The following is a 50,521-nucleotide window of genomic DNA, read 5'->3' as shown; positions in this document are numbered from 1 at the left end:
CTTCCAAATCAACTCTCAGAACTGCGTGCACTGTAAAACCTGTGATATTAAAGACCCATCTCAGAATATTACCTGGGTGACGCCTGAAGGCGGCGGCGGCCCTAACTACCCTAATATGTAAGCTCACACATGTAAGGCCTGAGATGCAGCCGGAGAACTTTACATGGAATAATGAATAGTGATTGCCCAAAAGCCCGTTTTTCGGGCTTTTTTATTCGCCTTTTTAAAGAATTGATTGAAGCTTTTTTTAAAACAACTTAGATTGAAACCTACTATATATCTATTCAAAAACACTAAATACATTGAGCAATATATGCCGCTTACTGCCAATAATAGCGTTAGCTATGATGAAGCTATCTGGACTGCTATCGGATTTATTCCTGAAGGAAAAGTAGCCACCTATGGTCAAGTAGCAGAAATTGCTGGCTTTCCCCGAACGGCGCGTGCTGTTGGTAGAGTATTATCAAAGCTTCCTAAAGATACTCTAATCCCATGGTTTAGGGTCATTAATGCTAAAGGCGAAATTTCCTTTCCTATCGGCAGTAGTCGATACGATGCACAAAAACAGCGTTTACAGGATGAGGGGGTCGTCGTTTTGAACGGGAAAATCAACTTAAAATCATATCGTTGGGAAATTTAATCCATTCGTAACCTATTTAATACTGAAGCAATATGCTTGAATATTGATAAGAAATATCTCAAGCATTATTAGATATAAAATATGGATAAAAAAACTCTCGCATTAGATAACGCAGAACTACAACGCGCTCTTAGGCTCGCCGCAAAAAGAGTGGAGCACGATGAAACCATACTCAATCGCTTTTTTGACATTGAACTGCGCCTACTTGCCTGCCATAAATTATCCGATCTTTTAGATATCTTATTGAATCATTTCAAAGATGTTTTTCGCTTATCTGCTGTTTCAATTATTTTATTTGATCCAGAGCAAATAGCATTAGACTTGCTAGAAGAGATGCCTGTTGCTGATAGAAGTAGACTGAAATTTGAGCCCGACCAACGCCTTTTACGCCAGCTTTATCCTAGCAAGACACTACATGCAGGTGAAATAGATTTAAATATGCGTAAAAAGATATTTCCTGATAACCCTTATATCCTCAGTGTTGCAATGCTCCCTTTAATTCGCCAGAACTGCCTCATTGGTAGTTTGCACTTAGGCGCTCAAGACATTCATCGTTACACTGTCGACTATCGCTACGATTACCTTTCCCACTTATCATCTGTTATCTCCGTCTGTATTGAAAACTGTATCAACCACGAGAATTTACACAGACTCAGTATTATCGACATGTTGACAAGTGCTCACAACCGAAGAGCATTTGACTTAGAAATCGTCAAAGAGGTCACTCGCTCCAATCGTAATAGCGAACCATTGAGCTGTCTCTTTATAGATCTAGATCATTTTAAAAAAATAAATGATGAATACGGACATCAAACAGGAGATCGCGTTCTCAGAACCATCGGTCTCTTACTAAAGCAACTTCTACGTAAGACTGATTTAGTTGCACGCTATGGCGGCGAAGAGTTTTCTATTCTTTTACCTAGTTGTGCAAAACAACAAGCAGAAAAAGTTGCAGAAAATTTACGCCAAAAAATATCAGTGCAAATCTTTCGTAGCCTAAATGGCACTCCCTTTAGAGTTACGACATCAATTGGTTGCTCAACTTACTTGCCTACAGACACTGACAGTGAGAAAGACCAAAAGAAACAAGCCGACCTATTGCTCAATAGATCGGACAAAGCGCTATATGAGGCAAAAAGCATGGGAAGAAACCGTGTATGTTATAAAGGTTTTTCTTACAACGTCCCTCAAAATAACGATACAGACCATACTACGAGTTAATGTCTCTCATTAGCTCTACATAAAGTGCTTTATATTCTTCTGATCGTTTTTCACCAAAAAGCGGGTCGTTTTCAATGGGGAGCCCTGCTTCAACAGCCTTCCAGTCAGCATCTGTTGCTACTTCATTGAGTACTGGAAAAACGCTCGCTTCTTCGAAATCTAGATGTTTTTTTTCATTACGCACAAAGTCTTCAAGCTTTTCAATAAAGTTATCCATTGGCATGACTGCATCATGTAAAACTCCATCAATGACTTCCAGCAATGCATGCGCGAATCCTTTGAGGTTTGTATGAGCTACTTCACACTCTTGCATAACGCCATCTAGCTTAGTATCACGCCCTTTGAAGAAGGCAAATACCTCATCTTCTTTTGGGTGATGATAGCCTTCTGCATAATTGGCTATATACCCGATAACATCAGCCATTAATCCTATATTAGGTTGGTTTCCATCCTTTAACTTGATAATTTTTTTATCTAGAATCTCAAGCAATTTACTTAAATTAACATGATCCTGTTGCAACTCTGATATTACTGTCATGTCCCTTCCTCCAATACATGGATATAAACACTATAGCTCAAGCTGAAAGATATTTTTGATAGAAATCAATGCTTCAAATATTGAGTAATTAGGGTGCTTATGAAAAGCTAGAAGTACACGTATCAAATAAACCTTTGCTCTAAAAACATACAGATTCTCTATTTTGAAATAAGTTCAAATGAGTTTTGCTAACTCAGCAAGAGAGTTATAACGATAGTCACTTAATTCTGGCCATTGCATGTCCCTATCGGTACTGACATGCACTGTCTTACAACCCGCAGCCTTACCTGCCAAGAGGTCATATTTAAAGTCTCCAATCATGACGGCATTACTTGCAGGTGCGGCCCATAAAGAAAGCAGCTTACCTATCCCCTGAGGGTCCGGCTTAGGAACCGCATCATCACGCCCAATAATGCACTCTGAAGGAAAATACTCAGACAAGTTTAAAACAGACAAGGATAGCTGCGTAAAAGCTTTAGTATTACGAGTCACTATCCCCATATTACACTGCTTATGAGATAACTCCTCTAGTAATGAATAAACACCATTCGCGGACTTAGCTTGTAGTGCATAAAAATGCTCTAATTGATCTAGGCGCTCAACTTTTTCACTACGTATTGGCTCAGAAAGGTTCGCCAAATGTTGTAAAATATCTTCACCCGGCGTGATGTCTAGCTCTCTTCTAATGAGATCAAAATCGTGAACGGGTTGCGTGAGCGTTCCATCAAGATCGAAGATCCAATGCTCGCAATGTTTTAAGAAATCAGACATAGAATTACTTCTTATCGGAAGACATGCGTTTAAGTAGTAAATCAACTTTATCTTCGAGTCGTTGAATCGCTACTTGGCGCTGCTCAAAATTTGCATCATCAATAAGGAAGCGCTCTAACTTTCCGAGACTATCCTGGCTATCTTTTAAGGTGTGTAGAAGGTTCCGGGAGCGTTTCTTTGTGCTGTCAGTAATTCTGGCAAAGCGCCCCAATGTGCGCTGCAGCTGGTCATCCAAATCATGGATATGCTGTGCCACGGCCAGCATGTCGCTACTAAGAGAATGATTGATATTACCAACCTGAGATTCAAGCTGACTTACTGCTGTACGAAAACGAGACAAAAATTTATCGCCCTCGCTGTCCATAAATATGAGTAACAATTCTTCAGGATAAAGCGCGCGATTACGCCCATCCGCGCGAATTGAGTACTCTCCGCGAGGAGAGCAGTACGGCTTTAAAAGCCCCAAAGGAACTTCAATCCTCATTATGGCTTTCGCTTTTAAATTCTCAACAAATATTTGAACATCTACGTTGGGGTAACAATCAGTTGCTTTATTAATCACCATAAGACGAGCGTTATCGTCTACCTCACACCCAACAACTTTGCCTCTTTGAAGCCCACCCTGCGTTGTATACTCATCGACTCCAATGAGCAAAGTGCCACCATTAGGCGCATTGGCCAGCGCAACAATATCGCTACTTTTTACACCGCTGACATCACGCTTAAAATCAACATTTGCTGTTTCTGTAGAAGCCAACATCTGACGAGTACGTTTCGTCAAATGTTGGTACTCACGCTTAACCGGCATCGTGGAGCGTCTTATTGATAGAGGCTGTCATTGAAAGGATCTAGAGGTGTTTCCATCATCTGATCATCACGGAAATATAAAATACGTCCTTCAAATTTCAAACCTTTACCTGCAAACCATCGGTCTGTATCTTCTCGCCCTTCTTCTGCCGACCCAACTTTCATTGAAGCCATTATAATTCGGTAAAAATATAGACCAAATAATGCCGTCGAAGCGCCAAGGAAAAAGTCTGAAGCCACTGCAAACAAGAGCGCTATAACTCCGGCTACCCACACTCGACTTGCACGAGCATCTTTCGCTGTTTCGTTCGCTATTTCGTATTGATCTTGAAACTTAAGATAACGTCGAAAGTTTTGTTGTAAATTAAATTTATCTTCAGATGAGAGCTTTCGGTCCATCAGCACACCTATAGTTCAGTATTATTTTTGAATGAGTGATTTGTATGACTACCAAACCACTCAATTAGTTCTATCATGCCAAGCTTTTACTCACAACCTCAAATACATCCCTGGATAAATTCCCACTATCCATAATTCGTTGTAATTGTGTCCTCATTAGCTCCTGCCTATTGCTATTATAACGCCTCCAACGTGTAAGAGGCGTCACTAAGCGTGAAGCTATCTGGGGATTGAGGTCATTAAGAATAATAATTTGATTTGCTAGAAAACGATAGCCACTTCCGTCAAGTTCATGAAAATTAACCGGGTTTAATGAACAAAAGCTTGAAATAAGACTGCGAACCTTATTTGGATTTTGAAGATTAAACGCTTCGTGCTCCATTAGCGTTTCAACCTGAGATAGCGTCCCTTCTTGGGGATTTGATGCTTGCACCGAAAGCCATTGATTAACGACTAAAGGTTGATCCGACCAACGCTGATAAAATTGATCAAGTATCACTTCACCGGCTTTCTGAAAGCTTGAGTGCACGACAAGACTCAAGGCAGCTTGGCTGTCCGTCATATTATCGGCTTCATGGAACTGCGCCAATGCTAATTCAAGGTATTCCTGTTTACCCGTTGCCATTAAATAACTCAGACAAACGTTACGCAACGAACGTCGAGCAATACTATCAGCACGAGGAGAATATGCTTCAGTTGATGTGCAACGTTTGTAAGTAGAAAGCAATTCAGTTTCCAGCTGCTTAGCTAATTGCTGACGCACAAACTGGCGCGCTTGATGTATGGCACTAACATCAATGACTTCAGCCAACTCACTGAGGTATGCTTCTGAAGGCAAAGTCAGTACTTTTGCAACCATTGCCTTATCTAAGTCGTTGTTACCTAAAACAACCCTAAAAGCATCCCCTAATTGTGTATCTAATTGAAGTTCTTTGCCTTGCGAAAGCTCTGAAACCAACGATTGCAGAATATCAACACCTAGCTTTTGTGCAGCTTCCCAACGGCTAAAACCGTCACTATCGTGACTCATTAAAAACGTTAAATTATCGTGCGAGTATGGGTAATTCAATTTAACAGGTGCAGAAAAACCTCTCAACAAAGAAGGTACAGGCTTAGCAGTAACGCCGATGAATTCAAACGTCTGCTCAACATCATGTAACTCAAGTACTTGCGTGGTTGCACCATTTGGCAACACTAAATCAGCTCCTTCTTCATCCAACAACCCGATCGCTACAGGTATATGGTAAGGATTTTTGGTTTCCTGTCCCGGTGTTGCTGGGCAAGATTGAGTGATTGTTAGTTGATAAGTTTGTGTTGCCTCATCATACACATCCGTCACAGTTAGAACGGGTGTACCTGCTTGAGTGTACCAATTTCTAAAGTGTTGTAAGTCTTGTCCTGAGGCATCTTCCATCGCCTTAACAAAATCTTCCGTTGTTACGGCTTGCCCATCATGTCGAGAAAAGTATAGATCACTCCCTTTACGGAAAGCATCTTCACCTAACAAAGTATGAATCATGCGAACAACTTCTGCTCCCTTCTCATAAATTGTCATTGTGTAGAAATTGGAGATTTCCATAAATGAAGCAGGCAATATTGGGTGCGCCATAGGACCGGCATCTTCTGCAAACTGAGCGGTACGTAACAAGGCTACATCTTCAACTCGTTTAACTGTTCGCGAGTTCATATCAGCAGAAAACTCTGCATCCCGAAAAACAGTAAATCCTTCCTTTAAGCTTAACTGAAACCAATCACGGCATGTCACACGGTTACCTGACCAATTATGGAAGTACTCATGCGCTACTACGCCTTCGACACGCTGAAAACCAGCATCTGTGGTCGTTTCTGGGCTAGCAAGGACACAAGATGTGTTAAAGACATTCAAGCCCTTGTTTTCCATCGCTCCCATATTGAAAAAATCAACCGCCACTATCATATAGATATCTAAGTCATACTCTCGACCGTATACCTTTTCATCCCAGCGCATCGCATTAATCAGAGATTTCATTGCATAATCAAGTTTATCTAGGTCTTTGTCCGCTGCATAAATACGTAAAGCAACATTGCGCCCACTTGAGGTTTTATACTGATCTTCAATTAACTTCAGATCACCGGCTACTAATGCAAACAGATAAGCGGGTTTAGGATGAGGATCTTCCCATGTAATCCAATGACGTCCTTCATCACTTTCTCCTGCGGCTACAGGATTACCATTGGAAAGCAGTACAGGATACGCGGCTTTATCTGCTTCAATAGTTGTCGAAAACACAGACATAACATCGGGTCGGTCAATATAAAAAGTTATTCTCCTAAAACCTTCTGCTTCGCACTGAGTACAGTAAATACCATCAGAACGGTACAGCCCTTCTAAAGCAGTATTCTCATCAGGGTTAATCTCAGTAACTGTTTCAAGGACAAATGTATCAGGAACATCTGAAATAACTAAACCCTGCTCATTACGCTGAAACTCATTCTCAAGCAATACATGGTCATCAACTGATACTCGGCAAAGCAATAATAACTTATCACCCTGTAGTTCCAGCTCACGACTATTACTTTGTGATTCAGGATTACGGCGCATTGTCATTCGAGCTTTAACCAACGTTTTGTCAGGTTTTAGCTCAAAACGTAATTCTGTGTGGTCGATAAGAAAAGGAGGGACCTTGTAATCTTTAAGGTATATAACTTCGGGTTGCTGGGTCATAAAAAAATCTCTAATTCGAGCTGGCTAATCTATACTGAGCTCTATCTGGTAAGACGTAAATTTGCGCAAGTTAATCACACCGGTATCCAATATCAGATACTGCCCTTTTATACCTAATAATACCCCTTCAATTTCTGGTGTTTTATCAAGATTGTGCGACACAACCTTTGTTGGGTATTGTATAACAGGGTACTCAATAGCAAGTGTCTTGCTATCATGTAAAGGTTGGATCGACTGTATCCCATGTTCATTCTGTAAAGCAGTAACTCCATCAAGACACAGCTCTAGCATTTCGTCACGTTTTTTTTCAAGGTCGAGTAATACTACCTCCCCTTTTAGCATCGCTCTCCAATTGGTCCTATCAGAAATATGCTCACCATAGATACGTTCAACTAAGCCTGACTGAAAACGTGTTTGTACGTTAAAAATGGGTAACGCTTGAATTGCTCCTTGATCAATCCAGCGCGTTGGCACCTGGGTACCCCGCGTTATGCCCACTTTAACACCCGAAGAGTTAGCAAGATAAACGGTGTGTGGCACAAAACAATTACGCTCCCCCCAGCTTGCATCCCGGCAAGTTCCTTCCTGGAAATGGCATTTTTCAGGGCTCATAATACACAAATCACATTGCGGCAAGCGCTTAAAGCATGGGTAACAGAAACCTTGACTAAAGCTTTTTTTAGTTTTTTTACCACAATGTGAACAATTAATTTCTCCTAGAGAACGGATTCGAATCTTTTTCTCCAGAAGCTGGTTCATAACGACCGGTGTCTCGCCAAGTATCAGCGAATACCTTACTTGCTCTGCTAGCTCAGTGTGCATTTTGCTTAATGCACCAGTACCTAATATTTGCATTGAATTATCTTATTAGTGAGTATTTATAATTTTTAACACATCGGCATCCAAGGAATCTTCACCATGCTGAGTTCCATTTTTTTTGGTTCTGTCGATATAGCCAGTACGTTGGTCTTCAGGGAGATGTTTTTGGTCGTAAGCAATCACTGCTCGCATACACGTTTCGCGCTGTTCAACTGACAGGGCTTGACCCGTAGGCCATTTACCTAGCTCAATCGCACGCTTCAAAGACTGGTGAATTTCCGGTGTCATATTACTGATAAGATCTTCATAATTCACAGTAGTACCCTCGCAGTAGAATGTTATTAAAGTACAGTTTCACGCTTAAATATTGCTTGGATTAAAGGCACAGCTAAAAGACCTGCTACCAGTCCGGCTAAATGAGCGGTATTAGCTATCGAGCCAAAACCAATCACTTCCAATAACCCCGTGTAGCCAATAACCAACCAAAAAACCATAAAGATCATTAACGCAGGCGGAAAGCCGAAAAACGGGACTCGCGCCTGTTTATCCCACAACCATGTGTAGGCGAGTATGGCAAACACCACACCTGATAAACCACCAAACAAGGGGCCTGATACCCAAAATTGTGCAATATTAGACGTAACACCCGCCCATAATACGACAATTAAAAATATCCATGTGCCTTGTAGTTGCTCAATGCGCCTTCCAATGACCCATATCCACAGTGCATTAAATAGAATATGCGGCAAGCTGAAGTGCATGAAGATAGGCGTAATAAAGCGCCACACTTCGAACGTTAGAAGTGACTCTAGCAAGCCATCCTGCAAAATAACTCGGCCTTCAAGACGAAAATCAGTGATAGTTAACCTGTGCATTAAACTATATTGACCGCCAAACCCAATACCAAACGTAATCAACGCACTTAGAATTATTAGCCCAACCGTTAACGGAAAATCCAAAGGGTTAAAACGCTGCCGCAGAGGCCTTTGAACCTTAATATCTGTTAACTTTTTACCATTTCGCCATTGCTCGAAAATAAACCGAACACGGTCAGCGTTAACATGGCGAGGCACCCAAAGTGATTGGCTCTGCTCATCTTCCAGAATACGATGAGGAATTTCATGCATCCAAAGAAACTCTGCAAACTCTTTTAAATCATCGCTCAATGAAACTTCAAACACTTTAATCATATAAGTTTAACTTACCCAGCACTGGCTAATTAGGCTTTTTTATTTCAGCACGAACATCGACCCACACAAACTTATCCGAGCTCAGCTGAGTTTCATAGTCATATCTATACGCCACTAACTTTCCATACTTAACGGCTGAATAGTCAAGGCACGCTATATTGCTACTGACAGGGGTCGGTTCACCTTCACACCAGTAGTGCCCAATAAACAGAGGCTTTTCTTGCTCACCATAATGAACAAGGTCTTGATGGTTCTCTTCAGACAAATGAATTCTAGCAATATGCTCAGGTAAAGGATCCGGCTGAAACACCACGTCGACAAATTGTTGCGGCTCAACCGCCCAAAATTTGGTTCTAAAAAAACGACGTTTAAATCCATCACGGCTAACCATCACTTCATCATTAGGCAGCCTTAAATGAGTGCCTCGCAACAAGCGGTCCATTAGTATCCATTCAAAAGTATCGGGAACAGCGGAACGATGTAAAAAATCATCCTTTATCTTATTCCCTCCGAGTATTGATTTAAATTGCTCAATTAACTCATGATGCCAACAAGCGTGCACGACTCGAAAATCATCCATCTCAAGAAACAACGGCATCTCTTTTATCCATGCCAGAAAACTTCGTTTATCTTCAGGGTAGGGATCAAGCTGCTGCAACGTTTCTTGAAGAATACGCCGGTGACGCTGGGTATGCTCCCTAAGATACGGCTGCTTTTGCGGTGTTCTACTTGGTGTACAATAACAAAGAAGATTGTATTCATGATTGCCCATGACTATCTGGGCATGACCGGCATCAACCATATCGCGCACGATGTGCAATGCTTCACGAATATGCGGACCGCGATCTACGATATCACCTAAGAAAATGATTTGACGACGAGGGTGAAAATAGACCCCATTCTTTTTGCTATAACCTAAACGCGCAAGCAGCATCCTTAAGCTTAAACCGCAACCATGGATGTCACCTATTAGATCATAGCCCTCAAAACGTCTTATAGTCACATCATTTCCCCAACTTAGTACCCCAGCCCAGTTTTTCTCGGCAGGTACGGTAAAAGTCATAATTTAAGGGGTGCAATAATTTCAATTTATGTGGTTTTTTGTGGATAGTAATAACATCACCAGGCGCTAAGCTAATATTGATTTGCCCGTCACAAGAGACTGTCGGATATGTTTCATTATCTTCACTAATAACCAGTTTTAATTCACTATTTCCATCAACAACAATTGGACGACTAGACAATGTGTGAGGAAACATTGGCACTAGTACAATAGCATCTAGCTTAGGATGCATAATTGGCCCACCGCCAGACAATGCATAAGCAGTTGATCCTGTTGGAGTAGAAACAATCAAACCATCTGATTTTTGGGTGTAAACAAACTGGCCTTCAATATAGAGCTCGAACTGAATCATTCGAGTTGCTTTGCCCGGGTGAAGCACACAGTCATTTAGTGCGGTCCCCTCTCCTATAGGCTCCCCTGCACGCTTAACAATCATGTCCAGCAAGAAGCGGCTTTCTACCGTATATTTACCTTCCAGTACTTCAGAAACCTTCTCTTCTATTTCATTGGGAGATATATCTGTTAAAAAACCTAAATTTCCGCGATTCACACCTAATACGGGTACGTGACATTGAGCAAGTGCACGGGCTGCACCCAACAAACTCCCATCACCACCTACTACAATAACCAAATCACAAATTTCACCCATTATTTTTTGCTTGCAGATTTGCTGACCATGCCCAGGCATCATTTCAGCAATACGCTCATCCAGTATCGTGTTTAAACCTCGCTCCTGTAAAAATCGCATTAGGTGTTTGAGTGTATCAATCACGGGCTTGCTACCCAGCCGACCAATTAAACCGATATTACGAAAATGATCCATCTCATTACCTTTTAACTCATATGAACAGGGCAAATTACTGCTTACATGATCACCGGCTTAGTAAAAGATTTCAAGCACTTACAGAACTGATCTGCGCCCTTGCAAGCCACCGGTATGTACCAACGCCACTGTCGAACCAATAGGATATGCATCTTGCTCTACTTTTTCTAAAAACCGACGTACTAACTTTGAAGTGTATACAGGATCAAAAAGCATCTTAAATTGCTCTTCAAGCGCTAACCAGTGTGCCTTGTGTTCTGTATTGATTTTTCCATAGCCTCCGTAGTGAGCATCAAGATCCAAAGACCATGAGCAATGAGCATCAACGTTTGCTGCTTGTAATAATTGCTGGATATCCCCGTAAAGGAAGTTAGCGCCTTTCAAGACAGGGTAACCCTCAAGCTTTAATTCGTTTGGCGCTCCACTAATTAATCCCGCCAAAGTGCCGCCTGTTCCACAAGCACACAACAAATAGTCAAGATTTGGTAACGTTATTGAAATATCATTCATGAGCTCAGCAACACCTCGAATTGCCAAAGCATTGGAACCGCCTTCAGGGATAATAACACCGCCCCCGACCTCTCTTTGAAGTGCGCCTAACCATTGCGGGTCGTGCCGTTTTCGATAATTGGCTCTATCAACAAAATGTAGCTTCATCCCCCAAGACTGGGCGTCCAGCAACATCGGGTTTACAACCTCTTCTCCTCGCATAACACCCGTACAGGCTATCCCTAGCTGCTTAGATGCCCAAGCCAGTGCGTGAATATGATTAGAGTAAGCTCCGCCAAAGCTAATAACACGAGAAACACTTCCCTCGTGTGCAGCTAAGAGATTATATTTTAACTTATACCACTTATTCCCACTGATCAGCGGGTGCACTAAGTCGGTACGAACAATAAAAACGTTTAATTTCTTTTTTACAAAGAGAGGAAGCTCAGCAGGCTCGACAACTAACGAGGTATAAGTATTAAAAAGATCGATAACCGCCACCTATCAGTTAATCCGTCCAATATTAAAGAAATCATCTTATTGCAATAGCAAAGACTTAAACAGACAAAAGGGCTAGAAAATCAAGATGCATATCATTTCGAGAGATAAGTTACAGAAAACTAGGAGATTATTGATAATCAATGAAGAATAGATACGACATAGGGTATAAAGACTATGGTGGGCGTGGAGAGGTTCGAACTCCCGACATTCGCCTTGTAAGGGCGACGCTCTCCCAACTGAGCTACACGCCCATAATCCATGGCTTATTTGTAGACTAATAATATCAGCGCTTTGATTTTATTAGTGGCGGAATGGACGGGACTCGAACCCGCGACCCCCTGCGTGACAGGCAGGTATTCTAACCAGCTGAACTACCACTCCGCATTTTACATTATGGTGGGCGTGGAGAGGTTCGAACTCCCGACATTCGCCTTGTAAGGGCGACGCTCTCCCAACTGAGCTACACGCCCATAATGCATTGGCTATAAATTTTTATACTAATAAAATCAGCACGTTGATTTTATTAGTGGCGGAATGGACGGGACTCGAACCCGCGACCCCCTGCGTGACAGGCAGGTATTCTAACCAGCTGAACTACCACTCCGCATTTTTACATTATGGTGGGCGTGGAGAGGTTCGAACTCCCGACATTCGCCTTGTAAGGGCGACGCTCTCCCAACTGAGCTACACGCCCATAATGTACTACAACATTTTATACTAACAAGCTTTACTGACTCAATAGAGACATGCTCAATTTGCTAGTTACTTAATGCAATCTCATCTTTCAATGATACTGCTATTAAGTGGCGGAATGGACGGGACTCGAACCCGCGACCCCCTGCGTGACAGGCAGGTATTCTAACCAGCTGAACTACCACTCCGCATTTTACATTATGGTGGGCGTGGAGAGGTTCGAACTCCCGACATTCGCCTTGTAAGGGCGACGCTCTCCCAACTGAGCTACACGCCCATAATGCATTGGCTATAAATTTTTATACTAATAAAATCAGCACGTTGATTTTATTAGTGGCGGAATGGACGGGACTCGAACCCGCGACCCCCTGCGTGACAGGCAGGTATTCTAACCAGCTGAACTACCACTCCGAACCATTTTCATCCAAGGCGTTAAACACCTCCTTGAACGAGGTGCGCATTTTAAATACTTTCCCTGCATTGTCAAACGTTTGCAGCAAAAAAAGTGATATATTTTTATCTCACGCTAAAACTAAAGCCTTCATCAGCACTCAAGGTACTCAGCATTAGGTAGCGATACTATCATCAGGCACTTCCTGCAAAGTTTGTAAATAGGCCTCTATCAGCACGATATGCAAAAACAACAGTCCCAAAAAACCCTTTTACGTGCGCGCATATCTAATCAGGTTTAGCTGACAGTATCCCCACTGAGAAAAACACATTAAAATAGGCCCAAAACCAAGACACCATAAGAGCCTTGCAAGACACCATGCAAATACCCGAGATTTTAGACGGTTTTATTACCGAATGGCTGGACCTTCATACCGACGCCCCTCCTACTGTAGCTTTTGATCCGCAATGGCCATCTCAATGCTATGAGTCGTCCTCCTTACAGGCTGGCGAGCAAGTCGCATGGCTACCACAAAAGCAAACCGTCGCCTGTGACGTTTTTACTCGCTTAGGCGAAGCACTTGAGACCACTATTCATCCAGACATTATTACTTATTACACTTATCTATGGTCCGATCACCTTAGTGCTAAGGCACCGGAAGGAGACTTGGTTTTGCTACAAGTATGGAATGAAGAAGATATAGAGCGCCTACGTGCCAATCTCATTGGCCACGCAATGAACAAAGCAAAAAAGAAACGACCACTGACTCTATTTTTTGCATGCACGGAACCAGATGACGGAATATTAAGCCTACTCAATGAAGATGGCAGCATATGGCTAGAATACCCTGGCCAAGAACCCGTCAAAAAAATAGCCGAAAACCTTTGTGATTTTCTCAGCCAATTATCACCCCGCTAAAAATCATTACCAACCGACTGTAAATGATAATAAACGACTGATATGACACAGTGGCCTCTGCGACTCTGCGCGCCACTCATTGAATACATTTTGCACAATCTGCAAATCTTTTTTCCCTGTGGGGCGCTTATCTACTATCCCTAATGCTTTTAGTGCAGCAACTACATCGTCTGTTAACACGAAAGTATCTTTACCTATCATTCGTAAAAAGTACGCCCCTGAGTTGCCTCCAAGATGTGAGCCATTTTTCTTCAACTCACGCCACAAACCAATAATATCTTCTTCTGGCCAGTCAGCTATCCACTGAGCACAACTGCCATATTTCTCTGCCATTTCCAGCATCATTACAGCATTTAGGCGCGTAGCCTTTATCTTTCCCCAATGTCGGATTATTTGATCATTTTGCATCAAATTCTCTAATTGGTCATCGCTCATTAACGCAACTTTATAGGGATCAAAACCATGCAATGCTTGCTCAAACGCTGGCCATTTACTATCAACCAATGAATGCTTTAAACCTGCATGAAAAACTCGTCGCGTTAACGTGGAGAAAAGAACATTATCACTCTTAGCCACCAGCGCAGAACCTGATATAGGCTTTGGCAATAAAGATTCTAGCTCAGCACCCTTATGCTGCAATGCGTGTTCGTATAACCACTGAAATTTTTTCAAGATATCTTTCTCTATAATCTGACACTACTTAATTCTACAACGTTCTAACCTTACCACTTAAAACTCAAGGGTAACCTCTCACCTTCAATTAGCATATGACTTAGAACCATTTACTAATGCCTCTAAGTTCAGGCGCATTCATTTTTACTCTTCCCTAGCAAACCTTTCCTACCATTCTAAAATAATGGACAAGAGCACACAAAATGAAGCCCTTCAATATTGGCAGCTGTTCTTTTTGCATATAAAAAAGCGTATGATTATCAACCTTTTCAATTAAAAATTAGCTCGCCATTAAGCAAATAATCATGGTGGGCCACGGGATTGTTACATGTCAGTTATCAGAAAGTCGAACAAGCTGATTAACGTTTGTTATGACATCCGCGGGCCAGTGCTCCAGGAAGCCAAACGTTTAGAGGAAGAAGGTAATCGTATCTTCAAACTCAATATCGGCAACCCTGCTCCATGGGGCTTTGAAGCGCCTGAAGAAATCGTTCAGGACGTGATCCGTAACCTTCCTGCCTCTCAGGGTTACTGTGACTCAAAAGGCTTGTTCGCCGCCCGTAAAGCCATTATGCAAGAGTGCCAAAGAAAAGAAATAACCAACGTCACTGTTGAAGATATTTATATAGGCAATGGCGTGTCTGAGCTTATTGTCATGTCCATGCAAGGCTTGTTAAACGATACTGATGAAATGCTCATCCCATCGCCTGACTATCCTCTGTGGACAGCGGCCGTCAGTCTTGCAGGAGGAAACCCTGTACATTACGTATGCGATGAGCAATCCGGCTGGATTCCTGATATTGAAGACATGCGTAGCAAAATCACAGAGAACACTCGTGGGATTGTGGTTATCAACCCGAACAACCCAACGGGTGCGGTGTATCCTAAAGCTATTTTGCAGCAGATTATTGAACTTGCCAGAGAGCACGATCTGATTGTTTTTGCTGATGAGATTTACGACAAAATTATCTACGACGAAGCTAAGCACATTTCTCTTGCATCCTTAGCTGATGATGTCCTGTGCCTCACTTTTAACGGCCTCTCTAAAACTTACAGGGCAGCTGGCTTTCGCTCTGGCTGGGTTATTGTTAGCGGCCCAAAACACCGAGCACGCGACTATATTGAAGGGCTTGATATGCTCAGTAATATGCGCTTGTGTGCTAACGTCCCTTCCCAGCACGCAATACAGACCGCTCTTGGTGGATATCAAAGCATTAATGAGCTGATCGTACCTGAAGGGCGCCTACATGAACAACGAGACCTTGCATGGAAGATGCTTAATGACATTCCTGGTGTTTCTTGTGTAAAACCAGATGGCGCTTTGTACCTCTTCCCCAAGCTGGATCCTAACGTCTATCTTATCAAGAATGATGAAAAAATGGCGCTGGACTTACTGCAACAACAAAAAGTACTTATTGTACAAGGCAGTGGATTTAATATGCCTGATACCCAGCATTTTAGAATTGTATTTTTACCTCGTATAGATGAACTTGAAGACGCCATAACACGTATCGGGACATTTCTTAAAACTTACGAGCAATAAACAAAAGCGGCTGAATAGCCGCTTTTTTATAAACATCGGTTGTGCGGCACATAAACTCACGCTAATGTTTGTAATAAATGCGTCATCAAAGTGACATAGTATTCTTTTCTGTTAATCACATTTTCTAGGTGTAGCGATGTTTATCAAGATTAAGAAAAATTGCGGTATTTTCATGGAACACAATGGATTAGAAAAGCAGCATTGGGTTCCTGTTACATCCAACTTCCTGGTTAATCTCGATCATGTTGCCGAGGTTTCTTTCTATACGATTAAAGAGAAAAGAACTCGCTACGATCTTGAAAACCATCAATTCGATGTTCAACCTCATACTCGCGTGCTTCATCTACATATGGCTTATACTTATTCAACGATGAAAGAAAACATCAACGGTAGCAAGAGCAACCTCGTTGAAAGAAGCTATTACAAACTTTACTTCTTACCAGAAGAAATGGGCCAGTACGATGAGTTGCGCAGCAAAATTGAAGAGCATGTACTAAACCTGTAAACATCCAGACTTTAGTTTAAAGGCTGCTAATATGCAGCCTTTTTTATTTGCTAATCCTACAAGCTACACTACGCTAAATATCAGAAACATATATTGTTGATGCGTAATACTAGGAGAAGCTATGGAAATTAATGATCTTCTAAATCAAACCAGTAAGTTACCGAACGTACCTGAAGTAGTCAGACAACTCATACAAGCGTTAAACGACCCAAATGCTGATTATTCAGAAATTTCTCAAAAAGTCAGTGAAGATCAAACGTTATCTTTGAAAATTTTAAGGCTTGTAAACTCTGCTCATTTTGGGTTATCACGAAAAGTATCTTCCATTGACGAAGCAACTGTAATGCTCGGCATGGGACGCTTAAAAACACTCGTTATTGCTTCCGGTTTTTCAAATTCAGTCGCAGAAGTTGAAGGACTAGATATCAAAAAGTTTTGGTCTGAATCTTTTCGCGTCGCTACACTTGCCCGTTGGTTTGCAGCCAAGACAGATAACGTAGATCCTGACATTGCTTTTACAACAGGGATCATTCACAACATTGGGCGCTTATTACTTCATTTGGCTCAGCCCAACCGCGCAAAAGCGATACAAACGCTCATTGAAGAATCAAATGTAAGTCGCAGCGCTGCTGAAATGGAGCGCCTGGGATTTACTACTCAAGAGGCCGGTAAAGCATTGCTAGATATGTGGAGTTTTCCAGCAGAGTTAGGAAATGCCGTTAAACAGCATAAAAATCCTTTAGCGCATGAAGAGCAATCCTCTCTTGCTGCCGTGCTCAATTTAGCCTGCTATATTAATGCCTCTGTTCGGGAAAAGCGCGACGAGGAAAGTGTCAAAGAATCATATCCTACCGACATTGCAACGCTTGCCGGTATCTCACCAGACACTATTAACCAGCTTGCCGAAGCTCTATCTTTAGAGTCAGAGCTAGACGGTCTCACAGAATAAAGACGCCTAAGATAGGGGTAGAAATAACACTACCTCTATTCCCCATCTAGCTGGCATGCCGCAAGACAAGTGAATAAGTCATTCACATCATCCATAGCGCGATGCTTCCTTAATTGCGCACCCGCAATCAGGCGATACTGTATTAGTTGCCCCCCATCCAGAACACTATCAATGCCTTGCATTTTAAATGTAGGCTTCATCATTGCTGATTCAAAAAGCCGGCGCATCCAAAAATAATCAAAATCTAAAGCATCGCTGGTCAGTATCCTGTTACCTAACTTCTGATTAAGCCGATCACAGGCGGAATTAACCGATACTCCTACCGCTAATAATTCATCCATTGAAATACCATGAATGCCTGCCGCAGACAAATCCCACTCAGTCCAATTATATCCCGTATCAGGATTAATCAAGAAAAGGTCGCTTTCCCCGGTTATGCCGCATTTCCACGCTATTTCGATTGGGTAGGAACGCGGACCAAGCCCGCTTGCTTCGATATCAACACAAATGAGGGGTACTTTAATCATGACGTTCAAATACCATTGCTTTTACACCACGTTCCGTCTCAATATCAGGGAAATCTTCTTGCGAAGGTAATAGCTCAACAAAATTAAATTCAGGACACTCTTGTGCCATCAAATCCCTAACAAACGACTGATTATGGGCAGGATCATTATGGCACGCCAAAACTTGTGCATTCAGTGAGGCTAATTCAGGCAAGCGCCTCAACACCTTACGGTAATCATTCTCAGCAATAAAACTGCCTGGCTGAAAACTTGGTGGATCAATAATGATGAGCTCATAAGGTCCAGGACGTTTAATTCGCCCCCATGATTTCAGCATATCGTAAGGCATGAATTTAACACATGAAAGATCATGATGATTAAGCTGATGGTTCGCCCTACCTATACTCAGCCCACGCTTACTCATATCAACGTTAACAACCTGTCGCGCCCCCCCAGCCATTGCAGCGATAGAAAAAGCACAGGTAAACGAAAATAAATTTAGCACATTCTTGCCACCAGCATGTTCACAAACCCAATCACGGCCATTTCTCATATCAAGAAATAATCCACTATTTTGAAATTGTATTGGCCGTATTTCATATTTCAAACTTGATTCACACGATATCAACACATCCGCCACATCACCAAAAACAATCTCATGATCGGTATCACGACCTCGGCCTCGATGCTGTACTAACAAGCCTGATACCCGTGGATCTCTCTCAAAATAAGCTTTAATTCCATCCAACAGGGCGTCAGGAACATTAGCATATAAGCGAATGATCACAACAGGAGAGAACCAATCGACAACAACGGCTTCATATCCTGGAAAGCATCCACCACGCCCATGAAACAAGCGACGGCACTCATCACCAGCAATGGTTAGCTGCTCGTTAATCCAATGAAAAATATCAGTCACTTAACCTCCTTAATTAATCATTCCGATTATAAATACTGTTCTTCATGCCGACCAGCAAATATGATATTGGGGTTGAAACTTTTATCAAAAGCCTATATCAAAGCGGTATCTAATTTATTTGGAATAACAAAACATGCGAATCATTCTCTTTCTTCTGACCAACCTAGCTGTCATTTTAATTGCTAGTGTGACACTCAGCTTATTAGGTGTTGAGCACTACTTGTCAGGAACTGGATTGAATCTGACATCATTACTAATTTTCTGCGCTGTCTTTGGTTTCGTTGGATCTTTCTTTTCACTCTTCATTTCAAAATGGATGGCAAAAAGATCTACAGGCACCCAAATTATTGAACAACCAAGAACTCAAGAAGAAAAATGGCTTGTTGATACCGTAGCCGAACTCGCCAAAAAAGCTGATATTGGCATGCCTGAAGTGGGAATTTTTCACTCTGATCAAGCAAACGCTTTTGCAACTGGCTGGAATAAAAATAAAGCGCTCGTCGCTGTTAGCACAGGTTTACTGCAACGCTTTCGTCCTGAAGAGGCGCGAGCAGTAATGGCACACGAAATCGGCCATGTTGCCAATGGAGATATGGTTACGCTGACATTGATTCAAGGCGTTGTGAACACCTTTGTTATGTTTTTTGCACGCATTGTAGGCTACGTTGTTGATTCCATGCTGCGTAAAGGCAGCAACTCAGGACGAGTAGGTTTCGGATTCTATATCGCTACATTTGTAGCAGAGATTATTTTTGGTATTGCAGCATCTATTATTGTTGCTTGGTTTTCACGTCGTCGCGAATTTAAAGCCGATGAAGCAGGCGCACAATTTGGTAGTACAGCCGGTATGATAGGAGCGCTACAGCGCCTTAAAGCCGAATCAGGCATGGCAGACCAACTTCCAAGCCAGATGACGGCATTCGGCATTAGCAGCCACACTAAAATGGGCTTTATGGCATTAATGTCAAGCCACCCACCCTTGGATGATCGTATTGCCGCTTTGCAAAACCGCCACTAACGCTTCCCCGTACTAAAAAAGAGGTTAATGATTAAATCATTGGCCTCTTTTTTTAATCTATTTGTTGGTTTCGTCTAATAAACAAAATGAGATAAACGTGCTCAATAAACCAACAACGGATGCAAATACCATCGAAGGAAAAAGTAATATCAGAAAAATACTGCACAGCCAAAGCCTACGAACAATTAAGCGCTTTCGTTGATAGCTTTTGGTAAATTGTCGCCGGTAAAAATGCGTGCTATCGGGTTGCTGGTTTTGCATCCACGTAGGAATAATCGCCAACCATAACATTTGCATAAGAAGTTTCATTACAGCACCCCCTACTTTATAGATTAGGAGGTACTGCAACGCTTTTCAACTAACCTTTTACAGGTTCTCTCATAGTAACGAACTCTTCAGCCGCTGTTGGATGAATGCCAATAGTGCTATCAAATACCGCTTTAGTTGCTCCCGCTTTAAGCGCAACAGCTAGTCCTTGAATAATTTCTCCAGCATCTGGCCCTACCATATGAACGCCGAGAACCTTATCCGTACTTTTTTCAACAATCATTTTCATCAACGTGCGCTCTTCACTACCTGACATCGTATGCTTCATTGCACGAAACTCACTACGATACACATCAATATCTTTACCTTGATCACGCGCTTGCTCTTCCGATAAGCCAACAGTACCGATATTTGGCTGACAAAAGACAGCCGTTGCAATTAGATCATAATCTACTGCAGGGTTACCTTCCTGATAGAGGTGTCTAACCAATGCCATGCCTTCTGCAAGCGCAACTGGTGTTAACTGAACGCGGTCAATTACATCACCAATCGCATACACCGAAGGAACATTGGTTTGGAAGTTTTCATTCACGACGATAGCACCATTTTTCTGCTGCTCTATGCCCAATAACTCAAGACCAAGATCATTCACGTTAGGAACACGCCCTGTCGCATACAGCACACAGTCTGTTTCGTGAGTAGAACCGTCCGTCAGTTTAAGCAATAAACTGCCATCTGCCTGCTTTTCTATTGATTCAATATTGTTATTAAATTTAAGATCTACATGCTTCTTACTAACTTCTTGAGCAACAAACTCACGCAAGTCTCTGTCAAAACCTCTAAGGAAGAGATCACCTCTATAGATCAGGCTAGTTTCAGCTCCTAAACCCGCAAAAATCCCAGCGAATTCAACCGCAATATAACCGCCACCGACAACGACAGCGCGCTGAGGAAAAGTCTCTAAGAAAAACACTTCATTTGAACTAATAATATGCTCTTTACCCTGAATATCAGGAACAAAAGGCCAACCACCTGTTGCTACGATAATCCGCTCGGCCGTGTAGTTTTTACCATTAACTGCAACCGTATGCTCATTCACTAAGGTACCGCGCCCTTCAAGTAACTCACAGCCCGAATTAACCAAAAGATTACGATAAATACCGTTTAATCGGCTAATCTCATCATTCTTGCGGTCCCTGAGAGTCGGCCAATCAAAACTACTTGCTCCCACATTCCAGCCAAAGCCAGCTGCTTCATTAAACTCTTCTTTGTAATGAGAAGCATAAACAAATAATTTTTTAGGAACACAGCCAACATTAACGCAAGTTCCGCCTAAATAACGATCTTCAGTTACCGCTACTTTCACACCCATAGACGCCGCCATTCGTGCAGCTCTTACGCCACCCGAACCAGCCCCAATGACAAACAGATCAAAATCATAAGCAGACACAGCGCAACTCCCTTAATAAATTTTCATTAACTGTAACGATTCATGCCCTAAAGTTCCAATCAAAGATTACTAATAAGTTGATAGGAAAATCCAATAGGCTCACTGCATTTAAAACAATCAATCATGGTAGAATAATCGTTAATTTAATCAACTGATGATGCCTATATGAAAATTATCTCTTTTAATATTAATGGATTACGCGCGCGCCCTCATCAGATTGCTGCGCTTATTGAGAAATACAGCCCTGATGTTATTGGTTTACAAGAGATCAAAGTTGATGACCCTCAGTTTCCTATAGAGATGATTGAAGCTCATGGCTACCATGTTGAATATTTTGGCCAAAAAAGTCATTACGGAGTTTGCCTTATTTCTAAACTACCGCCATTAAGCATTCAGAAAGGCTTTCTTAACGACGAACCTGATGCACAACGCCGTATGATCATTGGTAAATATGCAACGCCAAAGGGAGATACGGTTACGGTACTGAATGGCTACTTCCCACAAGGTGAGAATATTGAACACCCTGTTAAGTTCCCTGCAAAAACTCGTTTCTATGCCGATCTTCAGGAGCACCTACTTACAAATCACTCCCCAGATGAAAACTTAATTGTGATGGGCGACATCAATATATCACCTACCGAACTTGATATAGGTATTGGTGAAGTTAATCGTAAACGCTGGCTAAAAACGGGTAAATCTAGCTTTCAACCGATAGAGCGCGAATGGCTTGCTCGTCTACAAGGCTGGGGCTTAGTCGATACATTTCGACAATTTCATCCAGAAACCAATGATCGCTTCAGCTGGTTTGATTATCGCAGTAGAGGGTTCGAGCAAGAACCGAAACGAGGCTTAAGAATCGATGTTATTTTAGCAACAGTACCCCTTAGTCAGGCCTGTGAAAATTCAGATATCGACTATGAAATAAGAGGCATGGAGAAACCTTCTGACCACGCCCCTATTTGGGCAAGTTTTGATCTTTAAAAAGCTAGATAGTGAATAATGCCTTATTCAGTGACCGGGCTAACAAAGTCCGGTTGCTTCACTAGCAGCACATCGCACTCTACGTGATCAACGATTCTTTCCACAGAGCTCCCCATTAAGAACCGATCCAACAAACCTCTCGCAATGGATCCCATCACAAGGATATCAATACTCTCACGCGTAGCTAGTTCTGGGATAACAGTATGAACATCTCCTTGCTCAAGATGCAAAACAGCATTATTACCCACCATAGCTTGTAACACTTTGGTGTGCTTTAATTTCACTTTTTCATGCATCGCCGCGTAGTCAACCGTCAGGTGTTCATCGAAAATAGCTGCCTGCGGAATGGTTGTAAAACTATGCACGACATGTTGTTCAGCGACTAACCATTCACTTAGCGCCTGTGTGCCTTTTAAAACCTCATTATCAAGCTGTTGCGGCTCATCACAATGATGAAATGGATCAACCAACGCCGCAACCCTAGGGTGCGCTGACCACTCTTGCTCCCTCATTAATAATAAGGGGGTGGGACACTCCGCAATTAACTGCCAGTCTCCTTGCCTAAATAAATAATGCCCTTGGGAATGGCGACCGATAGGAAACACGACTACATCAGCTCTATACCTCAATGCCTTTCTGATAATTCCTTCTGCAACACTCCTATTCCAGGTCACGTCATAACTAATCTGGCACCCTTGTGACTCTAACTGCTCAGCCAATTGAATTAGCTTAGCCTCCTCCTGATGCAAAAAACCCGCAATAGCATGCTTCTCTGCTTCATCATCAAATATATAACTACGATGAAGTGACTGATTATAACAACAAGAAAACAATTCAATTGTGGTGCTTTTTTGTTGCGCCATTATCAGTATTTTTTGTATTAGAGCATCAGATACGTGGCCTGTATCGATATGCACTAAAATTCTTTCAGTTTTCATAATTCTCTCCAGACACGACATAACTTCACGATATCAAGAAAAGAATTTTTAGTCTTGATCTCACTCAATACAAGTGAATCAAACAGGAAAGATTTCTAGACATATTAGATAAAACTAATATAAACTCAATATCTACGTAATAGTAATAGGAAATCTATCATGACAGTAAGTGCCGCACTTCGCTTAATGGCAGGAACCGTTGTACTCATCAGCCTAGCTTTGGGCACTTATATCAACCCAAACTGGTATTACCTAACAGGATTTGTTGGCTTAAATCTACTTCAATCTGCATTTACAGGCTGGTGCCCTGCCATCACCATTTTCAAAAAGCTGGGGTTAAAACAAGAAAGCTGTAATGTTGCGGGTATGAATGTAAACCAAGGACTTCATATCATGGCAGGAACAATCATTCTTGTAACCGTTATAGCCGTCCTATTTTTCAATATCACTCTTATGCTACTAGCTGTTACCGCTGTCGTTGGAGCAAGCCTACTTCAATCGGCCTTTTCAGGGTGGTGCCCAAGCATGAGTATTGTTCGATTTGTGGGCTTCAAAGACGCAAATTGACATCAATACAACTTTCTTTCTTTTTTTAAGAGCACCCTTCTGGGTGCTTTTTTTATGGTAAAACCCTACATTTCACCTTATTATCCTTATATTAGAAGAGTTAATTTACAAAAAGGATTTGTAACAGGCTCAAAGATTTGTTTTATCTCAACTTAATCCTGTGGAGAGTAAGATTTGGCCCATACAATAGAAGAGTCAAGCCTAAGCGCCGAGACCCTTGAGATGATGAAAACGAATGCTTCACGTGCTGCGCAACTCATGAAAGCACTTGGCAATGAAAGTAGACTGCTTATTCTTTGCTATTTGGATGGTAAAGAGCTTTCAGTTACACAGTTAAATAACTGCTTGGACCTAAGTCAATCAGCTTTATCCCAGCATTTAGCTGTTTTAAGAAAAGATGGTTTAGTTAGCACTCGTAGAGAATCACAAACAATCTATTATTCCCTCTCAGGTGATACTGCAAAACGCATTATTCATACTCTTCACGAGATGTATTGCCCAACCGCTTAATGCACTTACAAATAAGCCATTGAACCGGCATCCAATGGCTATTTGCTTACCACCTAAACATCTTTAGTGCTGCAATCGTGTAAACTGCCAATCTTCGGTAGGCTCGTTAAGCTTCATTTTCATATCAACCACCTCCTCTTCCATATTGAAAGAGTTAGTAAACCCAAGCTTAAGCGCCAACCCCTGCATTCCTTTATTTGTTGGTAGTGTAGATCCTTCAATGATTAATGTTTTACGACTACGGCAGTAATCAATTGCTTTACTCATTAAGATAACACCGAGACCTTCTCCTTGAAGGTCATCTCGAATCACTACTGAAAACTCACTTTGAATATTATCCGGATCGGTAACAACGCGCACAACACCAAGCGTTTCAGGACCGGTCCCATCTAAACTAGGGGCGGATACTATAAAAGCCATTTCACGGTCATAATCAATTTGTGTCCAACTCGCCAATTCTTGGTGAGATGGCACTCCTCTACTATAAAAATACCGCATCCTAATCGACTCAGGGCTAAGTTTGTTGTAAAAATCCAAATGTCTCGGCTCATCCTCACCCCGGATAGGGCGTACAACGGCGGGTCTTCCGGAACGTTTCAATGCAATAGATTCTTCTAGATCACCCGGATAAGGCGAGATTGCTAATTCAGATTTCTCACCGATAGAAACAGCAACATCAACCGCTAATATGCCAAGTTTATTCAGCAATAAGGGATTTATTTCTAGCCCCTTAAGGTTAGGTAGGTCAACTATCATTTCTGACAGCTTAAGAATCATATCGGACAACTGCTCAACATCTCTCGATGGCTGGTGACTATGCTCTTTAATGATCTTATAAATACGTGAATTTTTAACCAGCTCTTTTGCTAGAGCCATATTCATCGGCGGCAACATTACATGTCTGTCAGCAAGTACATCCACTGTGAAACCGCCAGCACCAAATACAATGATAGGACCAAATGTTGGATCCCGAGTGATACCTACATTAATTTGTAAAGACTGAAAGCCACGTTTCATCTGCTGAACGCAAAACCCCATGCTTCCCTCATCACCAATGCGCTCACTAACACGGTACGCAAGTTTTGTTGTTGCATATCTAACATCACTAGATGAGTAGAGGTCTTGCGCCAAATCATTTCGGCGTTGAGAAGATTGGTCATCATAACTGAAAGGATAAACATTCTTACAATGAAGGGCTTTTATAGCGACCGTTCCACCAATGTCTTCGGCTCGTTGAACCACACCATCTATATCGTCAGAATAATAACTATTTTGAACAGGAATATCGTACTGATCCAGTAAGTCACACGCCTCACTATGATTAAGATAGTCGCGGGGCTCCGCTAGCGCATCAGCAATAATTTTCTTAGCTTTTTGATGATTCTGCGTATTTTGCTCAATATACGTCGCTGGAGTTTGGCGCATAACAACCTGATTACGTCGGTAATCAACCATATGCATAAACGCGTCAATTGCTTCTTCAGGGGTAATAAAGGTTGCTACATTAGCAGCATTACAATGATTTCTTGCTTCAATAGCGGTAGCGCGTCCCATCCAGCATGTCAGAATATTACGCTGTGATTTGCGAATCACCTTTACTAACTCATCAGCGGTTTCAACGCTCGGAGCTAGTTGTGTCGGCGCATGAATAGATAGGATGACGTCGATGCCTTTGTCTTTAGACAAGATTTGGGCTACTTGTGCAAAACGTTCTGAAGTAGCATCAGAGTTTAAATCAACTGGATTTTTCTGATTCCATCCAGGAGGCAAAATATTATTCAACTGACTGACCGTCTCATCAGCAAGAGCAGCTAGCTTTCCTCCAGACTTAAGCAAGCGGTCTGTAGCTAAAGCATTGGGCCCCATACCATTGCAGATAATTGCTAATCGTTCACCTCGAAGAGGCTTCATTCGAGACAAGGTCTCTAATGCATTAAACAACTGATCAGACGTTTCCACACGCACTGCACCAGCTCTCCTTAATGCCGCATCATATACAACATCTTCATCAGGTATACCGGGAGTTGCTGCAATTTTTGAAGCTTCTTCAGAAAAAATGCCTGATTTAAGTACTAACACTAACTTGTTACGAGATGCTGCACGCAAAGCAGATATAAAGTTTCTCGATGAGCCAGAAACCCGATCCATTTGTAGCAAAATTGAGTGCGTATAAGGATCTTGAGAAACATAATCAATAACCGAAGAAAGGTCCACATCAACGCCATTACCCAATGTCATAAAATGTGAAAATCCGATTTCTCGACCATTAGCCCAATCAATCATTGCTGTACCGAGTAATCCAGATTGACCGATGTAGGCAACTTTTCCCTTCTGAATATTCATATGAGAATAACTTGCATTCATATTCGATCCAGGAACTAACAATCCCATACAGTCGGGACCCATAATACGTATCCCGTAGGGTCTAGCCGCTTCTTTTACGGACTCACTGAGCGTTTTTGCCGCGGGGCTATTTTTAATGGATAAGCCACCGGTCAAAATTATCGCAGCTTTAACCATATGCGCGCCTAACTTGCGAATAATATCGGGAACAGAATCAGGCGGCGAACAAATAATGGCCAAATCAGGCATTTCGGGGAGTTCAGAAATAGTCTGATAGCACGGTACATTAAAAACCTTATCGTAGCCTTCGGGGTTAACGCACATCAATGCACCAGGAAATTTACTATCCAACAAATTATGGACAACAATCCCCCCCATGCTTCCCGTTTTTTCAGACGCTCCAAACACAGCTATCGACTTAGGTTTAAAAAAACGCTTCAAGTATTTAGTGCTCAAAACTCGATCTCCAAAATGCTGTTAAATAACTAAAGCTATAACCAAAAGTATACATAAAGAGATAGTACTTCGCAGGTGCAATAAAGAAAAATCCCTATTTATAATGGGCTAAATCAATAGATTTAAAAAACATTGCTGCACAAGCACTAAAAAACAAAACAATTCTATTTTTTGAAAAAAACACATCTACATTGATTTCTATAACGGCATCAACCATCACTAATATAGTCCATTGATGCCTGTAAATTTTCATAATGATTTAAATTCAAAAAACAGCAATTTTTCCTAAATAAATTTCAATTTACACGTAAAGCCTCCACTGCTAAAAACTATTTTGAATAGCTTAGATTCATGTTTATCTGTTCACGGTAAACGATGTGATGATCAGTTAGGAGGTATCACTCTTATGAGAGATGACATTAGTATCAGCGATGACCCACTGGATGATAATGACAACTACGATCTGGATAGCGATATTGTTGAAGACTTAGGCTTTATCAGTACGCAGAAAGATACGCGCCGCAATGTACGACATAATATTGAAGAGATGCTGGAAGCCAGGCGCCTTAAAAAAAGTATGGATGATACCTTTGATGACGACACTTAAACTCACCCCTATTATCTCTGTTTAGGGCTTATAGCGACCTTTATCAAGCCCTATCAACAAAACACTATGCCGTATAAGCATCACTACCACTATCTTCAGGCTGAATTAAGCGCTATATTCATTTATAGGCCTCGCCAGAGATCATTTCTCCAGCGAATAGTGTCTTTGGTGTAGGCCTTCACTTCTTACTTTCTAGTGCTAAGCTTAATCCTAAACCAATCATAACCACCCCTGTAAGCCCTTGTAAGGATTGTTCAACTCGCTTTCCTATTCCCCGGCCTTTCAACCCGCATATCATGACAGTCAAAGCGCAGAGCCAAAGCATTCCAATCATGAAATGGATAGCAGCCAAGCCTAACGACTGCATTAATAAATCGGAATCCGGGTTAATGAACTGTGGCAAGAACGCCATATAGAACATAACTGTTTTAGGATTCAGCACATTCGACAACAAACCTTCTGTTAAAGATTTTCTCCAAGTAAAGTTCTGCCCCTTAACGGGTGTTACTCCGTCAATGATAGGCTTACGCAATGTGTATAAGCTTTGTATGCCAAGCCAGACTAAATAAAGAGCACCCGCCATTTTTAAAAAACTGAATGCCCAAGATGACTGCAATAGGATGACAGAAATACCAACAGCTGAGACTGTTGCGTGCACAAATAAACCACTGCAAATCCCAAGACTACTGACAACACCGTCCTTCCACCCCCCCCTGTTGCTATTCCTTAGTACCAACAGCGTATCAACACCCGGGGAGATTGTTAACAACGTAATTGCTACCAAAAATGCCATAAATTGCGCGTCTGCCATTAGACTTCTCACGATAACTAAATTAATAAAATATACGCTCGCTACCCTCTATGGAAAAGGATGCAGCACTCTTTTGGTGTTTGCCTGTGGTATTATACTGCTCAAAAAATTATAGCAGGTATTTGCTAATGGCTATCTCACTTCAAGATCAGTTATTAAAAGCCGGTCTGGCCAATAAACAACAAGCAAAAAAAGCAAAAGCTCAAAAGAAAAAAGCATCCAAACAAGATTTAGCTACTTCTAGTGCAGAAACACAACAAGCTCTAGACAAAGAACGTAAAGAAAAACTAGAACGAGATAAGGCACTTAATAAACGCCGCGAAGAAGAAAAAGCTAAAAAGGCTTTAGAGTCTGAAGCTCGACAATTGATAGAACATCACAAAATTACAATCAGTGATAAAGCAGAGATAGGCTACCGTTTTGTCGATGGTACGTTGATAAAAAATATTTATGTAACGCCTGATTTACATAATCAACTTGCACGCATGCAGATACTCATTTGTAAGCTAGATGAAAAATACTATTTAGTACCTTCTGACATTGCGGATCGAGTTGAAGCACGCCAGCCAACATGGGTGATTCGCCTGAAACCCGAAGAACAGCCTGAGCAAGATGACCCGTATGCAGATTACGCTATACCTGATGATTTGATGTGGTAGTTTTTATACCTTCCTACTAGGTACTCACACGCCAAGCCTTAATCGTTAATGCAACCTAAGCACTGAACGTAAAAGGCTTGTAAACCCTTTTATATCCACTATATAGCCCAGTCTGGTTTTTCTTGCTGGCCCTTAAGGTGCGTGATCATCTGATCATAAGCCAACGGTTTAGTGAAAAAGTACCCCTGGCCTAAATCACAACCATACACACGCAGTAACGCTAGCTGATCCTCGTCTTCAATACCTTCAGCAACTACTTTCAATCCTAGTTTATGCGCCATGGTAATCACAGTATGTGTTAACGTTGCATCACTACGATTTTCAACCATATCCATTATAAAACAGCGATCAATTTTGAGTGCTGATACAGGAAAGCGAGTTAAATAACTCAGCGAACTATAGCCTGTGCCAAAATCATCAATACTCAGAGACACTCCCAAACCTAGGAGGTCATTCAGGACTGGCTGCACTTCTTCTAACCGCTGAGCTAACATTGATTCAGTAATTTCTAGTTCAAATACACTCGGGTTTATACCGGTATCTTGAATAACTTTCCTGACCGTACCCACAATGTCCGAATTTGTTAATTGAGACATAGAAACGTTTACAGCAATCGCAAGGGGTTGGCTGGCATGATTCTGAAACTTTTGTAAGTCACGACAAGCTTCATACAAAGCAAACTCACCCAATTGGTCTATCACACCGATTTCTTCAGCCGCAGAAATAAACTCTTCAGGACTAACAAAACCTAACCGTGGACTCTGCCAACGCATCAGAGCTTCAAAACCATACACCTCACCAGAAGATATTCTATTTTTGGTCTGGTAAACCATGTACAACTCTTTATTAACCAATGCATTTCTGATTTCAGACTCTAACTCAACCTTGCGTTTATTCTTATCGTCCAACTCTTGGCTAAAGAAACGGTAGCAGCGCCTACCTTGGTTCTTTGATTCATAAAGCGCTATATCCGCATGCTTTAATAAACTAGAGACATCATCGCTGTCTTCAGGGTAACGAGATATGCCGATGCTAACGGAGATAAATAATTTTTTAGCCTCCAGTAAAACGGGTTGTTTCATAACATTCATGATTTTATCGGCAAGAGCAATTACATCTTTCTCGCTATCAAAAACAATGGATACTAAAAACTCATCACCACTCATGTGGCAAGCAGTGCCTTCCTTAGCAACAGTTTGCTGCAATCTAACAGCTACGAGTTGTAGCATTTGATCACCTAACATATGACCAAACGTATCATTTATTTGCTTGAAATTATCTACATCCATGTAAAGTACAGCGACGCGCTTATTTTCTTGCCATGCTTTTTTTACAGATTCTGTCAGCAGTTCATTTGTGCGCCGCCTATTCGGCAATCCAGTTAGCGCATCATAATTCGCTTGCTTAAATAAGCGAACCTCAACCTGTTTTCGTTCAGTAATATCTTGAGTCACAATTACATGGTTTGTTACACGGCCAGAATCATCTGTCATTCCACTAATAGAAAAAGAAAACCATTGCTTCTGCTCTTTTGCACGGCGTTCGCCGTACCAGTTCGTACCATGTAATAAATTCTCAGATATTGTTTTTACATCATCCTTTAGCAAACTATGAGGGAAGTGCTCTAGAAGCATTTGGCCAGTGCTTAATTTATCTAATGACCTTCCACCATCGCTCAAACGATTATTAGCATACTCAGTCAACCAGTTTTCATCGGTAACAATGACGCTGCTTGGGCTTTGCTCTATCGCCCGAGAGAGCTTAAAGACATTATGCTCGGCAACATTTCTGGCAGACTCAAAACGAGATGCGCTAGTCAATATCACTCGAAACACAATAAGTCCGAGAATTAGAAAAGTTAACACTGCTAAAGCGACAAACTTCATCCGTTCAAACCAACGAGAGAATAAGTCAGCACTTTGAATCCCACTTACTATGTAGAAACTGTACTCTTTGATAAAGCTAGCTGTAATGAGCAATTTTTCATCTTGATATTGCACATCACGTGTTTGCCACTCGCCTGCTTTGGTGGTGAGTTGGGCTAACGTTTTCAAAAAACCATCTTCAACTTTCAACGAGACGAAGCTTTGCCAAAAGGTATCTGATTCGGGGTAAGATATATAAACACGACCATCATTACCTATAATCATAGATCGACGTTGGCTTTCAGCCTCTTCTGCTTCTTGCCATATGGCATCATTTCCTAATAAACGATAAGCCGCTACTACGTAACCTGTTTTAACGCCCTTTTCATTAATGATAGGTTTACGAACAGGTAGTATATTTTCTCCTACAAAAGTGGGCCTAAAGGGCCTACCTATGGTCGATTCACCATGATCAAATAAGTCTAACCACTCAAGTGTGTGAATGTCGCCTGTGGTCGACATAATTACACCCTGACTATCTATAATGGCAAGAACTCGCATTTGTGGCGTAGCCCTCAGCACATCGTTGAGTCGCGTTTGAATAAAACTATCAGGGTTGCTTGTAACGGTAATGGTCTTTGCTAACTCATCAAGTAAGGATTCCTGATGCACGAAAAAACGTTCAACAACATTCATCAAACTTTGATTATGGGGAGTTAACGACTCATAGGCCTGCTCTTTAACATTACTCCAAGTAGCATAACTGAAGGCAAAAAGAGCAAGCAGCATTAGTAGTGACAACAAGCCATATAGAAGCTTAAACCAGCGTGCTGTTTTACCATTAATCTCTTTCATTCACGCCCCATCATCCATGGCTACTGTTCTCATACATCTTATATATTACGGTATGAAATACTAAAAAAATGATTACATACTTTTACGATAATTAGGCCAAGTCTACTATTCATACTTAGCCGTTAAACGGTACATCATCTATATGCAATTGTAGCTGTTAATACCTTTTTTGCATTGTCAAAATAGCATATCCAAATTATGAAAAGTAATTCCAGCCACTTTCATGTTTTTAAACAATACAGATCCTGCAAAGACTTATAATTTTTCACGACCCCACAAAACCATTTTACACGTCAAAGCTCCCTTGGAGCAGCGAATAAAGCAAAATATTAGATTTCTTGTGCAATACACCGATAATCAACAACAGTCACCTTTTCAACCATAACTTTAGTTAATGGGAATACCATCAATTGCATTCTTGCTGCACCTACACCTTGCTTTAAAGGCGTTCGAATACGCCCAGCTTCCTGAATAGGTTGAGCTTCACCATTACTCAAATGCAATAGCACTTCAGACTCACAACGTACCTCTGCTGCACTTTCACTTAATGGCCCCATGACTGTAAAATCAATATCGAGCATACAACTACTCACACCATTTTTCTTTGCATTTGGTAAACACTTCAAATGCGCACCTATTGATTCGGCTTTCATGGCAATATCTTCTTGCCTGCTTTCACTTTCCTGCTGAAGGAAAGTATTATGCATCCAACCTTCAATCTGGCTGCCATTACTGTGCAGGAAAAAAATATTTGCCCAATCACCCTGCTTCTTTATTACAAGAACTTGCGCATCTTTTTTAGCTTGAGCTAATACTGGAAAAGTTTTTCCGGGGCCCGAGCGAATATTTATGGGTTCATCTGTCACACGATAATAATCCAACGCACTAGCATTAGAGCTAATCAGAAATAAGCTAAGAAACATAAAGATAAACTTCTGACGCATACATACCCTCTCTAAACGTACCATATTCCGCTAATTTCTATATTTCATCCAAGATATATTCCGGAACTTCAAACGATAACTTTCACCACTGATAAGTGCAAGTATTAACACCCTAAGCACTAAACTCCTCGATCTCGAAATGCGACAATACGTCGCATGGTCGACTAAGTGCATAACCTCTAAAATACTGACAATTGAGAACTCGAGATGACAGGAAGTAAAGTTATTAAACACATTAAAGTACTGGTGGGGATCGCTTTCTCACTTGGAATATTAGTATGTCTTTGGTTGCTTCCGGATATGCTTGAAAAAAAACAGTCGTCCAAACTCCTTACTGTAGCTGAACCATGCAACCTACAACACTCACATTGTAGAGCCACACATGAGGAAAAAAGCATTTCGCTTAAGGTGACCCCCCCTTCAATACCGTCCATGGCGCCACTCACCTTCACTGTCACATTAGATAACATCCAAGCGAAGACAGTCATATTAGAACTTAAAGGTAAAAAGATGTTTATGGGAATTAATAAAATACCCCTATCACCGTTACCTGACGGAATCACGTGGGAAGGAACAACAGAGCTCGCCGTTTGTGTAACAGGAACGATGGTATGGTTAGCCTCAATTCTCACGTACGCCGACGCAACTGCAGAACCTAATAAAGCCACTTTTGAGTTTGAATCACCATGAAACACCGCACTCTTTCAACATTACGCTTACTGCTCGTACTCACCGTTTTAATGCTTATTGGTTTAGCCGCTATTTTTGTATTAAGACCACAAACCATCAATAGCGATAATATCACGACCCTCGGCGGCGACTTTACACTAGAGTCACACGCAGGCCCGGTTTCTTTAAGTGACTATAAAGGAAAGGTTGTGGCTTTATATATTGGGTACGCTTCATGTCCCGACGTCTGCCCTACAGCTCTTGCTGTCATGACTCAGGCATTCAAAGGACTTAACGAGCAAGAAAAAGAGAATGTTGCAGGACTTTTTATTAGTGTAGACCCCGATAGAGATACTCCAGAAAAACTAGAAGCGTATGTTAAATTCTTCAGCCCTATGCTCACAGGCATTACTGGTAAAAAATCCGATATTGATCAAGTAGTTAAACAGTATGGCTCTTTCTACCGCATTGTAGAAATGAATGACTCTGCTATGGGTTATGCAGTTGATCACTCATCAAGAATCTACCTCATCAATACAAAAGGAAAGCTATACAAACCTTTATCGCATAACAGCTCGCCGGCTGATGTGTTGCTAGAAATAAGAACTCTGCTTGCTCAGAAATAACAGGAAAGTGTCATGAAAAAAGTACTACTATCAACCATATTATTACTAAGCTCTCAATTGGCCACAGCCGAAGTGCATATTGACGGGGCCTATGCCCGTGCCGTACCTCCTGGTCAGATGAATAGCGCAACGTTTATGCAAATTACTAATGACGATGAAAAAGGCCTTAGCCTAGTCTCTGCTACAAGTGATGCAGCAAAAAACGTAGAGCTGCATACGCACATACAAGATAACGGCGTCATGCGTATGAGACAAATTAACGAAATAAAACTGCCTTCAGATCAGAAAGTTACATTACAACCTGGTGGCATGCATATTATGATGATTGGATTGACACGTAACTTACACGCCGGTGAACACATTAACCTTTCATTGACTTTCTCAGATGGATCACAAAAATCTCTGCAGGTTCCTGTCAAAAAAATCATGCCAATGGGTGGCAAAAAAATGATGCATAAGCACGCCACAACAGCAGAATAGATAAGTAAAGGAAGGTGAGTAGCTTTCGCAATTATGAAAGCTACTCAATACATAGAAGATCTAGCTAATGTAATGTGTAAAAACCAAACCTACATTAAGATTTGGCAAAAAAGTAGGCTAAGTGCACCAACACAAAGACTTATAGAAATCTAAATCGAAGAAAAGTCAAAGCACTCCGAACTTATGTAATCAGGAGTACCATAGAAATGACTGAGCTTGCTTCGTAGCTGCTCTGCCCTCTCAGGCAAGCCTTGCTTTCTATAGATTCTAACCTGAGCAAATACTGCCTGCTTAAATTCAGAAGCATCTGTCGCTTCACCATTCAAGTTATCCGCACTGATATGAAAGTGATATCCCGCTGCAACTGATAGAATCCATTCAATAGCCTGAGGTTTAATCTCAACTTGCTCAAAGATTTTCTGTTGCTCAGCAGTACGCCCATCAGGCACGTACCAATAACCAAAATCTTCTAATTTACGCCGCTCATCTCCGGCAATAAGCCAATGCGATATTTCATGTAAACCGCTGCTGTAATAACCATGTGCAAAATAAATTGCATGATAATCTCGTTTTTCATCAGCAGGTAAGTAGATAGGCTCATCCCCGCCTTTAACTAAACGAGTGTTATAGGCATCAGCAAAACACTCATTAAATAGAGTGATCAAATCGCGATAAAGGTGGGGTGCGTTACTCAACTAAATCTTTCCTCTGTGCCTATTGAAGCATTAACCATGTATCTTGCTTTAACCACCAGGATTGCCCTGTAGCTTGGTCTACTCGTGCAGCAACATACCCTTTTATATCCTTGTCGGCACGTAAAAGTTGGATGGTGAAGACAGACGGCAACACCTCTTCTGACTCATTCAGCAGGTTCCATTGTCCCTGATCCGCCAACCACGACTCACCGCTAAAGCGGTCATAGCGGATCAGTACCCACTCCCCTTTTGCCGTATAACCAGAAACTAGCTGATATTGTGCATCAGTACGTTTTATCAAACTTTTTAATTGTTTTGTTAGTTGCTCAAGATCTGGGGCTTCTTGGGTTGAACTAATAGAACCGCCTATATTCTCAGAGACTATTTTTGCCGACTGATCAGACAACATTTGCGCGCGAGCCAGCAGTATTTGAGTCGTTTTTCTCAACTCAGATGTATCTGCTTTAATTTGAATGACCTGCTCTTGCATTGTCGACAGTTGACCGGACAGATACTCTACATTCTCGGCCCTAGTTGCTTCTAATTGAGCGGTATTAGGCACAACAAGTGGTGTTCGTTTTTCAACTTCTTCAGTTGATGGTGGCGGTGGTGCTTCTGCAGCAGGCTCAGGGAGAACAGCGGTTGTTTGGCAACCTGCGATCAAGAAGCACAATACAGGCATAATTATCCAGGGCTTAAATACCACAACATCTTCTCCATTATCAGTTTGCTGGCTATTCTAAAATAAACGTAGCAAAACAGATATAACCTATCGATGCAGCGATTCACTTTTCATCAGGCATTTTACAAGCAGACGTTAAAGTGAAAGCACCATAAGAGCTAAGCAATAATGGTGCCGTCCTTTCTATACAGGGTAATCAACTATCCCTGGGTTGCCCGCAATATTTTTCAACTTTGGTGTATTAAGTTTATCAATACTGGCCACTTTACGGTCTTTTAAATACTCAGCCACAACATCCCAAATGTCGGCTCCCTCAGATCGCGCACCGACCGTTGCCCATCCACTGACTTTATATGATTTATCAGCATCCACTTTTTCGCCATTATCTAGTGTCATCTCGCTAATACGCCTCCCAATGGTTTCAGCCGGATCACAAACATAATCAAAACCTCCAACACGCACCATATCCCCACCGGACTGCAAATAAGGTTCTGGGTTGAACAAGTTATCTGCCACATCTTCCAAAATGAGTTTCAGCTCAGAGCCTTTCATCTCACGAACATAAGTCTCGGGGTATGTCAGGCACGTCTGATCCAACACATGCTCCATCGTTACCATTTGGCCTTTTAGTACCGTTGTCCCCCAACGAAACCCTGGTGATAAGGATATTTGAGCATCATTTACCTTTCGTAGTGCGTCGCAAATAACCTGATCAAAAGTACCGTTAAAGTTTCCTCGACGGAACATCAGCTCATCAGCAGGTGCTAACTCTTCAGTTAACCAAGGTAGATAGGGAGCACGGATATCCGTGATTAACTTCGCCATACTCTCATCTGGTGCTAATAACTCAGAAAAGACTGGCATTAGGCGGTAACGGAAATCTTGCACCTTGCCATCCCGTATATCTAGATCCATAACACCGACAAATTTACCGTTTGAGCCAACATTACAGACTAATGTTTTTCCACCATTATTTTTTACAATCGTCGGTGTTGGAATGCCATCATGAGTATGCCCACCCAAGATCACATCGACACCCGATACCCGGTTTGCCATCGCAAGATCAACATCCATACCGTTATGCGAAATAACAATGACAGCATCAACATTGTCATTTTCGCGGATGTGATTTACCTGCTCCTGTAATCGATCGTCGTATATATCAAACGTCCAGTCAGGGATAAAACGAGCAGGATTAGCAATTTTTGTCCGAGGGAAGGCTTGGCCGATAATGGCAATGCGCACACCACCTATCTCTTTTATGTTGTACGGCTTAAAGACATGTCCTGAATCCTCATCATGTATATATTCATCCGCACCATCGAAAAGAGCATCTTCAGTAACAAACACATTTTGCGCCAAAAACTCACCATTAAAGGCTTTAATATTCTTTAGAATCTCCTCTTGATGATAGGTAAACTCCCAGTGCCCCGTCATGAAGTCCACACCTAACTCATTAGCTGCCTGAACCATATCCATGCCGCGAGTCTTGTAAGAGGTACCTGAACCTTGCCATGTATCCCCACCATCCAACAATAATGTTTTCTCTCGTCCATATGATTCCCGTAAGCGCTCTACCAATGTTTTAATATGAGCAAAACCGCCTACTTTCCCATATTTAACGGCAGCTTCTTCGTACTGTAAACAAGAAAAAGCATGCGCTTCTAAAGAGTTTGAATTGATTCCAAAATGGCTTAACAACTTGTCCCCAACAAGGTGAGGAGCTTGTCCTTTAGCCGCTCCCATACCCAAATTGACATTAGGCTCCCTGAAATAAATAGGCAGTAATTGTGCATGACAGTCAGTCATGTGCAACAAACGCACATTACCAAAATTAGCGACTTCATATGGGTCTACAGATTGCTTGGAGGCAGCAAAACCAGTAGAGGGTAAAACACCTGCAGCACCTGCAAGACCTAAGAGCTGAGCAAACTCACGGCGTGACATAGACATAAATTTTCACCTTCAGGCAAAAAAATACCCGCAGCAGCACTGCCACTACAGGTACTTTAAAAGACATATTATTGAGGAACTGAAAGGTGCCAGTTATTCTCAGCGTAAGCGTGTTGCTCCAAACCAATACGAGCGTGGTATTTAGCCTGTGCTGCTAGGTCTAGAGCTTTACGGTAATCTCCACTCACCATAGCGGCTTCAGCATCTTTAAGGATCCCCTTTGTAAGCTTCCATTCAAAACCAACGTTAGCTACTTCTGCATTTTTTGCTTTAGCTTTGGCAATTAAGTCTTCTGCATTTTCTTTTGTCGCAGCAACGCGAGCCTCAACTTCTTCTAAGTGATCAGTAGAGTACTGTTTGCCGGACCAAGTAAAGGTATAGCCTTTTCCGTGCATAGCACGATTCATGTCAAATGCGTCATCAAAAGTCTCTGCCATTGCTGCAGCAGGAAGGAACACAACAGTAGCGACAATCGCTATCAATTTCTTCATCTTTGCCTCTCCTATTTACGTGAACCAGGACCATTCACAACAAGACCGTTGCTCATGTATGTCTGGAAATACTCAAGATTCCGAAATGTCTCATGCTGCATACCTAAAGGCTGAGAGCGACTGTCTTTATGACAGCCTTTATAGCGACGATGCAAAGTGCCTAACTCACCCCACTTTGAACGAAATACAGGAAAATGGCTTGTATGCCCTAATGAAGGGCTTGCTAAATCTGCACGTATACGCACATTTGAACCTTGTACATGACAATTTGCACATGACAGGTTCAACTGACCACGTTTTGTGTAAAAGAATTTTTTACCATCTAGATAAGCGGCAAGCGCTCCCTCATCACCTTCAGGAATTTTTATATCGAACACGTTATCGCGAGAGGTCCATGCCATATAAGCAGAGATCTGAGCAATAGGCCCTTTGCCCCACTTCAATGGCTTCTCACCATTGCTTTCGCGACATTCGTTTATTTCTTGTTCTAACGTTTTTACAGTGCCGGCTTTTTTATCCCAATAAGGGAAGTTTTGGCGTATACCAATTCCCCCTTTTTCAAAACAATCTGCATAACCTTTACCGTTAGCAAACGCTGTCTTAAATAGGCGCTCTCCCTCTTCAACATCAAACTCATAAGGAGGGAAAGATTCAAGGTCTTCCCATTGTGTCCTTGAGTCAGCATCTACTGCGTAGATACCATTAACGTAGTCCGCCAACTCTGCATCGGGAAAACGTTTTTTAAAGAATTGTTGTAGCGCCATTCGATCAGCTTCTGGGTTGACAGAGGCTAACGTTGTGCCGGGTTGTGCTGAAAAAACCAACTGAGTACTCATTAAAAGACTCAGACCGATTGTAATATTTTTTATTATTTTCATTCGCTAATACTCCACCCTTTACCGATGGGTTAAGCAGACCCACTTAAAGGCCTAGCTTTATTTATTTAATAGCTGCTAACTCAGTACCTGTCTTCCCAGAGTTCTCAGTCCACGTCATCGACAATTCATCCCCACTCGCACCGCCATCAAAAGAGAAGGACAAATAAGGGTTTTTTGAGATTGCAGGCCCTAAGTTCGCTTCAAACACAACCTTGTCTGCGTACTTAACCGTCAGGTTCTGTATGAATAGTGCTGGAATTAGCTCACCCGTTTTTTTATCTTTGCGCTGCCCAGATTCCATGATGTGCTTAGCCATTAATTTGACTTTGGTTTTACCGCCGGACGCTTTTGCTTTTACTTTTAACATTTTCTTAGCCATTTTATGTCTCTCCAATCCGTATTAACCGCCACATCCGCCGATAGTAACTTTTACTTCTTTAGCCGCGCTATATAGCTTGCCATTGGCTTTTACAACAGCCGTAACTTTTGTTGTTTTCCCCATACGAACACGAGTAGATACATCTGCCTTTGTGCCAACAGGAATCATAAACTCTGCTGCTAGTGGTGATGGATTACCTTCAATAAAGATACTCATTGACTCAACTCCAGACATCGATGAAGTTACGGTGACAGGAACAACTGCACCATTTTCTGCAATATCAGGCGCTTTTAAATTTACTTCAGCACTCTCTTCAAGCCCATCAGAACCAAACAAAGCTTTCATAGCAGCTGTTTGCTCTTTTGCCTCAAATGCTTCTTTGCTCCATGCAGCAAGTGCAATACGTGGCATTAACACACTAGCACCCATCAATGCACCACCCATTGCAATGGCCTTAACCACAGTACGACGATCTATACTCATTTCTCTATCCTCTTACACACCCTAGGGGTACATCAAAATTGGTATATATATTCAACCACTGCATCGATCTCTTCTTCAGACAAGATCCAATGCTTGCCAAGTGGTGGCATAATAGTGATTGGGTTATTTTTACTCGCATCCCAAACCTGCGCACGTAGCATGCGTTTATCAGGAAAGCGCTGCGCCATAGCAACCATAGGAGGCCCTTGGTTACCAGCAAGGTTCGCATCAGGATCATTGATCTGGTGACAAGAGATACAGTTACCTCTTGATTTACCCATATAAACAGCTTTACCTTCAGCAACGGCTTCCTGAGTCGTCATCGCAGTGGCTGGTGTTGTAACTATTAAAGCTAACAAACCGGCTGCGCACATAGATGTGGTCAATTTGCGCATTCTTATCTCCTCTGAACTGTCTTTACTGACAGATTTTATTATTGTTATGCAGCACAAGCGGCTTATGCAAAACCTTAGAAGCTTCGTATTATTTGCTTGCCTCAACCATATAGTTGACTGCCTCTTCAACCTGCATATCGCTTAAATCTACACGCCCTCCCTTCGGCGGCATGATCCCTGTGGCACCACCAAACCCTTTAATAGCGTGTTCAACTAACACTGAAAGGCCTTGCTTCACCCTTGGAGCCCATGCTTCGATATCACCCAATTTTGGCGAACCGGCTATACCTGAGCCATGACAAACTTTACACGCATTATCAAACGTTTCTTTACCGGCAAGCGCTTTATCAGACAGTTTTACGGTCTCGCTTCCCGCCGCTTCTTTTGCATCTTCACCTGTTAGCGCAGCCTTGCGAGCATGTGCTTTCTCTCGCTCTAAATCTTCTTGTCCTTCATGCGAAGCAGCAGGTGCATCGGCCCCTTCTATAAAGTGGCCAACGGGTGTAATCCCTTTGAGAGTACCCTCAATTGTCATCTTCGAAGGATCATTACACGCCTCCATACAACGAACATTTTTAACATCAGGGCGAGGGTCTACAAAAAAACCATCTTTATTGGGCATTTCAACTTGTGAAAGGTTTTCGTGCGTTAACACAAAATCTTCATCAACAAGCTCATTAAGATAAAGCACATATGCTGTCAGTTGATATGTCTGCTCATTCGTTAAGGAGCGCGGCGCAGTAAACGGCATTGCCCGACGAATATAGTCATACAAGGTAGACGCATAGGGCCAATAAGAACCCACTGTCTTTGTTGGCCTCTCTTCTGTTAGCGTTCCTACACCGCCAGCAAGTACCGGCCAACGAGCTTCCCCCTCCCCAAATAGGCCATGACAAGTTGCACAAAGTTGTTCATACAACACTTCGCCATCTTCTACACTGCCCTTTCCATTGGGAAGACCTTTACCGTCAGGGCGAATATCAATATCCCATCCGGCAATTTCTTCAAGAGTAGCTGTTTTACCAAAACTATATTTCTCTGTAGCAATGGCTGTAAAAGGGACCAGTAAAGCAGCACCCACTATAGATATAAGAAGAGTTTCTTTAAGAGATCTGAACATTAGTGACCTCCCCGTTGGCCGCAACTTTCCATGTATGAATTGAGTTCTTGTGATAAATAGAATTACCGCCACGTGCTTCACGCAATTGCTTCAGTGTCGGTTGCACATAGCCCGTTTCATCAATGGCTCTTGCCTGCAACAACCACGGCTGACCATCCCACTTAGTAACCAAACTAAAACGGGTGAGGGCTTTATCTAAAACAAGGCCTTTCAACTTTGCAGGTGTCCAGCTTATACCACCATCAAATGAGACATCGACTTGTTTTATTTTTCCCCTACCAGACCAAGCAACACCTTCAATTTCAATCACACCACTGTTCTTGATAGGGTTCTCTGGGCATGGATTAGTAATAACTGAATTAGTTTCTTGAACAAATGTAAACTTGCGAGCACGCCCATCTTCCATTAAGTCAGTGTATTTGGATGTTTCTTCGCGGTGGTACCATGGCTTATCACCAATTTCTAAACGACGGAGCCATTTGACAGATGTATTCCCCTCCCATCCTGGGTTAATAAGGCGAAGAGGATAACCTTGCTCTGGACGTAATCGCTCACCATTTTGTGCATATACGACCAGTGTATCGTCAAGCGCTTTTTCTAGAGGAATAGAACGGCTCATATGTGCACCATCAGCGCCTTCAGCTAAAATCCATTTACCCTCAGGTTGAACACCCACTTCCTCTAAAAGTGTGCGCAGAGGTACACCTGTCCACTCGCAGCAACTCAGCATGCCATGAGTAAACTGCAGCGCTTCCATTTGAGCACCTTTCCACTCCATTCCGCCGTTAGCGGGGCATTCAATAAATTTAATTTCGGATACGGATGGAAAACGCATCAAATCATCCATCGTAAAAATAATGGGTCTATCGACTAAGCCATGAATCATCAAACGGTGTTCTTCAGGGTTAATCTGTGGCACACCTGCATGATAACGTTCAAAAACGAGACCATTAGGGGTAATAATTCCTTTTAAATCTTGAAGAGGCGACATTGAAATAGAAGAGATAGATTCGGCAGTTAACCAAGGCACTGTGCGACGAACAACATGTTTTTCATACTTGGAAGGCAGCCCGTACGGAAATTCAACAACACCATGTCCAAGCATTTTCCCCCACGAAGGCTCCAGTGGAGGAAGATTCCCCTCTGCCATCGTTTTGCCAGCAACCATTGTCGCTGCAGCACCACTTAGAGCAACCATCCCTTTTCTTAAAAAGTCTCGCCTTTCGTTGATCGATAGTCCATCCGACTCTTTTGCAAGCTGTGCCATCAACTCACGAGTTCCGGGTCTCTTGATTATCTTGGACATTACACCTCCAAATGATCTTGCCAAATTTTTACTTATTATTTTGTATAACCCGTATATGTTCGTTTAGCTCTACTGACCAATACTGGTCCGCTCTATCGTAAAAATTTAATAATTCGAGGGTGCCTAGCTACCACACTACTTATTATTACTTTTTAGAATAAGCATATAATAAACATATAACATTAGAATATCCTAAATCAAAAACATGACAAATGACAAGCTACATCGAATATTTCTAATAAACAATTTGTCTAATAAGGGCCCGCTGATATAGCGACTTTAATTTGGAGAATTTGATAGGGATTTTTAGAAAGGAGCGAAGAAAAACTAATATTGAGAGTATAGAGCAGCAAATCACCTACAGAAAAAAGAAAAGACAGGCAAGATACCTGTCTATAAAAGTTACTTAGCAGTGCTTCCATTTAGGTTTACGCTTGTTAACAAATGCATCAATACCCTCTTTAGCATCGTCAATCATGATATTTTCGGTCATCACTTTGCTACAAGTCACATATGCCTCTGCTAATGATTGTTCTTTCTGCTCATAAAATGCTTTTTTTCCTATAGCGAGAGTTTTACGAGACTTACTTGCTATAAGTGAGGCCATATCAAGTACATAGTGGTCCAGCTCGCTATCAGAAATTACTTTATTAATAAGTCCCATTTCTTCTGCACGAGTAGCATTAATAAGCTCTCCTGTAAGCAACAGTTCCATTGAATGTTTTTGAGACACAACACGAGATAACGCAACCATTGGCGTTGAGCAAAATAGTCCAATATTTACGCCCGGGGTACCAAATCGCGCAGACTCTGCTGCATAAGCTAAATCACAACTTGCTACTAATTGACAACCTGCCGCCGTAGCCACTCCATGCACTTGCGCTATAACAGGAACGGAAAGGCTCACTATGCGCTGCATCATTTGGGAGCACGTATTGAAAGTACATTCATAAAAAGGTTCTTCGCCAGCCTCAAGCATTTCTTTTAAATCATGCCCTGCACAAAAACCTTTGCCTTCGCCTTTGATAATAACTGCTCGAACAGACATGTCTTCGTCAATGGAATTAAGCTCATTGATCAAAGATTCCATTAACTTCAAAGAGAGACTGTTATATGAAGTAGCTCTTGATAAAATAAGGGTAGTGACTCCATTTAAGTCGATACGCTGTATTAGTTCACTCATACAAAAAAGCTCTCCATATAAGATATAAAATTAGGTATTTTTGTACAGCTAGTACTACCGTTGCGTATTGCCTTCTTTTAGCATTTCACGCACTTGCCAAGTAGACAACAACAATGAAGCCAAGCTAGCATACAAGTTGACAAGAACGAGTGCCTCATCTTTTCTTTGATTGGATACATGGTCAGTAGTAATGCTCGCGCAATCTATCGTAAAGCTATCGATAGCACCAAGTGTTTCGCCACAACTTGTCACCAACTTCTGTACAACAAGATGAAACTTGTTGCCCGGCGAGAGCAATAACGACCGCTCTGTTAACGTCACCAATGCAGATACATTATGTTGCTGAGGATCAGGAACTACTTTCAAGTGCTTCAAGAGTTGATAGCATAAATTTTCAACCAATAATTTCATTTGCTCAGTAGCTGTATCAGGGCTTTTTGCAATTAAGTCTAAAGAATCACTCCATACTTGGTGCAATTTTTTATTATCAATTTTTGGGTAGCCGGAACCTACCGAATCTTTATCCTCATTACCTGCAGGCGCTATCTGGTCAAGAAAGATTTGGAATTCATCAACCACATAAGCTTTTCTATCCTCATGCGAAGCATAATTGTATCTCATGCTATGCCACAACCCAGACAGGTCCTCGTGCTCAACAACTAAACTAGGTAAAATTTGGCACGTCTCAGCCAACCCCATGAAGTAGTGTCTGAGTTTATGGTAATCAGATTCATTTACATTACGCCCGGTTACATGGGCAATGAGTAAATTCCTCAGATAGACAGCTCTTGGGTGAAGCTTACTGTTATTACCGCTCATATTCCCTCATGAGGTTGAAAACGCTGAACAAACGTAAGAAGAACACCACATTAATATTTCATTTCTTAGCAATAGATGAATTTATGGAGGTTCTTTGACAATAGTTTATCTGACCTGTTTCACAGTGACAGAAAGCCCCCATCAGAACAATGTTTTTCACGTTCACTCTTTGGTTATACCGATAAAATATCTATCATTTCTGGTGCAGAGTCCACTTTAGGTGCTTGTATCATCGAAGGACCTATTCCGTGACGATAGCCAACTTCTAAAGATTTAAAGTCGAAAAGTGCAGGATCAGCCAAATGCGATGGAACAACATTCTGCAGGGACCGAAACATCGTTTCAATTCTTCCGGGAGACTGTTTATCCCATGTATTGAGCATCTCTTTAATAACTTGACGCTGCAAACCGTCCTGTGAGCCACATAAGTTGCACGGAATAATAGGAAACTCTTTCAGAGCAGCATATTCTTCGATATCTTTTTCTCGAGCATATGCCAATGGTCTAATCACCATATTCTTTCCATCATCAGACACAAGCTTTGGTGGCATGCTTTTTAATTTCCCACCATAAAACATATTTAAGAAAAATGTCTCCAAAATATCATCACGATGGTGACCAAGTGCTATTTTTGTAGCACCAATTTCTTCAGCAAAGCCATATAGTGTTCCCCGTCGCAATCGCGAACATAGCGAACACGTAGTCTTTCCTTCCGGTACAACAGACTTTACAACCGAATAGGTATCCCGTTCAACAATATGAAACGGAACATCAATTGACTTAAGATATGCCGGCAAAATATGTTCTGGAAAGCCTGGCTGCTTCTGATCAAGATTAACCGCGACCAACTCAAAAGAAATAGGCGCGCTACGCTGTAAATTCATCAATATATCTAACATAGCGTAGGAGTCCTTACCACCCGATAAGCACACCATCACTTTATCGCCATCTTCAATCATGCTGAAGTCTTCTATAGCTTTACCCATCTCTCGACGTAATCGCTTTTGAAGTTTATTCATGCGAGTTTTGATCTTTTTATCCACACTTACGTCACTATCAATTTGTTCAGTCATCAGCTAGATATTCATTGGTTGCATTAAAAGAATGGAGTATAACCAAAATCCACATATCTCCCTACTACAAATAAAAAAGCCCCGGAGCTAGTCCGAGGCCAAAAAGAATCAATAACTAATGTAAATTAATCAACTATCAATTTACCGCTACCTAATAGGTCTTGAATTATTTGCTGATCATTTGTAAAGCTTCCTATCAAATCGGTGTTTTGGAAAATGATAGTCTGATCTTCTGCCCCAGCATTATAACCTCCAGAAAACCCTCCATTAGAACTGACATGGGCAACAGTATCGGCACCAACTTGCTCAAAGTGCAAATAGTTGAGCAATGAATTTAGATCACTCGCATCTTCACCCTGCAAAAGATCACTTAGATCTAGTACATCACCACCACTATTAGCGGCAACAGAATCGAAATCGGTGATACGATCGACTGAAGGGCTTCCACTTACGCCTTTATCTGCCTGCGACCACTGGAATATATCAGCCCCTAAATCTCCACTTAATATATCGTTCCCTGAACCACCTACAAGTAAGTCATTACCTGAACCACCTTCTAAAGTGTCATTACCCGCGCCACCAACAAGATGATCATGACCAAGCCCGCCAATCAGAATATCATTTCCATCACCACCTTCGAGGATATCATTGCCAGCAGCCCCATCTAACTCATCATTACCCGCCAACCCGACTACTCGGTCATTTCCAGCGGTACCGATAAGGTCAGTATTATTGGTTTCATCTCCAGCGATAGTGTTACTAATTGTCCGCAAAGTTAACGTAGTACTAGAACTGTCACCATTAGTATCAGTTAATGTGTAACCTATCTCTACCGGCGCAATTTCAGTTGCTGATGCATCTATTAATACTGGATCAAAATTCATTGAGAACATGCTTGCGTAAGCATCACTAGACGCCGTAATTTCAATACGACCAACATTGCTGTATTCAGAGGGCAACTGGAACTGAGCTTCCGTATTACTGTAATACTGACCTAACAACGAACCATCAATATGGTAAACAGAATATGTTAATGCTCTTGATCCACCCAAAGAACTGTTACTGTTGTCAGCATTAAAGCCAATATTAGTCACACCATTGGGGTATAAAGAACGGTCAAAATTAAGCACCAATGTTTCAAGATTATCAATACGTGAATTATTATTACCCCCGAGAACACCTACTCCATCAGATGTGGTTCTCACACCTGAATTGTCGGTCGTAAGATCACGATCAATACCTGTCATTATCACACCAGAATTAGTAAGACTGGTTCCAGTAGCATTAGTATTATTAAACTGCACATTAACAGTGGTATCCGTAGGCGCTGACGGTATATCTGCAGTAGGTGGCGTATATTGATAATAGCCATCAGTATTGAACACTAATGAACTCCCATCAGTATTATGCGACCAACTCAAACTTCCGCCAGAGATGCTATAGCTATAACCAGCACCACTTCCCGATATATTCGCCGCCAAATCAAATATTTGTCCTTCAAAAGTAATTGAACTCACTTTTGCATCATCTACAGCAGCATCAACACCTGTACCCTGCGGTGTAAATTCAGTAACTTTACTGCCTAATGCCAACCCTCCATCAGTTCCTAAGCCCGTAATTACATTGCCTTCGAATGAATCATGGTTACCAAATAATGTATCCATATCTGCATTTGCAATTGGTTGACCATCAACCACATTAAACGTAAGTGCGACCGCAGGAGTCACATCTCCATCACCATCCTCTGCAACAAATGTCACAGCAAAGCTATCACCTTGTGCTGCTGTGCCACCCGTAAAGTAAGTGTAATCTGCCGTACTGAAATTGAACGTCAACGCGCCATACTTAAAGCCAGAAGAAGCATCTAAAGTCAGTAAATCACCGCTTAATGGGAAGCCTGTAAGGAAAGTACTATTCTCACTAATTAAACCAGTCGTATTGTTATAGCTAAAGGTTACATCTTGATCCGATGTACCATCCGCATTGCTATCAAGGCGAATAGTAATCTGTTGAACATGCCCTCCATCAGCTCCCAAAGCGCTATTTACGTTACCGCTGCCAACAAGGTTGCCTCCAACAGCGACAGGGATAGTCGAGATAAGCGTATCTTCTAGCTGATTAAGGTCAGGTACAATAATTGCTGAATCGACAGATCCATCCAAATCTGAATCGACATTATGAATAGAATCTAATGCACTTGTATCTGAAATCCCTGTGCCAACCCCAACGCCATAGGACTTAATACTATTAGCAGCAAGGAAGGCATCATAACCTGACGCACCAACAGGGTTAGATGTATTACCAGATGTTGGCACACCATCAGATATAAAATAGACCAAGTTTTCAACTGAATTATCGACCGAACCAAACGCTGATTGAGTAGCGTCCAAAGCGCTCTCGTAGTTAGTACTACCGCTACCATTAATGGAGCTAATAGCACTGACTGCTGAAGCTTTGTCAGTGTAGGCGACATTACTATTTAAAATGTTAGCGCCATCTGAAAACGTAACAAGCTTAATAGATACATTTTGAGCCTGATTAAAGTACTCAGTTACCAACCCGGCCATTGCCTGCTTAGCAAGATCAAGCCTTGTGTTAATAGTAACGGAACCATCAGCATTAATTTGACGAACTTGACCACCATATTGCGCCTGCGACATACTACCAGACACATCTAAAACAAGAACGATATTATAGTCTGGCAGTGCATCCTCTGTAACATTAACAACACGGTCAAACGCGAGAGGCTGATCATCAGCAACATTAATATGTATCGAAGCAGAGGTCGTATCAGATGTGTACGTGAATGAATCAGTAACACTCAGGTCATCAGCAACCGCTGTATTATCCCCTGGACTCGTTAGTGTATAAGTATAGTCACCAGCATTTGGCCCCGAAGAATCAACAACCAATGAACCAAGGCTTGTATCTATTCCAATATAGCCAGCTCTGGCATCAGCATCACCTGCCCCGCCATCAATTACTCCATTGACGTTAGAAACAGAAGAGCCTCCACCATCATTAGCCAGAATATTTCCTGACGCTACTGTAGTACCACCTCCCGTTCCATCAGTAAGAGCACTTTCATGTACCGTGGCTAAATCATCTACTGGATCAACAACTGTGAGATTTACAGTTGCTGTAGAAGTTTCACCATCATCATCCGTCAGTGTATAAGTGAAACTTGCTGGCCCAGCAACAACCGGCGTATAAGTCCATGTTCCATTTCCATTATCGACAAGTGCACCACTACTCACATTACTAACATTACTAATAGTTGCATGGTCGGCTAAGGTATCATTAGAGAACAGTTGGCCCTCTGTAATAGTAATGGGAGTGCCAAGTAACGTAGTAAACGCATCATCAGCAGCAACTGGAGCGCCATCATTCACTGGCGCTACATTTACAGTGACAGTTGCAGTACTAACATCCCCGTTTAAGTCCGTGATGGTATAAGTAAAAGAGTCCGCCCCACTGAAATTGGCAATAGGTGTATAGGTAAATGTGCCATCAGCATTAACTACAATAGTTCCATTTGACGCACTCGTTGCTAACGCCCAAACATTGCCGCCGTCATCACTTTCAGTATCATTCCCTGCCAAACTTGCGGAAACAAAAGAGTCTTCAACGACATCAATAACGTCATCAACTGCAATTGGAACATCTTCAATCGCTTCGATTACTAAGTTGACTGTCGCAGCATTAGACGTGTTGCCTTCATTATCTTGGACGGTGTATTCGAAGCTGTCCGCACCGTTGTAGTTCAGATTAGGCGTGTAGGTCACGGTGCCGTCTGGGTTTACCACGACACTACCGTTGGTAGGACCACTGGTCAATGTCACGGTGGTCACATCGATGTTGCCATCAGGATCAGTGTCGTTACTCAGGATCGTTATCGTCACTGGTGTGTCTTCAGCGGTGCTACTACTGTCGTTGATCGCTACCGGTGGCTCTTGG

51 protein-coding genes and 8 tRNA genes are annotated in these 50,521 nt (G+C 41.9%); 16 read left to right on the top strand and 43 right to left on the bottom strand.

Annotation, left to right across the window (positions count from 1 at the left end; genetic code table 11):
* The 3 genes from QZZ55_RS13300 to QZZ55_RS13290 form a co-directional block, all read left to right on the top strand.
* On the top strand, positions 1-121 hold a 121-nt coding region (locus QZZ55_RS13300), incomplete at its 5' end, for a 4Fe-4S dicluster domain-containing protein (RefSeq protein WP_293267819.1).
* 192 nt (positions 122-313) lie between these two features.
* Positions 314-640, top strand: coding sequence for an MGMT family protein (locus QZZ55_RS13295; protein ID WP_293267817.1), 327 nt, complete (start codon positions 314-316; stop codon positions 638-640).
* 81 nt (positions 641-721) lie between these two features.
* Positions 722-1,861: a sensor domain-containing diguanylate cyclase gene (locus QZZ55_RS13290; RefSeq protein WP_293267816.1), complete on the top strand. Its 1,140-nt coding sequence runs from the start codon at positions 722-724 to the stop codon at positions 1,859-1,861.
* Here QZZ55_RS13290 and QZZ55_RS13285 read toward each other — a convergent pair.
* From QZZ55_RS13285 to QZZ55_RS13195, 19 genes are all read right to left on the bottom strand, one after another.
* Entirely contained in the window at positions 1,851-2,399 is a 549-nt protein-coding gene (locus QZZ55_RS13285; RefSeq protein ID WP_293267815.1) for a hemerythrin domain-containing protein, read from the bottom strand. The genes QZZ55_RS13290 and QZZ55_RS13285 overlap by 11 nt on opposite strands.
* 174 nt (positions 2,400-2,573) lie before the next feature.
* Positions 2,574-3,170: an HAD family hydrolase gene (locus QZZ55_RS13280; protein ID WP_293267814.1), complete on the bottom strand. Its 597-nt coding sequence runs from the start codon at positions 3,168-3,170 to the stop codon at positions 2,574-2,576.
* A gap of 4 nt (positions 3,171-3,174) precedes the next feature.
* Entirely contained in the window at positions 3,175-3,978 is an 804-nt protein-coding gene (locus QZZ55_RS13275) for an ATP-binding protein (protein ID WP_293267813.1), read from the bottom strand.
* An 11-nt stretch (positions 3,979-3,989) separates the two neighbouring features.
* Complete coding sequence (locus QZZ55_RS13270) at positions 3,990-4,376, bottom strand: hypothetical protein (protein WP_293267812.1); 387 nt, start codon at positions 4,374-4,376, stop codon at positions 3,990-3,992.
* Positions 4,377-4,449: 73 nt separating this feature from the next.
* Positions 4,450-7,080, bottom strand: coding sequence for an aminopeptidase N (pepN, locus tag QZZ55_RS13265; RefSeq protein WP_293267811.1), 2,631 nt, complete (start codon positions 7,078-7,080; stop codon positions 4,450-4,452).
* 24 nt (positions 7,081-7,104) lie between these two features.
* On the bottom strand, positions 7,105-7,935 hold the full coding sequence (locus QZZ55_RS13260) for a DUF2797 domain-containing protein (protein ID WP_293267810.1): 831 nt from the start codon (positions 7,933-7,935) through the stop codon (positions 7,105-7,107).
* Between the two features lie 12 nt (positions 7,936-7,947).
* Complete coding sequence (locus QZZ55_RS13255) at positions 7,948-8,214, bottom strand: DUF1315 family protein (RefSeq protein WP_293267809.1); 267 nt, start codon at positions 8,212-8,214, stop codon at positions 7,948-7,950.
* A gap of 26 nt (positions 8,215-8,240) precedes the next feature.
* Positions 8,241-9,089: a rhomboid family intramembrane serine protease gene (locus tag QZZ55_RS13250; protein WP_293267808.1), complete on the bottom strand. Its 849-nt coding sequence runs from the start codon at positions 9,087-9,089 to the stop codon at positions 8,241-8,243.
* A gap of 25 nt (positions 9,090-9,114) precedes the next feature.
* Positions 9,115-10,086: a metallophosphoesterase gene (locus tag QZZ55_RS13245; RefSeq protein ID WP_293267818.1), complete on the bottom strand. Its 972-nt coding sequence runs from the start codon at positions 10,084-10,086 to the stop codon at positions 9,115-9,117.
* 7 nt (positions 10,087-10,093) lie between these two features.
* The gene (locus QZZ55_RS13240) at positions 10,094-10,975 is read right to left on the bottom strand and encodes an NAD(+) kinase (RefSeq protein WP_293267807.1); all 882 of its coding nucleotides are present in this window, start codon (positions 10,973-10,975) and stop codon (positions 10,094-10,096) included.
* A gap of 78 nt (positions 10,976-11,053) precedes the next feature.
* Positions 11,054-11,965 (bottom strand): pyridoxal-phosphate dependent enzyme, encoded by a 912-nt coding sequence (locus QZZ55_RS13235; protein ID WP_293267806.1) that lies wholly within the window; start codon positions 11,963-11,965, stop codon positions 11,054-11,056.
* 175 nt (positions 11,966-12,140) lie between these two features.
* A tRNA-Val gene (locus tag QZZ55_RS13230) sits at positions 12,141-12,216 on the bottom strand.
* Between the two features lie 53 nt (positions 12,217-12,269).
* Positions 12,270-12,346 (bottom strand) — tRNA-Asp (locus QZZ55_RS13225).
* Between the two features lie 13 nt (positions 12,347-12,359).
* Positions 12,360-12,435 (bottom strand) — tRNA-Val (locus QZZ55_RS13220).
* Between the two features lie 57 nt (positions 12,436-12,492).
* Positions 12,493-12,569, bottom strand: a tRNA-Asp gene (locus QZZ55_RS13215).
* A 14-nt stretch (positions 12,570-12,583) separates the two neighbouring features.
* Positions 12,584-12,659, bottom strand: a tRNA-Val gene (locus tag QZZ55_RS13210).
* Positions 12,660-12,769: 110 nt separating this feature from the next.
* Positions 12,770-12,846: transfer RNA gene (locus QZZ55_RS13205), tRNA-Asp, on the bottom strand.
* Positions 12,847-12,859: 13 nt separating this feature from the next.
* Positions 12,860-12,935 (bottom strand) — tRNA-Val (locus QZZ55_RS13200).
* A gap of 57 nt (positions 12,936-12,992) precedes the next feature.
* Positions 12,993-13,069 (bottom strand) — tRNA-Asp (locus QZZ55_RS13195).
* Between the two features lie 358 nt (positions 13,070-13,427).
* Here QZZ55_RS13195 and syd point away from each other — a divergent pair.
* A complete protein-coding gene (gene syd / locus QZZ55_RS13190; protein ID WP_293267805.1) occupies positions 13,428-13,967 on the top strand; it encodes a SecY-interacting protein in 540 nt (179 codons plus the stop codon).
* 6 nt (positions 13,968-13,973) lie between these two features.
* On the opposite strand, the gene QZZ55_RS13185 is transcribed toward syd, so the two are convergent.
* Entirely contained in the window at positions 13,974-14,639 is a 666-nt protein-coding gene (locus QZZ55_RS13185) for a DNA-3-methyladenine glycosylase I (protein WP_293267804.1), read from the bottom strand.
* A gap of 328 nt (positions 14,640-14,967) precedes the next feature.
* Here QZZ55_RS13185 and QZZ55_RS13180 point away from each other — a divergent pair, with 328 nt between their 5' ends.
* From QZZ55_RS13180 to QZZ55_RS13170, 3 genes are all read left to right on the top strand, one after another.
* Positions 14,968-16,182 (top strand): pyridoxal phosphate-dependent aminotransferase, encoded by a 1,215-nt coding sequence (locus QZZ55_RS13180; protein WP_293267803.1) that lies wholly within the window; start codon positions 14,968-14,970, stop codon positions 16,180-16,182.
* Positions 16,183-16,318: 136 nt separating this feature from the next.
* Positions 16,319-16,687 (top strand): hypothetical protein, encoded by a 369-nt coding sequence (locus tag QZZ55_RS13175; protein ID WP_293267802.1) that lies wholly within the window; start codon positions 16,319-16,321, stop codon positions 16,685-16,687.
* A gap of 121 nt (positions 16,688-16,808) precedes the next feature.
* Positions 16,809-17,636, top strand: coding sequence for an HDOD domain-containing protein (locus QZZ55_RS13170; RefSeq protein WP_293267801.1), 828 nt, complete (start codon positions 16,809-16,811; stop codon positions 17,634-17,636).
* A 35-nt stretch (positions 17,637-17,671) separates the two neighbouring features.
* On the opposite strand, the gene QZZ55_RS13165 is transcribed toward QZZ55_RS13170, so the two are convergent.
* Positions 17,672-18,163, bottom strand: a complete 492-nt coding sequence (locus tag QZZ55_RS13165; protein ID WP_293267800.1) for a hypothetical protein — start codon at positions 18,161-18,163, stop codon at positions 17,672-17,674.
* On the bottom strand, positions 18,156-19,061 hold the full coding sequence (locus QZZ55_RS13160; protein ID WP_293267799.1) for a class I SAM-dependent methyltransferase: 906 nt from the start codon (positions 19,059-19,061) through the stop codon (positions 18,156-18,158). Before QZZ55_RS13160 ends, QZZ55_RS13165 begins: the two co-directional genes overlap by 8 nt.
* Positions 19,062-19,194: 133 nt before the next feature.
* On the opposite strand from QZZ55_RS13160, the gene htpX reads away from it, so the two are divergent.
* Positions 19,195-20,079, top strand: coding sequence for a protease HtpX (gene htpX / locus QZZ55_RS13155; protein WP_293267798.1), 885 nt, complete (start codon positions 19,195-19,197; stop codon positions 20,077-20,079).
* Positions 20,080-20,136: 57 nt separating this feature from the next.
* On the opposite strand, the gene QZZ55_RS13150 is transcribed toward htpX, so the two are convergent.
* The gene (locus QZZ55_RS13150; RefSeq protein ID WP_293267797.1) at positions 20,137-20,388 is read right to left on the bottom strand and encodes a hypothetical protein; all 252 of its coding nucleotides are present in this window, start codon (positions 20,386-20,388) and stop codon (positions 20,137-20,139) included.
* A 49-nt stretch (positions 20,389-20,437) separates the two neighbouring features.
* The gene (gorA, locus tag QZZ55_RS13145; protein ID WP_293267796.1) at positions 20,438-21,796 is read right to left on the bottom strand and encodes a glutathione-disulfide reductase; all 1,359 of its coding nucleotides are present in this window, start codon (positions 21,794-21,796) and stop codon (positions 20,438-20,440) included.
* A gap of 165 nt (positions 21,797-21,961) precedes the next feature.
* On the opposite strand from gorA, the gene xthA reads away from it, so the two are divergent.
* A complete protein-coding gene (gene xthA, locus QZZ55_RS13140) occupies positions 21,962-22,777 on the top strand; it encodes an exodeoxyribonuclease III (RefSeq protein ID WP_293267795.1) in 816 nt (271 codons plus the stop codon).
* Positions 22,778-22,800: 23 nt separating this feature from the next.
* Here the strand turns inward: xthA and QZZ55_RS13135 are convergent, their stop codons facing one another.
* A complete protein-coding gene (locus QZZ55_RS13135) occupies positions 22,801-23,715 on the bottom strand; it encodes a universal stress protein (RefSeq protein WP_293267794.1) in 915 nt (304 codons plus the stop codon).
* A 159-nt stretch (positions 23,716-23,874) separates the two neighbouring features.
* Between QZZ55_RS13135 and QZZ55_RS13130 the strand changes: the two genes are divergently transcribed.
* Both QZZ55_RS13130 and QZZ55_RS13125 read left to right on the top strand, forming a co-directional pair.
* Entirely contained in the window at positions 23,875-24,282 is a 408-nt protein-coding gene (locus QZZ55_RS13130; protein WP_293267793.1) for a DUF2892 domain-containing protein, read from the top strand.
* 225 nt (positions 24,283-24,507) lie between these two features.
* On the top strand, positions 24,508-24,792 hold the full coding sequence (locus tag QZZ55_RS13125; protein ID WP_028470727.1) for a metalloregulator ArsR/SmtB family transcription factor: 285 nt from the start codon (positions 24,508-24,510) through the stop codon (positions 24,790-24,792).
* Between the two features lie 63 nt (positions 24,793-24,855).
* Here QZZ55_RS13125 and QZZ55_RS13120 read toward each other — a convergent pair whose 3' ends face one another.
* On the bottom strand, positions 24,856-27,591 hold the full coding sequence (locus QZZ55_RS13120; RefSeq protein ID WP_293267792.1) for a bifunctional acetate--CoA ligase family protein/GNAT family N-acetyltransferase: 2,736 nt from the start codon (positions 27,589-27,591) through the stop codon (positions 24,856-24,858).
* Positions 27,592-27,997: 406 nt separating this feature from the next.
* On the opposite strand from QZZ55_RS13120, the gene QZZ55_RS13115 reads away from it, so the two are divergent.
* Positions 27,998-28,198, top strand: coding sequence for a PA3496 family putative envelope integrity protein (locus QZZ55_RS13115; RefSeq protein ID WP_293267791.1), 201 nt, complete (start codon positions 27,998-28,000; stop codon positions 28,196-28,198).
* A gap of 178 nt (positions 28,199-28,376) precedes the next feature.
* Here QZZ55_RS13115 and QZZ55_RS13110 read toward each other — a convergent pair whose 3' ends face one another.
* Complete coding sequence (locus QZZ55_RS13110) at positions 28,377-29,009, bottom strand: LysE family translocator (protein ID WP_293267790.1); 633 nt, start codon at positions 29,007-29,009, stop codon at positions 28,377-28,379.
* A 128-nt stretch (positions 29,010-29,137) separates the two neighbouring features.
* On the opposite strand from QZZ55_RS13110, the gene QZZ55_RS13105 reads away from it, so the two are divergent.
* Positions 29,138-29,668 carry a DUF2058 domain-containing protein gene (locus tag QZZ55_RS13105; RefSeq protein ID WP_293267789.1) on the top strand — a complete coding sequence of 177 codons (531 nt, stop codon included), beginning with the start codon at positions 29,138-29,140 and terminating at the stop codon, positions 29,666-29,668.
* 98 nt (positions 29,669-29,766) lie between these two features.
* On the opposite strand, the gene QZZ55_RS13100 is transcribed toward QZZ55_RS13105, so the two are convergent.
* Positions 29,767-32,388, bottom strand: a complete 2,622-nt coding sequence (locus tag QZZ55_RS13100) for an EAL domain-containing protein (RefSeq protein ID WP_293267788.1) — start codon at positions 32,386-32,388, stop codon at positions 29,767-29,769.
* Between the two features lie 329 nt (positions 32,389-32,717).
* Entirely contained in the window at positions 32,718-33,332 is a 615-nt protein-coding gene (locus QZZ55_RS13095; protein WP_293267787.1) for an SH3 domain-containing protein, read from the bottom strand.
* Between the two features lie 207 nt (positions 33,333-33,539).
* Here QZZ55_RS13095 and QZZ55_RS13090 point away from each other — a divergent pair, with 207 nt between their 5' ends.
* The 3 genes from QZZ55_RS13090 to QZZ55_RS13080 are packed head-to-tail and all read left to right on the top strand — an operon-like array spanning position 33,540 to position 35,107.
* On the top strand, positions 33,540-34,022 hold the full coding sequence (locus QZZ55_RS13090; RefSeq protein ID WP_293267786.1) for a hypothetical protein: 483 nt from the start codon (positions 33,540-33,542) through the stop codon (positions 34,020-34,022).
* Complete coding sequence (locus QZZ55_RS13085) at positions 34,019-34,627, top strand: SCO family protein (protein ID WP_293267785.1); 609 nt, start codon at positions 34,019-34,021, stop codon at positions 34,625-34,627. The genes QZZ55_RS13090 and QZZ55_RS13085 overlap by 4 nt, the downstream gene beginning before the upstream one ends.
* A 12-nt stretch (positions 34,628-34,639) precedes the next feature.
* Positions 34,640-35,107, top strand: coding sequence for a copper chaperone PCu(A)C (locus tag QZZ55_RS13080; protein ID WP_293267784.1), 468 nt, complete (start codon positions 34,640-34,642; stop codon positions 35,105-35,107).
* A gap of 149 nt (positions 35,108-35,256) precedes the next feature.
* On the opposite strand, the gene QZZ55_RS13075 is transcribed toward QZZ55_RS13080, so the two are convergent.
* From QZZ55_RS13075 to QZZ55_RS13010, 14 genes are all read right to left on the bottom strand, one after another.
* Positions 35,257-35,802: an elongation factor P hydroxylase gene (locus tag QZZ55_RS13075; RefSeq protein ID WP_293267783.1), complete on the bottom strand. Its 546-nt coding sequence runs from the start codon at positions 35,800-35,802 to the stop codon at positions 35,257-35,259.
* A gap of 19 nt (positions 35,803-35,821) precedes the next feature.
* Positions 35,822-36,508, bottom strand: a complete 687-nt coding sequence (locus QZZ55_RS13070) for a hypothetical protein (protein WP_293267782.1) — start codon at positions 36,506-36,508, stop codon at positions 35,822-35,824.
* Between the two features lie 159 nt (positions 36,509-36,667).
* Complete coding sequence (gene soxB / locus QZZ55_RS13065) at positions 36,668-38,437, bottom strand: thiosulfohydrolase SoxB (protein WP_293267781.1); 1,770 nt, start codon at positions 38,435-38,437, stop codon at positions 36,668-36,670.
* A gap of 68 nt (positions 38,438-38,505) precedes the next feature.
* Entirely contained in the window at positions 38,506-38,928 is a 423-nt protein-coding gene (locus tag QZZ55_RS13060) for a hypothetical protein (protein ID WP_293267780.1), read from the bottom strand.
* Between the two features lie 11 nt (positions 38,929-38,939).
* The gene (soxA, locus tag QZZ55_RS13055; RefSeq protein ID WP_293267779.1) at positions 38,940-39,806 is read right to left on the bottom strand and encodes a sulfur oxidation c-type cytochrome SoxA; all 867 of its coding nucleotides are present in this window, start codon (positions 39,804-39,806) and stop codon (positions 38,940-38,942) included.
* Between the two features lie 61 nt (positions 39,807-39,867).
* The gene (gene soxZ, locus QZZ55_RS13050) at positions 39,868-40,185 is read right to left on the bottom strand and encodes a thiosulfate oxidation carrier complex protein SoxZ (protein ID WP_293267778.1); all 318 of its coding nucleotides are present in this window, start codon (positions 40,183-40,185) and stop codon (positions 39,868-39,870) included.
* A 21-nt stretch (positions 40,186-40,206) separates the two neighbouring features.
* On the bottom strand, positions 40,207-40,668 hold the full coding sequence (gene soxY, locus QZZ55_RS13045; RefSeq protein WP_293267777.1) for a thiosulfate oxidation carrier protein SoxY: 462 nt from the start codon (positions 40,666-40,668) through the stop codon (positions 40,207-40,209).
* 32 nt (positions 40,669-40,700) lie between these two features.
* A complete protein-coding gene (gene soxX / locus QZZ55_RS13040; protein WP_293267776.1) occupies positions 40,701-41,063 on the bottom strand; it encodes a sulfur oxidation c-type cytochrome SoxX in 363 nt (120 codons plus the stop codon).
* Positions 41,064-41,151: 88 nt separating this feature from the next.
* On the bottom strand, positions 41,152-42,183 hold the full coding sequence (locus QZZ55_RS13035) for a c-type cytochrome (protein ID WP_293267775.1): 1,032 nt from the start codon (positions 42,181-42,183) through the stop codon (positions 41,152-41,154).
* Positions 42,167-43,489 (bottom strand): sulfite dehydrogenase, encoded by a 1,323-nt coding sequence (gene soxC / locus QZZ55_RS13030; RefSeq protein WP_293267774.1) that lies wholly within the window; start codon positions 43,487-43,489, stop codon positions 42,167-42,169. Before soxC ends, QZZ55_RS13035 begins: the two co-directional genes overlap by 17 nt.
* Positions 43,490-43,895: 406 nt before the next feature.
* Entirely contained in the window at positions 43,896-44,672 is a 777-nt protein-coding gene (locus tag QZZ55_RS13025) for an enoyl-CoA hydratase (RefSeq protein ID WP_293267773.1), read from the bottom strand.
* Positions 44,673-44,726: 54 nt separating this feature from the next.
* Complete coding sequence (locus tag QZZ55_RS13020; protein ID WP_293267772.1) at positions 44,727-45,491, bottom strand: hypothetical protein; 765 nt, start codon at positions 45,489-45,491, stop codon at positions 44,727-44,729.
* Between the two features lie 173 nt (positions 45,492-45,664).
* Entirely contained in the window at positions 45,665-46,564 is a 900-nt protein-coding gene (gene ttcA / locus QZZ55_RS13015) for a tRNA 2-thiocytidine(32) synthetase TtcA (protein WP_293267771.1), read from the bottom strand.
* Between the two features lie 125 nt (positions 46,565-46,689).
* Positions 46,690-50,521: tandem-95 repeat protein (locus tag QZZ55_RS13010; protein ID WP_293267770.1), on the bottom strand; the 3,832-nt coding region annotated here is incomplete at its 5' end.

It is taken from the genome of Neptunomonas sp., assembly GCF_016744175.1.
In the GTDB taxonomy this organism is placed as follows: domain Bacteria; phylum Pseudomonadota; class Gammaproteobacteria; order Pseudomonadales; family Balneatricaceae; genus Neptunomonas.
The sequence above is the reverse complement of the archived record's forward strand: the minus strand, read 5'-3'. Positions and strand labels throughout refer to the sequence as shown.

Coding starts and splice junctions, on each gene's coding strand:
- QZZ55_RS13295 (WP_293267817.1), top strand. CDS start 314: ATGCCGCTTACTGCCAATAATAGCGTTAGCTATGATGAAGCTATCTGG.
- QZZ55_RS13290 (WP_293267816.1), top strand. CDS start 722: ATGGATAAAAAAACTCTCGCATTAGATAACGCAGAACTACAACGCGCT.
- QZZ55_RS13285 (WP_293267815.1), bottom strand. CDS start 2,399: ATGACAGTAATATCAGAGTTGCAACAGGATCATGTTAATTTAAGTAAA.
- QZZ55_RS13280 (WP_293267814.1), bottom strand. CDS start 3,170: ATGTCTGATTTCTTAAAACATTGCGAGCATTGGATCTTCGATCTTGAT.
- QZZ55_RS13275 (WP_293267813.1), bottom strand. CDS start 3,978: ATGCCGGTTAAGCGTGAGTACCAACATTTGACGAAACGTACTCGTCAG.
- QZZ55_RS13270 (WP_293267812.1), bottom strand. CDS start 4,376: ATGGACCGAAAGCTCTCATCTGAAGATAAATTTAATTTACAACAAAAC.
- pepN (WP_293267811.1), bottom strand. CDS start 7,080: ATGACCCAGCAACCCGAAGTTATATACCTTAAAGATTACAAGGTCCCT.
- QZZ55_RS13260 (WP_293267810.1), bottom strand. CDS start 7,935: ATGCAAATATTAGGTACTGGTGCATTAAGCAAAATGCACACTGAGCTA.
- QZZ55_RS13250 (WP_293267808.1), bottom strand. CDS start 9,089: ATGATTAAAGTGTTTGAAGTTTCATTGAGCGATGATTTAAAAGAGTTT.
- QZZ55_RS13240 (WP_293267807.1), bottom strand. CDS start 10,975: ATGGATCATTTTCGTAATATCGGTTTAATTGGTCGGCTGGGTAGCAAG.
- syd (WP_293267805.1), top strand. CDS start 13,428: ATGCAAATACCCGAGATTTTAGACGGTTTTATTACCGAATGGCTGGAC.
- QZZ55_RS13180 (WP_293267803.1), top strand. CDS start 14,968: ATGTCAGTTATCAGAAAGTCGAACAAGCTGATTAACGTTTGTTATGAC.
- QZZ55_RS13175 (WP_293267802.1), top strand. CDS start 16,319: ATGTTTATCAAGATTAAGAAAAATTGCGGTATTTTCATGGAACACAAT.
- QZZ55_RS13170 (WP_293267801.1), top strand. CDS start 16,809: ATGGAAATTAATGATCTTCTAAATCAAACCAGTAAGTTACCGAACGTA.
- QZZ55_RS13165 (WP_293267800.1), bottom strand. CDS start 18,163: ATGATTAAAGTACCCCTCATTTGTGTTGATATCGAAGCAAGCGGGCTT.
- htpX (WP_293267798.1), top strand. CDS start 19,195: ATGCGAATCATTCTCTTTCTTCTGACCAACCTAGCTGTCATTTTAATT.
- QZZ55_RS13150 (WP_293267797.1), bottom strand. CDS start 20,388: ATGAAACTTCTTATGCAAATGTTATGGTTGGCGATTATTCCTACGTGG.
- xthA (WP_293267795.1), top strand. CDS start 21,962: ATGAAAATTATCTCTTTTAATATTAATGGATTACGCGCGCGCCCTCAT.
- QZZ55_RS13135 (WP_293267794.1), bottom strand. CDS start 23,715: ATGAAAACTGAAAGAATTTTAGTGCATATCGATACAGGCCACGTATCT.
- QZZ55_RS13130 (WP_293267793.1), top strand. CDS start 23,875: ATGACAGTAAGTGCCGCACTTCGCTTAATGGCAGGAACCGTTGTACTC.
- QZZ55_RS13125 (WP_028470727.1), top strand. CDS start 24,508: ATGAAAACGAATGCTTCACGTGCTGCGCAACTCATGAAAGCACTTGGC.
- QZZ55_RS13115 (WP_293267791.1), top strand. CDS start 27,998: ATGAGAGATGACATTAGTATCAGCGATGACCCACTGGATGATAATGAC.
- QZZ55_RS13110 (WP_293267790.1), bottom strand. CDS start 29,009: ATGGCAGACGCGCAATTTATGGCATTTTTGGTAGCAATTACGTTGTTA.
- QZZ55_RS13105 (WP_293267789.1), top strand. CDS start 29,138: ATGGCTATCTCACTTCAAGATCAGTTATTAAAAGCCGGTCTGGCCAAT.
- QZZ55_RS13100 (WP_293267788.1), bottom strand. CDS start 32,388: ATGAAAGAGATTAATGGTAAAACAGCACGCTGGTTTAAGCTTCTATAT.
- QZZ55_RS13095 (WP_293267787.1), bottom strand. CDS start 33,332: ATGCGTCAGAAGTTTATCTTTATGTTTCTTAGCTTATTTCTGATTAGC.
- QZZ55_RS13090 (WP_293267786.1), top strand. CDS start 33,540: ATGACAGGAAGTAAAGTTATTAAACACATTAAAGTACTGGTGGGGATC.
- QZZ55_RS13085 (WP_293267785.1), top strand. CDS start 34,019: ATGAAACACCGCACTCTTTCAACATTACGCTTACTGCTCGTACTCACC.
- QZZ55_RS13080 (WP_293267784.1), top strand. CDS start 34,640: ATGAAAAAAGTACTACTATCAACCATATTATTACTAAGCTCTCAATTG.
- soxB (WP_293267781.1), bottom strand. CDS start 38,437: ATGTCTATGTCACGCCGTGAGTTTGCTCAGCTCTTAGGTCTTGCAGGT.
- QZZ55_RS13060 (WP_293267780.1), bottom strand. CDS start 38,928: ATGAAGAAATTGATAGCGATTGTCGCTACTGTTGTGTTCCTTCCTGCT.
- soxA (WP_293267779.1), bottom strand. CDS start 39,806: ATGAAAATAATAAAAAATATTACAATCGGTCTGAGTCTTTTAATGAGT.
- soxZ (WP_293267778.1), bottom strand. CDS start 40,185: ATGGCTAAGAAAATGTTAAAAGTAAAAGCAAAAGCGTCCGGCGGTAAA.
- soxY (WP_293267777.1), bottom strand. CDS start 40,668: ATGAGTATAGATCGTCGTACTGTGGTTAAGGCCATTGCAATGGGTGGT.
- soxX (WP_293267776.1), bottom strand. CDS start 41,063: ATGCGCAAATTGACCACATCTATGTGCGCAGCCGGTTTGTTAGCTTTA.
- QZZ55_RS13035 (WP_293267775.1), bottom strand. CDS start 42,183: ATGTTCAGATCTCTTAAAGAAACTCTTCTTATATCTATAGTGGGTGCT.
- soxC (WP_293267774.1), bottom strand. CDS start 43,489: ATGTCCAAGATAATCAAGAGACCCGGAACTCGTGAGTTGATGGCACAG.
- QZZ55_RS13025 (WP_293267773.1), bottom strand. CDS start 44,672: ATGAGTGAACTAATACAGCGTATCGACTTAAATGGAGTCACTACCCTT.
- QZZ55_RS13020 (WP_293267772.1), bottom strand. CDS start 45,491: ATGAGCGGTAATAACAGTAAGCTTCACCCAAGAGCTGTCTATCTGAGG.
- ttcA (WP_293267771.1), bottom strand. CDS start 46,564: ATGACTGAACAAATTGATAGTGACGTAAGTGTGGATAAAAAGATCAAA.